Source organism: Halomonas lysinitropha, from assembly GCF_902500215.1.
GTDB lineage: Bacteria > Pseudomonadota > Gammaproteobacteria > Pseudomonadales > Halomonadaceae > Halomonas > Halomonas lysinitropha.
This window is the reverse complement of sequence record NZ_CABVOU010000027.1, coordinates 169153-226205: the sequence shown is the minus strand read 5'-3', so window position 1 is coordinate 226205 and position 57053 is coordinate 169153. Positions and strand designations below refer to the sequence as shown.

Annotated in this window: 52 protein-coding genes and 1 riboswitch (2 of these 53 only partly in view); of the genes, 32 read left to right on the top strand and 20 right to left on the bottom strand. The window is 66.0% G+C overall.

Annotation, left to right across the window (positions count from 1 at the left end; translation table 11 throughout):
- The 7 genes from HALO32_RS05570 to HALO32_RS05540 form a co-directional block, all read left to right on the top strand.
- Positions 1–704, top strand: the 3' portion of a protein-coding gene (locus tag HALO32_RS05570; RefSeq protein WP_151442788.1) for a hypothetical protein. The gene continues 1291 nt to the left of window position 1, outside the view; 704 of the gene's 1995 nt are visible here — the last part of the coding sequence; its start codon lies off the left edge, out of view; the stop codon is at positions 702–704.
- Positions 701–1930 carry a hypothetical protein gene (locus HALO32_RS05565; RefSeq protein ID WP_151442787.1) on the top strand — a complete coding sequence of 410 codons (1230 nt, stop codon included), beginning with the start codon at positions 701–703 and terminating at the stop codon, positions 1928–1930. Before HALO32_RS05570 ends, HALO32_RS05565 begins: the two co-directional genes overlap by 4 nt.
- A complete protein-coding gene (locus tag HALO32_RS05560; RefSeq protein WP_151442786.1) occupies positions 1927–2505 on the top strand; it encodes an RNA polymerase sigma factor in 579 nt (192 codons plus the stop codon). Before HALO32_RS05565 ends, HALO32_RS05560 begins: the two co-directional genes overlap by 4 nt.
- A complete protein-coding gene (locus HALO32_RS05555; RefSeq protein WP_151442785.1) occupies positions 2502–3083 on the top strand; it encodes a hypothetical protein in 582 nt (193 codons plus the stop codon). The genes HALO32_RS05560 and HALO32_RS05555 overlap by 4 nt, the downstream gene beginning before the upstream one ends.
- A gap of 197 nt (positions 3084–3280) precedes the next feature.
- Positions 3281–4567 (top strand): S8 family serine peptidase, encoded by a 1287-nt coding sequence (locus HALO32_RS05550; protein WP_192576447.1) that lies wholly within the window; start codon positions 3281–3283, stop codon positions 4565–4567.
- Positions 4568–4670: 103 nt separating this feature from the next.
- Positions 4671–4964, top strand: a complete 294-nt coding sequence (locus HALO32_RS05545) for a type II toxin-antitoxin system HigB family toxin (protein WP_151442783.1) — start codon at positions 4671–4673, stop codon at positions 4962–4964.
- On the top strand, positions 4961–5365 hold the full coding sequence (locus HALO32_RS05540; protein WP_151442782.1) for a helix-turn-helix domain-containing protein: 405 nt from the start codon (positions 4961–4963) through the stop codon (positions 5363–5365). Before HALO32_RS05545 ends, HALO32_RS05540 begins: the two co-directional genes overlap by 4 nt.
- A 61-nt stretch (positions 5366–5426) precedes the next feature.
- On the opposite strand, the gene HALO32_RS05535 is transcribed toward HALO32_RS05540, so the two are convergent.
- The 4 genes from HALO32_RS05535 to HALO32_RS05520 all read right to left on the bottom strand — a co-directional run bounded on the left by HALO32_RS05535 (position 5427) and on the right by HALO32_RS05520 (position 9242).
- Positions 5427–6122, bottom strand: coding sequence for a TenA family protein (locus HALO32_RS05535; protein ID WP_151442781.1), 696 nt, complete (start codon positions 6120–6122; stop codon positions 5427–5429).
- Positions 6122–7525, bottom strand: a complete 1404-nt coding sequence (locus tag HALO32_RS05530) for a sodium:solute symporter family transporter (protein ID WP_151442780.1) — start codon at positions 7523–7525, stop codon at positions 6122–6124. Before HALO32_RS05530 ends, HALO32_RS05535 begins: the two co-directional genes overlap by 1 nt.
- Positions 7515–7633: riboswitch (TPP riboswitch) on the bottom strand. Its footprint overlaps the gene before it by 11 nt.
- Positions 7634–7833: 200 nt before the next feature.
- Complete coding sequence (locus HALO32_RS05525) at positions 7834–8481, bottom strand: HNH endonuclease (protein ID WP_192576446.1); 648 nt, start codon at positions 8479–8481, stop codon at positions 7834–7836.
- A gap of 173 nt (positions 8482–8654) precedes the next feature.
- The gene (locus tag HALO32_RS05520; protein ID WP_151442778.1) at positions 8655–9242 is read right to left on the bottom strand and encodes a peroxidase-related enzyme; all 588 of its coding nucleotides are present in this window, start codon (positions 9240–9242) and stop codon (positions 8655–8657) included.
- A gap of 184 nt (positions 9243–9426) precedes the next feature.
- Here HALO32_RS05520 and HALO32_RS05515 point away from each other — a divergent pair, with 184 nt between their 5' ends.
- Together HALO32_RS05515 and HALO32_RS05510 are read left to right on the top strand one after the other, a co-directional pair.
- Positions 9427–9657 (top strand): AbrB/MazE/SpoVT family DNA-binding domain-containing protein, encoded by a 231-nt coding sequence (locus tag HALO32_RS05515; protein ID WP_151442777.1) that lies wholly within the window; start codon positions 9427–9429, stop codon positions 9655–9657.
- Complete coding sequence (locus HALO32_RS05510; protein WP_151442776.1) at positions 9647–9994, top strand: type II toxin-antitoxin system PemK/MazF family toxin; 348 nt, start codon at positions 9647–9649, stop codon at positions 9992–9994. The genes HALO32_RS05515 and HALO32_RS05510 overlap by 11 nt, the downstream gene beginning before the upstream one ends.
- Positions 9995–10061: 67 nt before the next feature.
- On the opposite strand, the gene HALO32_RS05505 is transcribed toward HALO32_RS05510, so the two are convergent.
- Complete coding sequence (locus HALO32_RS05505) at positions 10062–11561, bottom strand: CoA-acylating methylmalonate-semialdehyde dehydrogenase (RefSeq protein WP_151442775.1); 1500 nt, start codon at positions 11559–11561, stop codon at positions 10062–10064.
- Between the two features lie 240 nt (positions 11562–11801).
- On the opposite strand from HALO32_RS05505, the gene HALO32_RS05500 reads away from it, so the two are divergent.
- The 6 genes from HALO32_RS05500 (at position 11802) to HALO32_RS05475 (ending at position 21512) form a co-directional block, all read left to right on the top strand.
- The gene (locus HALO32_RS05500; RefSeq protein WP_151442774.1) at positions 11802–12776 is read left to right on the top strand and encodes a LysR family transcriptional regulator; all 975 of its coding nucleotides are present in this window, start codon (positions 11802–11804) and stop codon (positions 12774–12776) included.
- 172 nt (positions 12777–12948) lie between these two features.
- A complete protein-coding gene (gene katG, locus HALO32_RS05495) occupies positions 12949–15132 on the top strand; it encodes a catalase/peroxidase HPI (protein WP_151442773.1) in 2184 nt (727 codons plus the stop codon).
- A gap of 333 nt (positions 15133–15465) precedes the next feature.
- Positions 15466–16536: an efflux RND transporter periplasmic adaptor subunit gene (locus HALO32_RS05490; protein WP_151442772.1), complete on the top strand. Its 1071-nt coding sequence runs from the start codon at positions 15466–15468 to the stop codon at positions 16534–16536.
- Positions 16533–19838 carry an efflux RND transporter permease subunit gene (locus HALO32_RS05485; RefSeq protein WP_151442771.1) on the top strand — a complete coding sequence of 1102 codons (3306 nt, stop codon included), beginning with the start codon at positions 16533–16535 and terminating at the stop codon, positions 19836–19838. The genes HALO32_RS05490 and HALO32_RS05485 overlap by 4 nt, the downstream gene beginning before the upstream one ends.
- A gap of 268 nt (positions 19839–20106) precedes the next feature.
- Positions 20107–21018: an AraC family transcriptional regulator gene (locus HALO32_RS05480; RefSeq protein ID WP_151442770.1), complete on the top strand. Its 912-nt coding sequence runs from the start codon at positions 20107–20109 to the stop codon at positions 21016–21018.
- A gap of 101 nt (positions 21019–21119) precedes the next feature.
- Positions 21120–21512 carry a cupin domain-containing protein gene (locus HALO32_RS05475; protein ID WP_151442769.1) on the top strand — a complete coding sequence of 131 codons (393 nt, stop codon included), beginning with the start codon at positions 21120–21122 and terminating at the stop codon, positions 21510–21512.
- 103 nt (positions 21513–21615) lie between these two features.
- Here the strand turns inward: HALO32_RS05475 and HALO32_RS05470 are convergent, their stop codons facing one another.
- The 6 genes from HALO32_RS05470 to HALO32_RS05445 form a co-directional block, all read right to left on the bottom strand.
- Positions 21616–22284 (bottom strand): amino acid ABC transporter permease, encoded by a 669-nt coding sequence (locus HALO32_RS05470; RefSeq protein WP_151442768.1) that lies wholly within the window; start codon positions 22282–22284, stop codon positions 21616–21618.
- Positions 22285–22287: 3 nt separating this feature from the next.
- Positions 22288–23028: an amino acid ABC transporter ATP-binding protein gene (locus HALO32_RS05465; protein WP_151442767.1), complete on the bottom strand. Its 741-nt coding sequence runs from the start codon at positions 23026–23028 to the stop codon at positions 22288–22290.
- A gap of 19 nt (positions 23029–23047) precedes the next feature.
- The gene (locus tag HALO32_RS05460; protein ID WP_151442766.1) at positions 23048–23716 is read right to left on the bottom strand and encodes an amino acid ABC transporter permease; all 669 of its coding nucleotides are present in this window, start codon (positions 23714–23716) and stop codon (positions 23048–23050) included.
- Positions 23717–23778: 62 nt separating this feature from the next.
- Positions 23779–24636, bottom strand: coding sequence for an ABC transporter substrate-binding protein (locus HALO32_RS05455; RefSeq protein WP_192576445.1), 858 nt, complete (start codon positions 24634–24636; stop codon positions 23779–23781).
- Positions 24637–24927: 291 nt separating this feature from the next.
- On the bottom strand, positions 24928–26400 hold the full coding sequence (locus HALO32_RS05450) for a protein adenylyltransferase SelO (protein WP_151442764.1): 1473 nt from the start codon (positions 26398–26400) through the stop codon (positions 24928–24930).
- A 97-nt stretch (positions 26401–26497) separates the two neighbouring features.
- Positions 26498–27370 carry a LysR substrate-binding domain-containing protein gene (locus tag HALO32_RS05445; protein WP_151442763.1) on the bottom strand — a complete coding sequence of 291 codons (873 nt, stop codon included), beginning with the start codon at positions 27368–27370 and terminating at the stop codon, positions 26498–26500.
- 107 nt (positions 27371–27477) lie between these two features.
- On the opposite strand from HALO32_RS05445, the gene HALO32_RS05440 reads away from it, so the two are divergent.
- Positions 27478–28362: a DMT family transporter gene (locus tag HALO32_RS05440; RefSeq protein WP_151442762.1), complete on the top strand. Its 885-nt coding sequence runs from the start codon at positions 27478–27480 to the stop codon at positions 28360–28362.
- A 93-nt stretch (positions 28363–28455) separates the two neighbouring features.
- Here HALO32_RS05440 and HALO32_RS05435 read toward each other — a convergent pair whose 3' ends face one another.
- A complete protein-coding gene (locus tag HALO32_RS05435; protein WP_151442761.1) occupies positions 28456–29127 on the bottom strand; it encodes a GntR family transcriptional regulator in 672 nt (223 codons plus the stop codon).
- 169 nt (positions 29128–29296) lie between these two features.
- On the opposite strand from HALO32_RS05435, the gene dctP reads away from it, so the two are divergent.
- From dctP to HALO32_RS05405, 6 genes are all read left to right on the top strand, one after another.
- Complete coding sequence (dctP, locus tag HALO32_RS05430; RefSeq protein ID WP_151442760.1) at positions 29297–30298, top strand: TRAP transporter substrate-binding protein DctP; 1002 nt, start codon at positions 29297–29299, stop codon at positions 30296–30298.
- A 74-nt stretch (positions 30299–30372) separates the two neighbouring features.
- Positions 30373–30891 (top strand): TRAP transporter small permease subunit, encoded by a 519-nt coding sequence (locus HALO32_RS05425; protein WP_225809768.1) that lies wholly within the window; start codon positions 30373–30375, stop codon positions 30889–30891.
- Positions 30892–30893: 2 nt separating this feature from the next.
- Positions 30894–32228: a TRAP transporter large permease gene (locus HALO32_RS05420; protein ID WP_151442759.1), complete on the top strand. Its 1335-nt coding sequence runs from the start codon at positions 30894–30896 to the stop codon at positions 32226–32228.
- A gap of 13 nt (positions 32229–32241) precedes the next feature.
- Entirely contained in the window at positions 32242–33609 is a 1368-nt protein-coding gene (locus tag HALO32_RS05415; protein WP_151442758.1) for a malonyl-CoA decarboxylase, read from the top strand.
- Complete coding sequence (locus HALO32_RS05410) at positions 33606–35123, top strand: malonate--CoA ligase (protein WP_151442757.1); 1518 nt, start codon at positions 33606–33608, stop codon at positions 35121–35123. The genes HALO32_RS05415 and HALO32_RS05410 overlap by 4 nt, the downstream gene beginning before the upstream one ends.
- An 11-nt stretch (positions 35124–35134) precedes the next feature.
- Positions 35135–35869, top strand: coding sequence for a haloacid dehalogenase type II (locus HALO32_RS05405; protein ID WP_151442756.1), 735 nt, complete (start codon positions 35135–35137; stop codon positions 35867–35869).
- A 9-nt stretch (positions 35870–35878) separates the two neighbouring features.
- Here HALO32_RS05405 and HALO32_RS05400 read toward each other — a convergent pair whose 3' ends face one another.
- Both HALO32_RS05400 and HALO32_RS05395 read right to left on the bottom strand, forming a co-directional pair.
- Positions 35879–36529: a flavin reductase family protein gene (locus HALO32_RS05400; RefSeq protein WP_151442755.1), complete on the bottom strand. Its 651-nt coding sequence runs from the start codon at positions 36527–36529 to the stop codon at positions 35879–35881.
- A gap of 85 nt (positions 36530–36614) precedes the next feature.
- Positions 36615–37067 (bottom strand): hypothetical protein, encoded by a 453-nt coding sequence (locus tag HALO32_RS05395; RefSeq protein WP_151442754.1) that lies wholly within the window; start codon positions 37065–37067, stop codon positions 36615–36617.
- 154 nt (positions 37068–37221) lie between these two features.
- On the opposite strand from HALO32_RS05395, the gene recC reads away from it, so the two are divergent.
- Genes recC through recD form a run of 3 tightly spaced genes read left to right on the top strand, consistent with a single transcriptional unit; the run spans position 37222 to position 47062 of the window.
- Complete coding sequence (recC, locus tag HALO32_RS05390) at positions 37222–40839, top strand: exodeoxyribonuclease V subunit gamma (RefSeq protein ID WP_151442753.1); 3618 nt, start codon at positions 37222–37224, stop codon at positions 40837–40839.
- Positions 40836–44774: a UvrD-helicase domain-containing protein gene (locus tag HALO32_RS05385; protein WP_151442752.1), complete on the top strand. Its 3939-nt coding sequence runs from the start codon at positions 40836–40838 to the stop codon at positions 44772–44774. The genes recC and HALO32_RS05385 overlap by 4 nt, the downstream gene beginning before the upstream one ends.
- 38 nt (positions 44775–44812) lie before the next feature.
- The gene (recD, locus tag HALO32_RS05380; RefSeq protein ID WP_151443122.1) at positions 44813–47062 is read left to right on the top strand and encodes an exodeoxyribonuclease V subunit alpha; all 2250 of its coding nucleotides are present in this window, start codon (positions 44813–44815) and stop codon (positions 47060–47062) included.
- 19 nt (positions 47063–47081) lie between these two features.
- Here the strand turns inward: recD and HALO32_RS05375 are convergent, their stop codons facing one another.
- Positions 47082–47423 (bottom strand): DUF427 domain-containing protein, encoded by a 342-nt coding sequence (locus HALO32_RS05375; RefSeq protein ID WP_151442751.1) that lies wholly within the window; start codon positions 47421–47423, stop codon positions 47082–47084.
- A gap of 148 nt (positions 47424–47571) precedes the next feature.
- A complete protein-coding gene (locus HALO32_RS05370; protein WP_192576444.1) occupies positions 47572–48990 on the bottom strand; it encodes a sensor domain-containing diguanylate cyclase in 1419 nt (472 codons plus the stop codon).
- Positions 48991–49323: 333 nt separating this feature from the next.
- On the opposite strand from HALO32_RS05370, the gene HALO32_RS05365 reads away from it, so the two are divergent.
- On the top strand, positions 49324–49614 hold the full coding sequence (locus HALO32_RS05365; protein ID WP_151442749.1) for a sll1863 family stress response protein: 291 nt from the start codon (positions 49324–49326) through the stop codon (positions 49612–49614).
- 59 nt (positions 49615–49673) lie between these two features.
- Here HALO32_RS05365 and HALO32_RS05360 read toward each other — a convergent pair whose 3' ends face one another.
- Entirely contained in the window at positions 49674–50369 is a 696-nt protein-coding gene (locus HALO32_RS05360; RefSeq protein WP_151442748.1) for an aspartate/glutamate racemase family protein, read from the bottom strand.
- A 269-nt stretch (positions 50370–50638) separates the two neighbouring features.
- Between HALO32_RS05360 and HALO32_RS05355 the strand changes: the two genes are divergently transcribed.
- Entirely contained in the window at positions 50639–51706 is a 1068-nt protein-coding gene (locus HALO32_RS05355) for a phytoene/squalene synthase family protein (protein WP_151442747.1), read from the top strand.
- Positions 51707–51774: 68 nt separating this feature from the next.
- Here HALO32_RS05355 and HALO32_RS18090 read toward each other — a convergent pair whose 3' ends face one another.
- The gene (locus tag HALO32_RS18090) at positions 51775–52275 is read right to left on the bottom strand and encodes a YdcH family protein (protein WP_225809766.1); all 501 of its coding nucleotides are present in this window, start codon (positions 52273–52275) and stop codon (positions 51775–51777) included.
- A gap of 2 nt (positions 52276–52277) precedes the next feature.
- On the opposite strand from HALO32_RS18090, the gene HALO32_RS05345 reads away from it, so the two are divergent.
- The 5 genes from HALO32_RS05345 (at position 52278) to HALO32_RS05325 (ending at position 56554) form a co-directional block, all read left to right on the top strand.
- A complete protein-coding gene (locus tag HALO32_RS05345; RefSeq protein ID WP_151442746.1) occupies positions 52278–52844 on the top strand; it encodes a TetR/AcrR family transcriptional regulator in 567 nt (188 codons plus the stop codon).
- Complete coding sequence (locus tag HALO32_RS05340; protein ID WP_151442745.1) at positions 52841–54019, top strand: MFS transporter; 1179 nt, start codon at positions 52841–52843, stop codon at positions 54017–54019. The genes HALO32_RS05345 and HALO32_RS05340 overlap by 4 nt, the downstream gene beginning before the upstream one ends.
- Before the next feature lie 222 nt (positions 54020–54241).
- A complete protein-coding gene (locus tag HALO32_RS05335; RefSeq protein ID WP_151442744.1) occupies positions 54242–54574 on the top strand; it encodes an antibiotic biosynthesis monooxygenase family protein in 333 nt (110 codons plus the stop codon).
- A gap of 33 nt (positions 54575–54607) precedes the next feature.
- Entirely contained in the window at positions 54608–55462 is an 855-nt protein-coding gene (locus HALO32_RS05330) for a sirohydrochlorin chelatase (RefSeq protein WP_151442743.1), read from the top strand.
- 90 nt (positions 55463–55552) lie between these two features.
- The gene (locus tag HALO32_RS05325; RefSeq protein ID WP_151442742.1) at positions 55553–56554 is read left to right on the top strand and encodes an ion transporter; all 1002 of its coding nucleotides are present in this window, start codon (positions 55553–55555) and stop codon (positions 56552–56554) included.
- Between the two features lie 36 nt (positions 56555–56590).
- On the opposite strand, the gene HALO32_RS05320 is transcribed toward HALO32_RS05325, so the two are convergent.
- Both HALO32_RS05320 and HALO32_RS05315 read right to left on the bottom strand, forming a co-directional pair.
- Entirely contained in the window at positions 56591–56944 is a 354-nt protein-coding gene (locus tag HALO32_RS05320) for a hypothetical protein (RefSeq protein ID WP_151442741.1), read from the bottom strand.
- Between the two features lie 20 nt (positions 56945–56964).
- Positions 56965–57053: the 3' end of a metallophosphoesterase family protein gene (locus tag HALO32_RS05315; RefSeq protein WP_151442740.1), read on the bottom strand. Its footprint extends 394 nt past the window's final position; the window shows 89 of its 483 coding nt (coding positions 395–483); the start codon falls outside the window, past its right edge; its stop codon occupies positions 56965–56967.

Sequence of the window (57053 nt, the reverse complement as noted above, 5' to 3'; positions counted from 1 at the left end):
CCCGACGCTGGAATGCCCAGCTCGGCTACAGCGACTATGAGGAACCGGAACCGGGCAGCATTCTCGCCTATCTGGGCCAACCCAGCTATACCCTGTCGCTGGATCGATCCAGGCGAAAAGACCTGTCGACACCCTCCAGCTATTTCCCCGAAGACCTCACGACCGAGGGGGTTCAGTTCGGTGCCAGCTTCCAGAAAGAGCGCTGGAACTGGTCGGTGGATGCCGGCATGGAACGGCTGACCGATCATACCGGTTGGCAACCGGATACAGACCTGCAGCACCTCGGTTGGCAACTGGGCCTTGAGCTGTCCGATAGCTACTACCTCACGGCCGGGGTTCAGGATACTCGAACCCGCTATCGGGCAGGAGGGGAAAGCACCGACCAGCAGCTCTATAGCCTCGGGGCAACGGCCGAGTTGATTCCGGACCGCCTCTCTGCACGCTTGGATATCACCCTCGATCACTACAATGCCGAGGACGACCCCTACTTTGCCCAGCGCCAGGTAAGCCGCTATGCCAGTGGTCAGCTCAACTGGACCCTGCGTAAAGCCGATACCAACCGACCTGGTCTGGAGCTCACGCTGAGCTATTCCGGTAACCAGCTGCGTGACAGGCTGTCGGGGACCGATACCCTGAACGAAGATCAGATCTGGCTGAAGGTCCAGACCACCCTCCCGAACCTCTACCCGAGCACGCGGCCATGAAAATCCTGGGAACCATCATGATCCTGCTGCTGGCCATGGTCATCAGCGGCACGGCTCAGAGCCAAATGATATCGGTCTGCGAGGGACGCTTTTCCTGCAGCAGCCAGCGCGAGGCAACGGTTGGTGTCGATAGTCGAGTGGCGCTTGTCTGGCGAGGCGAGATCCTCGGCTCGCCTCGCCGCGGCATGACCCTGCTGTCGACTCAGGGCCGATTCATGCTGGGGAATCCCTTCGGCGGACGCACGCTCGGGGTTGCCTCGACGACATTGATGCAGACGCTGCAACCTGTCTCGGAAGACCGCGGCGTCGATTTTCGTCTCAACGAAAGCCTGCGGGTTCCCGCCGCCGTGAGCCGGGCCGCGGCAGCAGCTGGTGCCCGCGAGTTCTACTATGTGCGTGACTTCCAGCTGGAGGGTTCCGAACCCGGCTCGGGCGTACAGGTGATCCGCCTGGAACAAGCCGTTCCGGGACGCGGCGAACAGCCACGGCAAGGAGAGTTCGGAGCAGCAAACAGCATCGACATCCAGAGCGTGACCCTCTCCTTTCAGGCTGGCACGCTGAGCGAGGTCATCCGGCCCGACGCTCCCCTGCAGGCGACGGCACGTATCCGCTACCGGGGCGCCGGCTTGCTCAATGCCGTATGGGAAGTTGCCACCCCGGCCAGTACTCACGGTCAGCCCATCTATGTGCCGCTGGAGGTCGTGCGACGCTATATCGGCGGCAGCGAAGTCATCCTGACCTCGCCCCAGCTCCCCAACACGAGTTCCGGGCTATACCGACTTCGCCTGCGTTTTCTACCTCCCGACGTCATCGATGACCTGCCGACGCTGAGCTACCGCGTCAGCGATGCAGCGCTGCAACGTGGCAACGAGGTACCCGCCATCCGGCTCTGGCCCACCGAATCCGCCAGCCCGCTGACCCGCAACAGCCGCTTCCGCTGGGAGCCGGTGCCGGATAGCCATGCCTACCAGCTTGAGTTCTATGCTGGCTGGCCAGGGGACTCTCCTGGCGTCGAGGCCTCCGACCCCGACGGCATACAACCGATCGAGCTGGAGCGCTCACCGACTACCGGGCAGCTCCTGAGTGGCCAGCGCCGGGAGGCGTCACCCAGCGCCACCATACTGAACCGACTGCGGCCGGGAGAGCAGTACTACTGGCGAATCGTGGCCATCGACCTCGACGGCCAGGTGCTGGCTGCCAGCCCGCTCGAACCGATTCGCCCATGATGGTGGCCGAATTCAGCCTGGACAGTCGCGACGATAGCGCGCTGCTTGCCGCCATGGCCCACCGGGACATGACGGCCCTGGAGCACTTCTATCGTCGCCACCAGCAGCGTGTATATCGCTTCCTGCTGTCCAGATTGAACGATCCGTTCGTGGCCAACGACCTACTCAATGACACCATGCTCGAAGTCTGGCGGGCGGCAGGTGGTTTCCGCGGGCAGTCCAGGGCGACCACCTGGCTGCTGGGGATCGCCCATCATCGGGTGCTGGACTACTGGCGCCAACAGGGCCGACGGCCGTTCGAGGAGATCGACGAGAGCCTTCCCGACGAGACGCCCAACGCCGACATTGAGGCAGCCATCGAGGCCGCCAGTGACAGGGCGAAGTTGAACGATTGCCTGTCTCGGCTGACTCCCGAACACCGGGAAATACTGCACCTGGTGTTCTTCGAGGAGCTCGACTATCGCGATATCGGCGAGATCCTGGATATACCGGAGGGCACAGTCAAATCGCGCGTCTTTCATGCCAAGAAGTCGATAAAACGGGAGCTGACGCGGGTCGGCCGGAGGACCAAGTGAACAACGACGATGAACGACTGGCCCTGTATGTGAACGACAGGCTGGAAGGCACCCAGCGCCAGCGGATGCAGGACGCTATTGCCGACGACCCCGAACTCGCCCGCGAAGTGGAGCTCCTGCGCATGGTGAAACAGGGGTGGCAGCAGGATCAGGAGGCACCGCCGATGGAACTGGGGCTGGCCCGGCTGAAGCGCGACATCCAGCAGGAGCAGAGCCTTCCGGAGGCCCCTTCTCCCCGCAACAGAGGACAGCGTTTCTGGAGAGGGTTGGCGCTGGCGGCCTGCCTGGTGGTCGCGATACAGGCGAGCCTGGTGGTGTTCACCGGCTCCGACGACACACAATGGGAACTGCTGTCGGGGAGCCCTGAACCCGACGCGCCTCGGCTTCAGGTCGTCTTCACGCCGGATACCACCATCGCCCAGTTGCAAGCGCTACTGCAGCCCCATGCGGCCCACATCGTCGAAGGACCGGGCGCGCTCGGCATCTATACGCTGCGGCTGCCGGGAGACAGTGACGCCGTCAGCATCAGGGACCAGTTGCTCGAGAGTGCGCTCGTCGAAGAGGCCAACCTGCCATGAGGACCTCCAGATCATCGCTCAACAAGGCAGCCCGGCATGCTGCCCGAGCCCGCCGACTGACCGGCCTGGCACTGTGTGGACTGCTGGCCATCAGCGCCGCGTCCCTCGCTTCGGAACGAGTTCCGCAATCACTGGAACGGGAAGAGCCCCCATCCCCGAGCCGGCCCACTGCCGTGAGCCAAGGAACTGCCGACGCAGTGACCCATGAACGAGATCTCGAGGAGATCAAGACGACCGACCAGGATGACTCTCGTTCGGCACGGGAAAATGCCGGCGATACCCCCATGCCGCGCGCCGGCGAACGGAGGGAGGAGGAACGAGAAATCCGCCACCGCGCCCCACCCGATCGAGGTAGCCTGATGGGTCAGGGACCGTCGAGCCTGCCCTTGCCCGGCTATAGAACGCCGGCGGACCCGACGCCCTCCAGAGCAGCCGTTGACCAGGAATACGAGCCCGAAGAGCTGCTCCTGGTATCTTCCAGCATGCCAGAGGCAATCCAGGCCGCACGCGACCTCGGCGCGCTTCGGTTTCGCATCAAGCATCGCCAGGCGCTGGAGCACCTCGACATGGTGCTCAGCGTCTTCCGCTTGCCCGCGGACAGCGACGCCAGGCGTCAGCTTCAGATCGCCACGCAGCGCCTGCCCCGACTGCAGCTGGAGTTGAATCATCGCTATGGACTACTGGCCTCGCGACAGCAGATGGCACAAGGGATGATCCAGTTCAGCCACGCCGAAACCGGTTGCCTTTCCGACGCCCACGTCGGACTTCTCGACACCGCCGTCAACCTTCAGCATCCGGCTCTGATCGGCCGAGATATCAAACTCCTGCAGCTGGCACCCTCGCCACCTGCCTCCAGAAGACATGGCACTGCCATTGCCAGCCTCTGGGTAGGTAATCACGAGATGGGATTCCTGCCCATGATGCCGCGAGCGAGAGTCTCGGTGGCAGCGGTGTTTCGACAGGGTGACCCTCGCCCCGACACCACCACCGATATCCTGCTTGCCGGCCTCGACTGGCTGCTCGGCCAAGGGGTCGAGGCCATCAACCTGGGACTTGGCGGCCCGTATAATCGCCTGCTCGATCTGGCACTGGACAGGTTGCTGGCCCGAGATGTGCTCCTGGTGGCCTCGGCAGGCAACCAGGGGCCAGGGGCCTCTCCCACCTATCCAGCCGCGCAGCCCGGCGTCTTTGCCGCAACGGCCGTTGATGCCAGCCGGCAACTCTATCGACAGGCCAACCGCGGGCCCTATATCGACTTCACTGCTCCCGGCGTCCAGGTCTGGGCAGCCAGCGAGACCGGCACTGCCTATCATACCGGCACCTCGTTCGCGGCCCCTTTCGTGCTTGCTGCCCTTCTGGCGGAGAAACGCCTGGGTCAGGACTGGGGGCAGAATGCACGCGAGTCGGCACTGGATCTCGGCCCGAAAGGAAAGGATGACAGCTATGGCTGGGGGCTGGTGCGATGGCCAGCCGCCTGTGGATGAGCCATTGCCGGTACGTGTCCGCCACCCCTCGTCGCCGAAGAGACATTGCCGCTCCGGATGATGAGGACTATACTTTATCGCATATTGCGATACGCGAGTTGGCATGCATATCATCACTCAGAAACGAATCTGGGAAGCCAAGGATCGTTGGCCTCAGACCGCTTCTGCACTGGATGCCTGGTATCGACTGATGAGAGCGAGCGAGCCCAGCTGCTTTGCCGAGATGAAGTCGCTATTCCCGGCCACCGACAAGGTTGGTGGACAGCATGTATTCTATATCGGCGGCAACAAGATTCGTCTGATCGCCGTGGTGCACTACCGATTCAAGAAGATCTATATCCAGCACATCCTTGATCACACCGAATACGAGAAGGGGCACTGGAAGGAGAGAGCATGACCAGCATCGTCCAACAGGCAGCCGCCCACTGGCGCTTCGTGGCGCCCCTGCTAAACGCCCCCGAGACCGAGGATGATTACGACCCCCTGGTCGCGGCACTAGATGAACTGCTGCAACTGGTCGGAGACGACGAGGAGCACCCCCTGGCTAGCCTTGCCTCGCACATGGGTGATCTAGTCGAAGAGTACGACGAGACTCGGCACCCGATGCCGGATGTCCGGGGAGCCGACATGCTGCGGCATCTGATGCAGTGGCATGGCATGGACCAGTCAAGTCTGCCGGAGGTCGGAACTCAATCAATGATCTCCGAGATTCTGGCTAACAAGCGGCGCCTGAATGTGCGCCAGATCAAGGCGCTGACCCAGCGCTTCGGCCTGCCTGCCGACCTTTTCCTCGAGTGAGCATCGCAAGGCCCATGCCGGATGACAGGCGTGGGCCTTGCTCCTCCTCTCTTGAACCCGTTCAGCCTGGCGGCACGGCGTCGTGGAAGCGACGCTCCAGCACCACGGTGTCGCAGAAGCGCTCGGCCATGCGGGCGAAGGAAGCGTCATCGAGCGTCTCCGCTTCCTCGTCCAGACGACGACGCAGCCAGGTGACGAATTCCTGGAAGGCGTGATTGTCGTGCAGGTCGATCCATTCGGCCATCAGCGGATGAAGCCCGTCGACACGGGTGACGCGCAGCGCCCACTCGAGATAGAGCCACTCGGTGACCACCAGCACGGCCAGGATCTCGGCGTAGCGGCCGCCCCGTCCGGTATCGTGCAGCAGTTCACGGAACGCCCGGGTCTCCGGCAGGTAGTCCGGCGCCTCGCGCTGGGCCCGGGGCACATCGAAGGCCTCGAAGGTACGCTGGAAGGTGCTGTTCTCGTCGCTGGTCAGCATGCCCATGAACTGCCCCAGCACCACTCGGTCATCCATGCTCGGTGCCTGGCCGATGGCGTGGCCGAGCAGCGCGGTGAAGGGGTCGACGAAGCCGTAGTCCTGCACCATATAGGCGGCGAAGTCACCTTTCGACAACCGCCCCTCGGCCAGTGCATCGAACAGCGGGTGGTTCACCGTGGCCGACCAGTCGGGCTCGCTGATCTCGCGCAGCCAATCGGTGATACGGGCCGATTCCCGGCCAGCGGCCCAGGTATTCCAGTCAGAACGAGTCGTCATCAGGTGTCTCCCTTGCTTGCCAGGTGAAGTCGCACCCCCGGACGCAGCCAGGCGATCAGCAGGCTGACCAGGGTGGAAGCGAGCAGTGCGCCCAGGAAGGGTGCCAGGGTCGGGATGCTGCCAGGGAAACTGGCCGCGAGTACGCCCGCGGAAAGGCTGCCCTGGGTAACCCACCCCGGCAGCACCGCGCCGAACAGGCCCGCCAGGCCGCCACCCACCGCTGCCAGCGGCGACATGCGCTGCCACAGGCCCAGCAGCACCGGCACCACGATGGCGGCGCACAGCAGGTCGGCGATCAGGAACAGGCGCAGCACCGAGAAGCCCTGCAGGGCCACCCATACCACCGGCACCATCAGCGCCACCGTGGCCAGCCGGGCTGCTCGCACCGAAAGCCCGCGCCGCCCGGAGCTGGCCACCGCCATGGAGGCGATGGCGTTCTGCAGGGTATCCACGCTGGAAGCCACCAGGGTTACCGCCAGCACCAGCGCCGGCAGGCCCAGCCAGGCCGGTGCCGCGGAGAGCAGCGCGAAGAAGGGAATCGGTGGCTCGCCCAGTGCCAGACCCTGCATGGCCGCCAGCATGCCGAGCCCGCCGATGGCCATCACCACCAGCAGGCTGCTGGTCGCGCCCAGCAGCGCCCCGCGACCCAGCGCACGGTCGTCCTCGGCCGCCCAGATACGCTGCCAGTAGCCCTGATGGAAGAGGTTGGCCGCGGTGACCGCGATCACCAGCGTCAGCGCCACGGAGAGCGCGCTACCGGCGGGAACCGAGGGCATCACCGCCTCGGCCGGCATGGGCGGCAGCCACCACCAGGCCACGCCGCCGACCAGCACCAGCAGGGCCAGCAGCAGCCACGCCTGCCAGCGATCCGTCGCCAGGCTTGCCCGCAGGCCACCCACCGTGGTGTACGCCAGGGTGACGACCGCCAGGCCGAGAATCACCAGCGACGGCGGCACATCGGAGAGCAGCGCGGCGATGGCGCCGATGGCGGTGAGCTCGGCCGCCAGGAAGCAGGCCATGTAGGCCACGGAGACGAAGGAGACCCAGCGCCTTACCCCGACGCCGTAGCAGGCCTCGGCGAACTCGCCGATGCTGCGGCCTTGCGGGAGATAGCGACGGATGGCGGGGCCATAGAGCCCCAGCACCAGAAAGGGCAGCGACGAACCGATGGCATAGCCGGCCAGGGCCACCGGCCCCACGAAGGCGCCGATCTCCGGCGGCGCGAAGAGGATCCAGGCACCCATGCTGGACGCCAGGAACGACAGGCCGATGGCCTGGGCGCCCTGGGAGTTGCGGGCGGTCACGTAGTCATCGAGGGGGCCATCGGCCCAGCGGGCCCTCAGGCCCAGAACAGCAAAGCACAAGAGCGCCGCGCCGAGCACGGCAGACGTCAGGTAGGGCATGTCGCACTTCCTCCGCCGGTATGAACCGGATCAGGTTCCAGGGTCAGCGCAGTGCGCTCTCTCAGCCCAGCCGGCGCATAAGGCAGCGGGACTCCCCTGGCGACAAATGAATGGATTGTGGGATCGCGCCTCAATCCATAGCCGGGATGGCCGATATTGAGGGGATCGAGGAGCATCATAGCGCTACCTCGCCGTGTCGACCACCCCGTGCCGGAACTACGAGAGGCCCTAAAGCGCCTTCGACAACGTCGCCACGGAGCGCCTGCGGGTGTCCACCGAGCCGGGTCAACTTCAATCTTCCAAGGCAGTTAGCGCCGATAGCACTCTCGAAAATGCCAATCGAGATAGTCGCGGTTGGGAAACACTGAATCCGTCAATTTCAAAGGCTGTCCATCGATATCGCTGAGCTGCTCTTTTAGCTGACCAATCAGCCCTTCCTCAGCCAATTCAGGAGAGATTCGGATACATCCCCGACCATCAATAGCCAATAAGCCTTTGTCGAAGGCACGATCATGCAGCGCATTGAGGCAGAGCCCATTGGCGGGATCGAGGCGACATTCGGGACGCGCCTGCCAGGGCACAATATGGCTAGCAATCAGCAAGTCCTCATGACGAAGTCCCGTAATAACGCAGCGGGTGTCATAGCGAATCATCACTGCTTTGCGAAATAGTGACTGCCCTACCCGCCGTTTCTGGATACTCGCTGCATCCTGTCCGGTGTAGTCAACCTCAACGCCGGGTAGCGCCACTTCTTCGCCAAGGTTCGACCACGTCTCCTCGCATTCACTGGCAACAGCTTCTGGTTCAGCGATGAAGCGTTGCCATAGCAAGCGGTCTTGGTGGGAAGCGCCGGATAGCCCCTTCTTGCCAAGTGCCAATACTTCGGGATCGAGACTCGCATAGTTGGAAAGCTTCATCGCAACGGAATTGGCCGAGCGTCCCATCTGTTCGGCCAACCGGATAACCTCAGGTCGCCCCCGGTGAAGCTGCCCGAACGTGAGGCGACAGTAGAGGGATAACACCAACAATCTGTCTCGATCAGTCCATGTCTTTATTTCCGCTGCCATGAGACCTCCGCAGTCAAGTAATCTTGAGCCTACGCTGGAGCCTCAATGGTGGCCAATTCTGCTTACTTCACCCGCGGCACCCGTCCCATCAGGTAGAACTCCTCGTTCGGCGGGGTGCCGGTGAGAGTGACCAGGCGATTGGAAAGGCCGAAGAAGGCGGTGATGGCGCCGATATCCCAGATATCGTCCTGGGTGAAGCCGGCCGTTTTCAGGCGCGCCTCCCATTCGTCCGTGAGCTCTCCCACCTCCAGGCCGCAGTAGAGGGCGAAGTCCAGCATCACGCGGTGGCGTTCGCTGATCGGCGCGGTGCGGTGGTTGATGGCCACCTGGTCGGCGAGAAGCGGGTCCTTGCTGTAGATGCGCACCAGGGCGCCGTGGGCCACCACGCAGTAGAGGCAGCGGTTGCGAGCGCTGGTGGCCACCACGATCATCTCCTTCTCGGCCTTGGTGAGGGTGTCGGATTCCCGCTCCATCAGGGCGTCGTGGTAGGCGAAGAAGGCGCGGAATTCGGCCGGCCGGTGGGCCAGCATCAGGAAGACGTTAGGGACGAAGCCGGCCTTCTCCTGCACCGCCAGCATGGCATCGCGCACGTCTGCGGGCAGGTCCTGGATCGATTCGGGAACGGGAAAGCGGCTGATCGGCGGGGTCATGGTGGCTCCAGGGTTTGTTGTTGCTGGTTGAGACACCAAGATAGCAGTTGACGTTAACGTAAGCATATAGCCATTGGCTCAAGATCAACCGAACCGCCGAGAGGGGTGCCACCCTTCATTGCGACATGCTGGTAGCAAGGCTAGCATTACCGTATTACTTCAAAAGTTCGGAAGGAGAGTCGTCATGTCCACCGCCAGCAGTCGGCTGACCACCAAATACCAGGCGACTATTCCCGGCAACGTCCGCAAGGCACTGGACCTCCACGCCGGCGATACCATCTGCTTCGAGATCGAAGACGGTGAAATTCGACTTCGCAAAGCATCACCGCTCGACTTGACATTTACCCATGCGGTGGAAGAAACCCTGAGCGAGTGGAATTCCGAGGCCGACGAGGAAGCCTATCGTGACCTTTGAGACCTTCGATGTAGTGGTTGTGCCATTTCCTTTCACCGACAGGAACACGACAAAGCGTCGGCCAGCGCTGGTCATCTCTTCTGACGAGGACTTTCACCGCTCTACAGGACAGCTCCTGATGGCCATGATCACCAGTGCCAACAACTCATCCTGGCCGCTGGATACCGAAATCCAGGGTCTCGATGCCGCAGGCTTACCCGCGACTTCCATTGTGCGCATGAAGCTCTTCACTCTGGATGAACGCCTGATCATCCGCCAGGCTGGACGACTTGAGCAGGACGACCGACGCCGAATGATCAGCGCCCTGAGGGCCCTGATGGCAGCAATCATCCAGTAACCGGCTCTGACACAGCACGGCCCCGCCTCTCTCGAGACGGGGCCGTAGGTTGGCAGCGCTGGAAGGATCAGCCCAGCGAGATGGTGCTGTTGATGCCGCTGGAGACGTTCTCCGGCTCGAACCAGCGCGCGGTGACGGTCTTGGTCTGGGTCCAGAAGGCGATGGCCTGCTTGCCGTTGGGGCCCAGGTCGCCCAGCTTGGAGCCGCGCGAACCGGTGAAGCTGAAGTAGGCCACCGGCACCGGGATCGGCACGTTGATGCCGATCTGGCCGACGTCAATGTCGGTCTCGAAACGGCGCGCCACCCAGCCGGAGTTGGTGAAGATGGAGGTACCGTTGCCGTTGGGGTTGGCATTGATGAACTCGATGGCGTCGTCCAGGGTCTCGACGCTCACCACGCACAGCACCGGGCCGAAGATCTCCTCGCGGTAGATGGTCATCTCCGCGGTCACCTCACTGAACAGGGTGGGGCCGACGAAGTTGCCCTCCGGGTAGCCTTCCACCTGACAGCCGCGGCCGTCGACCATCAGCTTGGCGCCTTCCTTCTCGCCGGCGTCGATCAGGCGCTCCACGCGCTCCTTGGCCTGCGGCGAAACGAGCGGGCCCAGGTCGGCGTCACGCTGGGTGCCGGGGCCGACGGTCATGTTGCGCGCGCCCTCGACGATATCGTCCAGCCACTCGCGGGCCTCGCCCACCAGTACCACCACGGAGTTGGCCATGCAGCGCTGGCCGGCGGCGCCGAAGGCGGAGCCCAGCAGGTTGTTGATCGCCTGGCTGCGGTTGGCATCCGGCATCACCACGCAGTGGTTCTTGGCCCCCATCATCGACTGCATGCGCTTGCCGGCGGCGGCGGAACGGTTATAGAGCAGCGAGCCGACGTGGGTGGAACCGATGAAGGAGAGCGCCTTGATATCGGTGTGGTCGGCAATCTGGTTGGCCACGTCCGGGCCGCCATGGACGACGTTGAGCACGCCGGCCGGAATGCCTGCCTCATGGGCCAGTTCGACCAGGCGCATGGTGGAGGTCGGATCCTGCTCGGAGGGCTTGAGCACGAAGGTGTTGCCGGTGGCGATGGCCAGCGGGAACATGAAGCACGGCAACATGATCGGGAAGTTGAAGGCGGTGATGCCGGCGCCCACGCCCAGCGGCTGGTGCATGGTGTAGACGTCCACCTCGCTGGCGGCGTTCTCGGCCAGCTCGCCCAGCTGCAGGGAGGTGATCGAGCAGGCATGCTCCACCACTTCCAGGCCGCGGCCCACCTCGCCCTCGGCGTCGGGCAGGGTCTTGCCGTGCTCTTCGGTGATCAGCGCGGCGAGTTCGGCGGTGTTGTCGCGGATCAGCGCCTGCAGCTTGAGCATGATGCGCATGCGCTTGCCCAGCGGTATCTTGCGCCAGGTCTTGAAGGCCTCCTTGGCACTGGCCACGGCGCGCTCCACCTCCTCGGCGGTACAGAACGGCACCCGTGCCACCACTTCCTGGGTGGCCGGGTTGACCACCTCGCGCCACTCCTGGCTCTGGGACTGGACGGGCTGGCCGTCGATATACATGGGGATTTCGCGAACGGACATGGGGCGTACTCCTCTTTATCTAAGCGGTCACTGCCGGGAATCGACTGGTGGCTGGATCGCAGTCGCGGATCACCCAGGCATTAGACTTTGTGTGTATAAATACACGGAAGATCATGATAATGAGTCTATCCGCACGTCGGATAGCGTGACAACGGGTACTCGGGCACATTGTTTGTGCGTTAATGCACAACACTTCGATGGCCAGGGCTCGGGCACAAACCACGAGCAGCGAGGACCTCCATGCTTGACTGGCAGGACATCCAGATCTTCCTTGAGGTGGCGCGCAGCGAGCGCCTCACCGATGCTGCCCGCCGCCTGGGCCTGGACCACTCCACCCTGTCGCGGCGCACACGGCGCTTCGAACAGGCGCTCAATACCCAGCTGTTCGAGCGCAGCACCCACGGCTACCAACTCACCGAGGCCGGCCAGCAGCTTCTCGCCCACGCCGAGGAGATGGCCCGCCACGCCTTCGAGGCCGGTGAGAGCCTTACCGACAAGGATCACCAGATCAGCGGCCAGATCCGGCTGGGCGTCACCGAGGGCTTCGGTACCTGGGTGATCGCCCCGCTGCTCTCGGCCTTCTGTGAGCGCCACCCGGGCGTCACCCTGGACCTGCTCGCCCTGCCGCGGGTGGTCAACCTGAGCCGCCACGAGGCGGACCTGGCCATCACCGTGGAGCGGCCGGTGAGCCCCGGCCTGGTGATCTCGCGACTGTGCGACTATCGGCTGCGGCTCTACGGCAGCGACGGGTACCTGGCCCGCCATGGCATGCCGGAGCGACTCGCCGAGCTGGGCGCCCACCGACTGGTGGGCTATGTGGATGACCTGATCTTCAGCGAGCAGCTCAGCTACCTGGAGCCGCTGCTCGATCCCGCCGTAGTGGGCCATCCCGGGCCACACTTCGCCATGCGCAGCACCAGCGTCACCACCCAGCATGCCGCCTGCCTCCACGGGGCAGGGCTTGCGGTGCTGCCCTGCTTCATGGCCAGCGCCTCGGAAACGCTGGTGAACGTGCTCGCCGACGAGGTGGCGATCGACCGGCAGTTCTGGATCACCGCCCGCCAGGAGCAGCGCCGTCTGGCCAGGGTACGCCTGCTTTGGGACTTCCTGCGCGAAGCCCTGGAGGCCAACCGCCCCTTTCTGATGGGCGAGACACGTACCCTGATAGTGCCGGCCCCGCCTCCAATACAGAATAGCTATCGGGATGGTCGGTAATGTCACATTGAGCTGATGGACTATCGGAGCGTAAGTTGGAGGGACAGGGCAGTGAAATCCGGTCGTCACGAGACCTGGTGACGCATGGTTGACCGGACTCATTGTCCCGCAGGACTGCCATCGTCTATATACAGGTAGCAGTTCCAACAACACAGCCAGATTGGAGAGTGAAATGGGTGATCAGCAGAGTGCCGGCAAGTGCCCGGTGATGCATGGAGGCCAGACCGCAAGCGGTCATTCCAACACCGATTGGTGGCCGGAGTCCCTGAATCTGGACATCCTTCATCAGCACGATCACAAGACCGACCCGATGGGCGAGGACTTCGACTATCGCGAGGAGGTCAAGAAGCTCGATTTCGACGCGCTCAACAAGGACATGCACGCCCTGATGACCGAGAGCCAGGAGTGGTGGCCGGCCGACTGGGGCCACTACGGCGGCCTGATGATCCGCATGGCCTGGCACGCGGCAGGCACCTACCGCATCGCCGACGGACGCGGCGGCGGCGGCACGGGCAACCAGCGCTTCGCGCCCATTAACTCCTGGCCGGATAACGGCAACCTCGACAAGGCGCGGCGCCTGCTCTGGCCGATCAAGAAGAAGTACGGCAACAAGATCAGCTGGGCCGACCTGATCATCCTCGCCGGCAACGTGGCCTATGAATCCATGGGCTTCAAGACGTTCGGTTTCTCGTTCGGCCGCGAAGACATCTGGCACCCCGAGAAGGACATCTACTGGGGGGCCGAGAAGGAGTGGCTGGCGCCGTCCGACGAGCGCTATGACAGTGTCGAGAAGCCCGACACCATGGAGAACCCGCTGGCCGCAGTCCAGATGGGCCTAATCTACGTTAACCCCGAGGGCGTCAACGGCCAGCCCGATCCGCAGAAGAGCGCCGAGCAGGTTCGCGAGACGTTCGCTCGCATGGCCATGAACGATGAGGAGACCGCGGCGTTGACCGCCGGCGGCCATACGGTCGGCAAGACCCACGGCAACGGCGACGCCGAAGCCCTTGGGCCCGAGCCGGAAGCCGCCGACGTCGAAGCGCAGGGCTTCGGCTGGCTCAACCCGAACCTGCAGGGCAAGGCCACCAACGCCATCACCTCGGGCCTTGAGGGTGCCTGGACCAAGAACCCCCTCGAGTTCGACATGGGCTACTTCGACATGCTGTTCGGCTACGAGTGGGAGCTCACGAAGAGCCCCGCCGGTGCCAACCAGTGGGAGCCCGTCGACATCAAGGAAGAGGACAAGCCGGTCGATACCAGCGACCCCTCCGTTCGCCGCAATCCGATGATGACCGACGCGGACATGGCAATGAAGGTGGACCCGACGTACCGGGCCATCTGCGAGAAGTTCATGAAGGATCCGGAATACTTCAAGGACTGTTTCGCCCGCGCCTGGTTCAAGCTGACCCATCGCGACATGGGCCCGAAGCCCCGCTACATCGGTCCGGAAGTGCCGGCCGAGGATCTGATCTGGCAGGACCCGGTGCCGGCCGGCAACACCAACTACTCCGTCGAAGCCGTCAAGGAGATGATCGCCGAGAGCGGTCTGTCCATCGGCGAGATGGTCAGCACCGCCTGGGACAGCGCCCGCACCTTCCGCGGTTCCGACATGCGCGGCGGTGCCAATGGGGCGCGCATCCGCCTGACCCCGCAGAAGGACTGGGAAGGCAACGAGCCGGATCGCCTGTCCAGGGTGTTGAAGGCCTACGAGAAGATCGCCGCCGACAGCGGCGCCAGCGTGGCCGACGTGATCGTGCTGGGTGGCAGCGTGGGCATCGAGCAGGCGGCGAAGGCCGCCGGTCACGATGTCCTGGTACCCTTCTCGCCGGGCCGTGGCGACGCCTCCGACGAGATGACCGACGCCGAGTCGTTCGAGCCGCTCGAGCCGCTGGCCGATGGCTTCCGCAACTGGCTGAAGAAGGACTATGTGGTCAAGCCGGAGGAGATGCTGCTCGACCGCGCCCAGCTGATGGGGCTGACCGCCCCGGAGATGACCGTGCTGGTCGGCGGCATGCGCATGCTCGGCACCAACCACGGCGGCAGCAAGCATGGCGTGTTCACCGAGCACGAGGGTCAGCTGACCAACGACTTCTTCGTCAACCTGACCGACATGAACAACGCCTGGAAGCCGGCGGGCAACAATCTCTACGAGATTCGCGACCGCAAGAGCGACCAGGTGAAGTGGACGGCCAGCCGCATCGATCTGGTGTTCGGCTCCAACTCCATCCTGCGCTCCTATGCCGAGGTCTACGCCCAGGACGACAACCAGGCGAAGTTCGTCAAGGACTTCGTCAAGGCCTGGACCAAGGTGATGAACGCCGACCGCTTCGACCTGGAAAAGCTCCAGAAATCATGAGGCGGTAAGCGTGCCACGAGGCCGGGCGGCAAGCCCGGCTATCAGGACAAGGGGCCGGGATCATTCCCGGCCCTTTTTTGCTTTCGCCTTCCTGCGATGTCGCGTCCGGTAACAGCAAAAGGCCGCCGTTACGGCGGGCACGCCGCCCATTTTCTACCGGAACGGGCGCCACACTCTCCCCTTTCGCCTCCCTCGAGGCGCGAATCGACTCCCGTCGAACTGATGCAGATCAAGTTATTCCAAGCCCGCTACGCGGGAGACCGGACAGTGGCAGCAACCGGTGCGGTTTAGCTATAGGCTATATGCTTATACGCAATAGCGGAGGACCCGCCCATGACGCGTCGTTTCCGGCTGCTGCTCGCCCTGACGCTGGTCCTGGTTCCGGCCCTCGTAGCGGCCCAGTCCAGCCCCGCTGATGACGGGCTGCACACGGCCGTTGTCAAACGCGATACGCTGGCCGAGACGCTGGTGCTCGATGGCCTGGTGGAAGCCGTCGAACACAGCACCGTCTCGGCCCAGACCAGCGGTCGAGTGGTCGAGCTGCCCTTCGAGGTAGGCGACAGCATCACCGCCGGCACCGACATCCTGCGCCTGGAAGACAGCGAGCAGCGCGCACGCCTGGAGCAGGCCCGGGCCCGCCTCGAGCAAGCAGAAGCCGACCTCGTGGATGCCCGACAGCGTTTCGAGCGCATTCGGGCCATCCGTGATCAGAATCTCGCCTCGGAGCAGGCCTTCGACCAGGCCAGCAACCGACTGGATGCCGCCAGAGCACGCCGAGAGCAAGGCCTTGCCGGCGTGTCCGAAGCCGAGCAGCAGTTGACCTACAGCCGGGTGCGCGCAGAAAGGGATGGCGTCTTCACCCGCCGTCACGTGGAGCCGGGCGAAGCCGTGCGCCCGGGGCAGCCACTCTTCGACATGCTGGCCCTGGCCCCGCTTCGGGTGGAGGCTGCCCTGCCCCGCCGCTACCTGGCGCAGGTGCGCGAAACACCCGACATCCGGGTCAGCCTTCCGGAGGGACAGCCCCTCGAGACCGGTGCGCTCACCCTCTATCCCCGAGCCGATCCGGCGAGTGATACCGTTCGCCTGCGGCTTCGCCTCGCGTCACCGGGACCGGAGGTCCTGCCGGGCATGCTGGCCAAGGTGGCCGTGGTGGTATCGCGCCGCGAGGCCATCTGGATTCCCGCCGAGAGCCTGATCCGACGAAGCGAGCTGCGCGCCGTCTTCGTGCTCGATGACGAGGATCGGCCGCGGTTGCGCCAGGTGCGGGTGGGTATCGAGAGGGACGGACGACTCGAGGTGCTGGCCGGCCTCGAGGCCGGCGAACGCATCTTGGCCAACCCCGACGCCATGGCGAACCTTGAACATGCGACGTCTCCCGGCACGGAAGGGTACCGCGACCGATGAAGGAGCGCTCTCCCGCCGTCGGTCCCTCGGGTGCCATTGCCCGGATCTTCCAGGACTCGAAGCTGACCCCGCTTCTCGCGGGAATTGCCATCCTGATGGGCCTGATCATCATCATCATCACGCCCAAGGAGGAGGAGCCCCAGATCGAGGTCACCATAGTGGACATCATGGTGGCCTTCCCCGGCGCCGGGGTGTCGGAAGTGGAAAGCCTGATTGCCACACCGGCCGAGCAGGTGCTAAGCGAGATCAAGGGCATCGAGCATGTCTACTCGGTCTCGCGGCCGGGCCAGGCCGTGATCACCCTGGAGTACGAAGTGGGCCTGCCTCGGCAGGAAGCCCTGATCAGGACCTACAACCAGGTCTACTCGAATCAGGACTGGTTACCCCCGGATCTGGGCACTCGCCAGCCCCTGGTGAAGCCCCGCGGCATCGACGACGTGCCGGTCATGACCCTGACACTGTTCGATCCCGATGAACGCCATGGCGGCGAAGAACTCACTCGCCTGGCTCACCTGCTCGAGGTAGCCCTCAAGCGCATTCCGGGCACCCGGGATGTGTATACCATCGGCGGCATCGCCGACCGGGTAGATGTGCGCCTCGACCCGGCCCGGTTGAACGGCGTCGGCCTGACCCTGGACGACCTGCAGAACGCCCTGGCCGCTGCCAACACCAGCAGCCGCGAGACACGTGTGACGCGGGATGGCCTGTCGCTTCCGATCCAGGCCGGCACCCTGCTCGAGGAGGTGGCCGACGTACGCCGCCTGGTGGTGGGCATGCACGGGGATGCCGCCGTCCGCCTATCTGATGTCGCCGATATCCGTCGCGGCGGCACCGTCCCCGACCAGGGCGTGATGATGGGCTTCGGCCCGGCGGGAGACGCGGACCGGCCCGGCGCCGAGCCCGGCAAGCTCTATCCGGCCGTGACCCTTGCCATCGCCAAGAAGACCGGCGAGAACGCGATCGATATCACCACGGCCATCGCCTCACGTCTCGACGCGCTGACCAACCGCCTCCTGCCGCCGGGCATCGAGGTGGTCGTCACCCGCGACTACGGCAAGACGGCCACCGACAAGACGCAGACACTGATCCGTGACCTGGTCACGGCCACCCTGGCGGTGATGCTGCTGGTGCTTGCCGCCATGGGCTGGCGACAGGCCCTGATCGTCGGTTCGGCAGTATTGATCACACTGCTGTTGACCCTGGTGTTCTCCTGGGCCTGGGGCTTCACGCTCAACCGGGTCTCGCTGTTCGCGTTGATCTTCTCCATCGGTATCCTGGTGGATGACGGCATCGTCATCACCGAGAACATCCACCGGCGCCTGGCCAACGGCCGGGGCTCGGCCCGGCACCTCATCCCGCTGGCCGTGGACGAGGTCGGCACCCCCACCATCATGGCCAGCCTGACCATCATGGCGGCCCTCATCCCCATGGCCTTCGTCAGCGGCCTGATGGGACCCTACATGCGCCCCATCCCCATCAACGCCTCCGCGGGCATGGTCATCTCCCAGCTGGTGGCCTTCGTGGTCGCGCCCTGGCTGGCCATGCGCTTGCTGGCCAGGAAGCGAGGCACGCAAGGCCAGGAAACGACGCATCAGGACGCAAAGGACGAGGATGCGACAGAGGAGGCCACGAAGGATCAGGACACATCGAAAAACGGCCACTCTGCCGAAGGAGTGAACCCGCGCATCAAGCACCTTTTCGAGCGCCTGCTCGGCCCCTTCCTCGGCCAGCACCCCTGGCGACGGCGCCTGCTGGGCCTTACCCTGCTGGGGCTGCTGCTGGGCGCCGTCTCGCTTCCGCTGTTCCAGCTGGTGATCCTCAAGATGCTGCCGTTCGACAACAAGTCCGAACTGCAGATCGTGGTGGACATGCCCGAGCACACCCCCATGGAACAGACCCAGCGGGTGCTTCTGGACATGGGCCGCCACCTGGAGAGCGTATCCGAGATCGACCACTGGCAGAGCTATGCCGGCACCGCCTCGCCGATCAACTTCAACGGCCTGGTGCGCCAGTACTACCTGCGCGAGGCGCCCTATCAGGGCGACATCCAGATCAACCTTGCCGACAAGCAGGCGCGCAATCGCAGCTCCCACGCCATTGCCCTTGCCCTGCGCGCCCCCCTCCAGGCGATCGGTGAGCGTCACGACGCCCGGGTGAAGATCGTCGAGGTGCCGCCGGGCCCACCCGTTCTCTCACCGGTCGTCGCGGAAGTCTATGCCGTGACGCCCGAACGCCGCGCCACCCTGGCACGCCGGGTGGCCGACCAGATGCATGAGGTACAGGGCCTGGTCGACATCGACACCACGCTGCACGCCCCCACCACCAAGTGGGAGGTGGTGGTCGACCGCGACCGGGCGGCACGTCTGGGGGTCTCCCAGGCCCAGGTGGTCATGGCCCTTCAGACCAGCCTCGAGGGCAGCGCGGCCAGCTACCTGCACGATGAGCAGGCCAAGTATCCGGTGCCCATTCGCCTGATCCTCGAGGAGGGCGACAAGGCGCAGCCGGCCCGGCTGCTGTCCCTTGCCGTGCGCAGCCGCGACGGCACCCGGGTGCCGCTGGCCAGCATCGCCGAGATACGGGAGACCGACTGGGAGGGGGTGCGCTACCACAAGGACCTCCTGCCGGTGACCTACGTCACCGCGGACATGGCAGGCGAGATCGACTCGCCCCTCTACGGCATGTTCAGGACGGTGGACCATCTTTCCCGCCTGGATGTGCCGCCGGCGCAGTCCTTCATCGAGCAGCCGGTGATGCCGAGCGAGCCGAGTCTCAAGTGGGACGGTGAATGGCAGATCACCTACGAGACCTTCCGCGACATGGGCCTGGCCTACAGCGTGGGGGTCTTCATGATATTCGTGCTGCTGGTGGCCCAGTTCCGCTCCTACACCCTGCCGTTGCTGGTCATGGCGCCCATTCCCCTGACGCTCATCGGCATCCTGCCGGGTCATGCCCTGCTCGGTCGGGAGTTCACCGCCACCAGCATGATCGGCATGATCGCCCTGGCCGGCATCATCGTGCGCAACTCCATCCTGCTCGTGGTCTTCATTCGCCAGCTGCGCGACGAGGGTGTCGCCCTCGAGGACGCCGTGGTGCTTGCCGGTGCCGTGCGCCTCAAGCCCATCGCCCTCACGGCCGTCTCGGCCATGCTCGGCGCCTTCTTCATCCTGGCCGACCCCATCTTCAACGGCCTGGCCATCTCGCTGGTCTTCGGACTTGCCGCCTCCACCATGCTGACGCTGCTGGTGGTGCCGCTTCTCTACTATGTCAAGGAGCGCGCCGGGGAAAGCCGCGCGTCGCCATGAGGGGACGGGGAGCGGCACGCGCGCCGATGGACCGATCTCGAGGGTCGGCGCACCCGGAGAATGAAAAAAAGCAACGCCCGGGCGTCTTCTTGTCTGTTCCCTGTCGGTACCCTGGATCGCTCGGTTCCGGGCCCGAATTCATGCCGGTGCAGGTTCCCCCCTTTCTGTCTTTGACAGCCTCTCATAGGTGGACCACAACTGGTTGTAAGCAACCACGCCCACAGGACACCTCCAGCCCACGGGCCTCCGTGTGCGAGGAGAGTCGAACATGGCCCATGCCGCAGGAGAACCGTTACCCCCGGCCACGAGTGAGGCCGGCTGGCAATGCCGTCGTTATTCTCCCGGTGTTCGCCTGAACGAGCGCATCGGGAGGCTCCAGGCGTTCGCTGTGCGCCTGACAAGTCCCGTCCAGCTTCTGGAACCTCCGAGGGGTCATGTCGCCCTGGTCATCGGCTTCGGCAACCCCATCCACATCACCACCTTGACCACACCGGATACGGAAGGCACCTACGACTCCTTCCTGGTCGGTCCAGACCATCCGCCGCTGATCACCCGGCATGACGGAGAGCGCACCTGCTTCGAGATACTCCTCTCTCCTTGCACGGCCTACGAGCTGTTCGGGGGCAGGACTCAAGGGCTCGATGGCCAGGTAATACCACTCGAGGCTTTTCTCGGCGACATGGTGAATCGGCTTACCGAACAACTCATTGTGGCTGCCTCCTGGGAACAACGATTCGCCTTGCTGGAGACAACGCTGACCCGGCACCTGGATCGGCAACCCTGGCAGGTGCGTGATGAAATCCGCTGGGCCTGGCACTGCCTGGAACAGTCTGGGGGCGCCATGCCGGTCTCCGAGCTCGTCAGCGCCCTGGGCTGGAGCCACCGCCACTTCGTGCACTCCTTCCAGCACTATACTGGCATGACACCCAAGGCAGCCGCTCGCTACCTGAGGCTCGCCCGAGCTCTTGCTTGCATCGACCAGTCGCCGGAAGAGGCACTGGCGGCCGTGGCGCTGGAGTGCCACTACTGCGACCAGAGCCACCTGACCCGGGAGTTCCATGCCCTGGCGGGATGTACGCCGGCAACCTACCGCCATCAGTGCCTTGGGCACTTCCTGCCCGTGTCACCGGCCGGGGCAAGGTCAGGTTTCTTCAAGACCGCTCCCGCGCCTTCGGCCTAGGCTAGCTGCACCGCTGAAGGGCTCGATGATGCCCTGCATCGCGGCAAGGCAAGGCAAGGCAAGGCAAAGAGGTGATCCCGTCTGAATGGAGGTATGACACCATGAACCAGACACTGATGACCCTGGGTGGCGCCACAACACTAGCTGTCGCCAGCATCCTCTCCCCGGCCCAGGCGGACACGACGTCTATCCTGAAGACGACGTTGGAGGGCATGGAGGGCATGGAGGCGAACATCGTCCGCTTCGACGTGGACAAGGATTGGGTAACCGATCGCCATATCCACCCCGGGCACGTCTTCGTCTACGTGACCGAGGGGAGTATCGAGATCGATGTCGAGGGCCAGGAAGCCAGGAGCGTTTCCGCCGGCGAGGCCTTCCAGGAGCCGCCCGACAGACCCATGGTGGCGCGCACCCTGAGCTCCGACGGCGCAAGCTTCATCGTCTTCCAGGTGGGCCCCGAAGACGAGCCCATCATGGTCTCCCAGCCCGAGTGAATCGCAGCTCACTGGTGAGAATGGCCGGGGTCATTGCCGAGACATGATGCCCCCGGCCACTACTCTGCCTGGCCAAAAGGATTACGTACGTCTCCCTGAAGCATCACTTGCTGGTCACCCCAGGAACATAAGTGCGCCGCTCGAGGAGGCCAAGCAGGCTCGCTACCGTGGAAGTCAGCACCAGATAGATCAGACCTGCCCAGAGAAAGACCAGGAAGAAATCAAGAGTGCGTGAGCCAATGTCATAGGCGATGGAGGTAATCTCAACCACGCCGATGGTGTAGGCAATGGAGGTGAACTTGAGTTCAATGATCGCTTCATTCGACCATTGCGGGATAACCCGGCGTAGCGCCTGTGGCACCATGATGTGCCGAATCGCTTGCCACTGGGTCATGCCGCAGGCCCGCGCCGCCACGAGTTGGCCCTTCGGTACCGACAACACCGAGCCGCGGAAGTACTCGGCCTGATAAGCCGCGCTGTTAAGGGTGATGGCGATCACCGCGGCAGTGAAGGCGTCGAACACGATACCCACATGGGGCAGGCCCAGGTAGATGAAGAACATTTGTACCAGCATCGGCGTACCGCGAAAGAGTTCCACGTAGACGGTGCTGCTCCAATAGAAGAGCCTGTTGCCGTAGACTCGGGCCCAGCAAAGCAAGAGTCCAAGGAAAAATCCCAGGGTGATGGCGATCACCCAAAGCGCCAACGCAACCGGCACGCCCTTGAGAAGCTCGGGGAGCCACTCGATGCCGAACTCGATGAATTCCAGCATGGCTCACCCGTGCTCCGCGATGACGTTGAGGAAGGCCCGAGTCCGCTCATGCGTGGACTCGGTAAACATGGCCTCTGGTGGCCCTTGTTCGACGATGTGGCCCTTCTCGATAAAGATAATCTCGTCGGCAGCCTGGCGAGCGAAGCTCATCTCGTGGGTTACCACCACCATGGTCATGCCCTCGACGGCCAGTTGCTGCATCACCCTCACTACCTCGCCGGTCAATTCCGGGTCCAGGGCCGAGGTGGGCTCGTCGAACAGCAGTATATCAGGGTCCATTGCCAATGCCCTTGCGATGGAGACACGCTGCTGCTGGCCCCCGGAAAGCTCAGCCGGGTAAGCGTCGGCCTTGTCACCCAGGCCAACCCGCTCCAGTTCGCGATGCGCCCGCTGGGTAGCGCTCTCCTTGTCCGTCCCGTTGACCTTGATCTGGCAGATGCGCACGTTATCGAGCACCGTCAAGTGAGAGAAGAGGTTGAAGTCCTGGAAGACGAAGCCCATACGCGCCCGCATGGCATCGATGTTGGTGTTCAGCACCTCCTCGCCGTTGAGGTAGATGCGCCCCGCATCCGGCACCGTGAGGTAATTGATACAGCGCAACAAGGTACTCTTGCCCGAACCGGAGGGTCCGATAAGCACCTTGGTCTCACCCTTTCTTAGACTGAAGCCGATACCCTTGAGCACCTCCAGGCCGTCATAGGCCTTCTTCACGTCCTGTACGTCCAGAATCAGATCGTCGGCCATTATCGGCATTCCTCTTGCGTCATTTCTCGAACCCCGGCACAGCCAGCTTGCGCTCAAGGGAATACAGCAGGCTATTGCCTGTCCGATTGAGGATGAAATACAGCAGCGCCACCACGGCAAATACCGTCAAAACGTTGCCCTGGGTACTGGTAATGATGTAATGCGCCTGACGTGTCAACTCGACCACCCCGATGACATAGGCCAGGGAGGTCTCCTTGATTTCCGAGGAGAACTCGTTAGTCCAGGGGCCGATAGCATGACGCGCCGCCTGGGGAAAGAGAATATGGCGGATTGCCTTGACCTTGGACATGCCCATGGCCCGGGCAGCCATCATCTGTCCGGTTGGTACCGACTGAAAGGCACTACGAAATATCTGGGACTGATAGGCCGCCGAGCGCAACCCCATGGCCAGTATTGCAGCACCGAAAGCCGAAATATCGAAAATACCTGACATGCCATAGAAAAAGATAAACAACATGATGATGATCGGAACGCCGCGAAAGACACGCTCATAGAGCGTCAGTGGCCACTGCACGAACCGTGTCCTTGGGCCATATAGCTGCACCATGCAGATAGCCATTCCCAGCACGAAGCCAATCAGGAGGAGGGCGGCCAACAGCACGATGGCCACCCCTAGCCCCTTCAACAGGAAGGGAAAATCGCGTAACAGTACATCGTATATATCCATGCCGAATTCCCTGACATGACGAGCGCCCCACCTTCAGGAAAGGCGCCCGACGTCGTAGCGAATTATTCGTTACCTAGCTCGGGAAGACCGGCGACGGGTTTTTGATAAGTGTCCACAAAATTCGGCATGTGCCCCGGAATCGCAGGGATAGTAACCCCCGGGATGTATCCATTGACAATCTCGCCCCATTCACCGGATTCATAGATGGCCAGTATGCCCTGGTTCAGTTCGCCGAGGATCTCCTGGGGGTCATCCTTGGATACCGCCAGCGCCAGCGGTGCACGGATAAAGATCTTGCCCGCCATCTTCACTGGCTTGCCAGCGTTTATGTACTCCTGCGCGGAGGTATCGTCAACGATCACAGAAGAGATACGACCGATCGCCATGTCGTCAACTGCGGTAACGTAATTGTCGTATTTGGCCAGCTCGACATCAATATCCGTGGAATTCACCACGTTCTCTTCCATCCAGGCCTGCTGGGAAGAGCCGCCCTGCACGCCCACGCGGGCCCCACAGCAAACGGCGGTAAAGACGTTGAGTTCGGAATCTTCGGGCACCAGCACTACGTCGTTGGTTTCCCACCAGGGGATGGTGAAGTCGATGTTCTCGCTACGCTCTTCAGTGACAGTAAGGCCGGTGGCAAGAATATCGATCTTCTCCGCCGCGAGTGCCGGAATCAGCGATGGGAACGGCATGTCCTGGAACTCTATCTCGATGCCTCTCTCCTCGGCGATCGCCTCCATGGCATCAATGGCAATCCCCTTGAACTCCCCCCCTTCAACATAGGCCCAAGGGGGGAAGGAAGCTTCAACGCCGACTGTGTAAGGATCCTGTGCGGAGGCGGTCGTAGCCATTCCGCTGCCGATGATGACGGCCCCCATCAGGGCGGCAGGCAGGAGCGGTACTTTTATTCCTTTCATGATCATCTCACTTGTTGGTGGGTTTTGTTATTTCACCAGCTCAATATCAGTACGTCGTTTCACAACTGTCAAATCAACGGGAGAATTCACTCCAAGGCATTGATGCTGGGAACTCATGTGGCCACGCCCACGAAGACGTGCCCCCTCGGGCGCCTGGCACAATGACCTGCCGAACGGTCGATCGAACACCTGCAATGGATGGCGTGAGAGATTTTTCGGAAGAATGGAGTGCCGCCAAGCGGCAGGAATCGTCTCGACTGGCGGATGAGGCGCTTATTGCTGCAAGCCTGTTCAGGTCCCGCAGAAGGTGCGGAACACGGCCGCGGTGGGTGGCGCCGGCAAGGCATACGCCTCGCGTCCGGGCTGCTCGGTGAAGGGATCGGCCAGCACTTCGCGCAGCGCTTCGAAGGGGGTGAAATCGTTGTCCTCGGCAGCCGCGGTGAGGGCCTCCTCCACCTTGTGGTTGCGGGGAATGTAGAGCGGGTTGACCGTGCGCAAGCGCTCGGCGATCGCCTCCGGGCCGACCTCCTCCCGGGCCAGCCGCTCGCGCCAGCGCGGCAGCCAGGCCTCGATACCTTCCCGGGTCTCGAACAGCTCGAGCAGCGTTGGAGCGTCCTCCTCGACCGCCTCGCTCAAGCGGCGGAAGGCCAGGGTGAAGTCGGCACGGCCGGATTGCAGGGCCTCGAGGAAGGCCTCGACCAGCGCACGATCGCCCTCCTCCTGCTTCACCAGCCCCAGCTTCTCACGCATCACCACCAGCCATTCGGCCTCGTACTGCTCCTCGAAAGCCTTGATCACCGTGGTGGCACCGTCCACGGCGCGCTCCTGGTCATCGTCGATCAGTGGCAATAGTGTCTCGGCGAAGCGTGCCAGGTTCCACTGGGCGATCCACGGCTGGTTGCGATAGGCGTAGCGACCCCCCTCGTCGATGGAGCTGAACAGGGTGTCCGGATCATAGGCCTCCATGAAGGCACAAGGGCCATAGTCGATGGTCTCGCCGGCGATGCTGCAGTTGTCGGTGTTCATCACCCCGTGGATGAAGCCCAGCCCCATCCACTTGGCCACCAGCGCCGCCTGCCGCGCCTGCACCGCCTCCACCAGCGCCAGATAGCGCTCGCTCTCTTCTCTACTCGCAAGCTCAGGGTAGTGGCGCTCGATGGCCAGATCGGCCAGGGTGCGCACGGCCTCCAGGTCCTCGCGGGCGGCGAAGTACTGGAAGGTACCCACCCGCAGGTGGCTGGCGGCAACGCGGGTCAGCACGGCACCGGGCTCCGGCACACGCCGGAAGACGCGCTCACCGGTGGTGACCGCAGCCAGGGCCCGGGTAGTGGGCACGCCCAGCAGGTGCATCGCCTCGCTGATGAGGTACTCGCGCAGCACCGGGCCCAGGGGGGCTCGGCCGTCGGCGCCGCGGGAAAAGGGCGTGCAGCCGGCACCCTTGAGCTGGATATCACGCAGGTGGCCCTCGCGGTCGGTCACCTCGCCGAGCAGCACCGCCCGACCGTCGCCCAGGCGGGGATTGAAGTGGCCAAACTGGTGGCCGGCATAGGCCTGCGCCAGCGGAACGGCCCCTTCCGGCACGGTATTGCCGGCAAACCATTCGGCGGCCTGCTGCTCGTCGAAGGCGGTCAGGTCAAATCCCAGCTGCTCGGCCAGCGCCCGATTGAAGGCCACCAGCCGCGGCGCCTTCACCGGCACGGGGTCGAAGCGCAGGAAGAACCGATCCGGGAGGCGAGCGTAGCGAAGGGTGAACTCGGGAAACATGGCGACTCCGATCGACGGCCGTGACCCGGCCTGAGGATGAATACCCGAGTATAACGCTCGGGATTGCGGCTTTCGACCTGTCGCTCTCCTCTCGGCCTCAACTGGGGAGGCCGGCCGGCGAAAGCTGCTCGCGAATCAGTTCGGCCAGGCGCCGCGCCGGCTCGGTGGGCCGCCGCGCGGCGCGATGCAGGGCCAGCTCCACGGCGGGCAGCGGCGGCAGGCCGCTCGACTCGTCCAGCGCACGCAGTTGCGGCGTCAACATGCTGCGAGTCACCACCACGATGGCCAGCCCCGCCTGCACCACCGGGCCCAGACCGACCATGGACTGGCTCATGTAGGCCACCCGCCAGTCGCGGCCGGCGGCGGCCAGCGCCTGCTCGGCCACTTCGCGGAAGAGGTCGGCACCCGGGGAGTAGAGCCCCAGGGGCAACGGGTCGGAGAGCGCAGGCTGGTGCTGCAGCCCCACCGCCCAGGCCAGCGGCTCACGACGGATCATCTCGCCACCCGGCGAGTTTCGCTGGCGGGTGACCAGCGCCAGGTCCAGCTCATCCGCACGCACCCGCTCCATCAGGTGGGCGCTGGTGCCGCAGGTCACCTGCAGCCGCACCTCGGGATAGATCTGATGGAACCAGGAGAATACCGAAGTGAGCAGGCTGGCGTAATCCTCCGGGATCCCCAGGTTCAGCTCGCCGGTGACCCGCCGCGCCCGCATGTCGGCCAGGGCTTCGTCATTGAGCGCCAGCAGCCGGCGGGCATGGCCCAGCAGGCGATCACCCTCGGCGGTGAAGCGCAGGCGACGACCTTCTCGCTCGTGGAGGGAGACACCCAGCGCGCTCTCCAGCCGCTGCAGCTGCATGCTGATGGTGGACTGGGTATAGGACAGGCGCCTCGCGGCAGCAGTGACGCTGCCCGTGTCGGCGATGGCCACCAGGGTCCGCAGCAGGGCGAGGTCCAGGGTCGGGGCACGCATCAAATCATCACCAACCTTGATGAAAGAGATCAAGAATGATCGTTATCGTGATGATTATGGACCGCCTAGCATAGCCTCGTCACCCACCGGGCAAGAAGGTCATCACCATGCACAGCCAGACATCCAGACTCACACGCTTACCTTGGCATGGCGCCGGCGCCGCCGGGCTCGCGGTGGTGCTCTGGGCGCTGGTGCCCCTGCTGGTGAGCGCCACCGGGGAACTGCCTCCGCTGCGCCTCTCGGCGCTGGCGCTGCTGGCCGGGGCCCTGGGCACCTTGCCCATGGCCCGCGGCCACCGGTACCCAGGGGAAGCGCTCTCGAGGGGCCATGGCGTGGTCGTCCACCTCGGCGTTCCACTGCTGATGGCCGGGGCAGTGGGCGCCAGCTTCGCCAGCCTTTCCCTGGCGCCAGTCGCCGAGGCGGCGCTGATCATCTACTCCTGGCCAGTGCTCTTCCTGCTGGCCAGTCGCTGGCTGGTGCTGCGCCGCCTGCCGCGCACCACGGTGATCGGTGCCTTGCTGGCGTTCTCGGGCGCTGCCCTGCTGGTCGCGCCCCAGGCCCTGACGGGCGGAATCTCCGGCGCCTGGGGCGGCTACCTGCAGGCGCTGGTGGCGGCGCTGTGCTGGGCGCTCTACTCCCTGACCTGCCAGATCCCGGGATATCGTCTCGGCGAGCGCATGCCACATCTGCTTCTGATCGCCAGCGTCATGACGGGCGTTGCCAGCCTGGCACTGGAGGGGGTGAGCGAGCTGCCCTCGCCCGCGGAACTGCTGGCCACGGCGGCCCTGGGCCTGGGGCCCTACGGCATCGCCATGCTCGCCTGGGATCGTGCCATGCGCGACCCGCAGGCAGGACGGCTGGGCAATCTGGCCCACGCCGTGCCGGTGCTCGCCACTCTGTTTCTGGTGCTGGCCGGCGTCACGGCGCCGGACTGGCGGCTGCCGGTGGCGGCCGTGCTGGTACTCGCCGGTAGCATGACGGCCTCGCACTGACCGCCGCGGTACTCCCGGGAAGGAGCCCTCATCCGGCAACACCGGGAGTCCTGCCAGAGTGGGGCCCGGCGGGACGCCACCTGATCGGTTCCATCAGACGGCGTCCAGCCGGGCCCCGAAGCGACGTACGCTGGAGACGAAGTCGCTGAAGCGCTCGCCCTGGATCAGGACGTGTTCGCGCAGCAGGTGTTCGGCCTCATTGGCATCGCCGCGTTCGATGGCCGCGAGGATATCGCGATGCTCGGCCAGGGAGCGGCCCATGCGCTTGCGGACCTGCAGCTGCAAGCGGCGATAGGGCTTGAGGCGCTGCTTGAGCTGACGCGCCTCCTCGGCCAGGAAGCCGTTGTGGCTGGCCGCATAGATGGCGTTGTGAAAGCCTTCGTTCTCGTAGTAGTACTCGTTGGTGTCGCCGGCGGCTTCCGCGGACTCGCAGCGCGCCAGGGCCTCGCGCAGAGTGACCAGTTCCTCCTCGTTGATGCGACGCGCGGCGAGCCGTCCGCACATGCCCTCCAGCTCCGCCATCACCTCGAACATCTCGATCAACTGGTCGAGGCCCACCCGGGCGACAAAGGTGCCCTTCTTCGGCGTCACCGTGACCAGGCCACTGGCTACCAGCTGCTGGATGGCCTCGCGCACCGGAGTGCGAGACACCTCGAAATCCTGGCACAGGGCCTCGGGATCGAGGCGCTCGCCAGGTGCCCGGCGGCCGTTGATGATGTCGTCCTCCAGGGCATCCCGGAGCCGCTGGGCGTTGGACCGTTTCATGCGGTTTCTCCCTCCTTCCCTGCGCCACTCGGGCGCTGGACACGGCAGGACTTCTACCATTGTCTAGCTCGCCCGAATTGACGCTAGTATAGCCAAAGGGCTATTGATGTATATATCAGCTGCGCTGATGAACATTACATGTCACAACAACAATATCTCTGGAGATGCCATGAAACCCTCACTCACCCCCATCGTGGCGAGCCTGGCCCTGGCCGCCATCGCCGTGAGCTCTACCGCTTCCGCCCAGACCGTGCTGCGCGCCTCCCACCAGTTCCCCGGAGGACAGGGCGATGTGCGCGACGAGATGGTGCAGATGATGGCCGACAAGGTCGCCGAGGCCGACGTAGGGCTGGAGATCGAGGTCTACCCGGGCCAGTCGCTGTTCAAGGCACGCGAGCAGTGGGGCGCCCTGGCTCGCGGCCGCCTGGACATCACCGCGCTGCCCCTCGACTACGCCAGCGGTCGCCATCCCGAATTCTCCGCCACCCTGATGCCCGGCCTGGTGCGCAACCACGAGCACGCCCAGCGGCTGAACGACTCCGAGTTCATGGACATGATCAAGGAGGTCATCCAGGAAGGCGGCGCCCGGGTACTGGCCGACGCCTGGCTCTCGGGAGCGTTCGCGTCCAGCCTGAACTGCATCACCTCGCCGGACACCGTGGAAGGGCAGAATTTCCGCGCCGCCGGCCCCGCCTTCGAGCAGATGCTGGAGGCCGCCGGCGCTTCGATCGCCTCGATGCCCTCCTCGGAGATCTATACCGCCATGCAGACCGGCGTACTGGACGCCGCCAATACCTCCTCCATGTCCTTCGTCTCCTATCGCCTCTACGAGCAGGTGGACTGCCTGACCGCCCCCGGGGAACACGCCCTGTGGTTCATGTACGAGCCGATCCTGATCTCCGAGCAGGTCTGGCAGGGGCTCGACGAGGAGCAGCAAGAGGCCCTGATGACGGCCAGCCAGGAGGCCGAGGCGTTCTTCGCCGACGAGGCCGCGAACCTGGATCAGCAGATGGTCGAGGTATTCGAGGAGAACGGCGTCGAGGTGGTCAGCATGAGCGAGGCGGACTACAACGCCTGGCTGGAGATCGCCAAGCAGAGCTCCTACAAGAACTTCGCCGATAACGTCGAGAACGGCCAGGCCCTGATCGACGCCGCCCTCGCGGTGGAATGACGCCAACGCTTCGACCCGTTCGAACCTGACCGGCCGCCCCTGGGGGGGCGGCCATCCCGTCATCGGAGGGCCTCATGGAACACCCCCGCACTGACGCCACGACGCCCGGCGGGCTCGTCGGCGGCTATATACGCCTGATGGACTGGCTCTCTTGCGCCACCGCCTACCTCGCCGCGGCGCTGTTCGTCGCCGGGGTGGTCGTCGTATGCCAGATGGTGTTCGTCCGCTACATCCTCGAGCAGAGCACTAGTTGGCAGACCGAATTCACGGTGTTTTCCGTGACCGCCGCGATGCTGATGGGCAGCCCCTATGTCCTGCTGACCGGTGGCCACGTTGCCGTTACCGTGCTGCCCGACGCCCTGTCGGGCCTGCCGCGCAAGCTGATGCGTCTGGCTGCCTCCCTGGTCGGTCTCGGCTTCTGTGCCGCCCTGGCCTACGCCTCCTGGGTCTATGTCGCCGAGGCCTGGCATGGCGAATGGACCACCGGCTCCGTATGGAACCCGCCGCTGTGGCCGGCCGTGTTGCCCATGGCCGTCGGCATCACCCTGCTGACGCTGCAGTACGTCGCCGAAATCCTGCGCGGGGAGGAATAAGCATGGATCCCGTCACTGCCGGCATTCTCGTCGCCATCGGCCTGATCGTGTTGATGGCCATCGGCACGCCGATCGCCTTCGCCCTGGGCGCCATTTCCCTGATCGCCCTGGTCGCAGACCGCGGCATCGTGGAGCTGACCTATTTCGGCGAGACCTTCTTCGACCGCATTGCCGAGTTCGGTTTCGTGGCCATCCCCATGTTCATCATGATGGGCGCCGCGGTGGCCTCCTCGCCCACCGGGCGTGACCTCTATCGTTCGCTGGACCTCTGGCTCGGCAAGCTGCCCGGCGGCCTTGCGATCTCCAACATCGGCGCCTGCTCGATCTTCGCCGCCCTCTCCGGCTCGTCACCCGCCACCTGCGCGGCCATCGGCAAGATGGGCATCCCCGAGATGCGCAAGCGTGGCTATCCTGACGGCGTCGCCGCGGGCTGCATCGCCGCGGGCGGCACCCTGGGCATCCTGATCCCGCCCTCGGTGACCATGATCATCTACGGCATCTCCACCGAGACCTCGATCGGCCGCCTGTTCATCGCCGGCGTGGTGCCGGGTTTCATGCTCGCCGGCTTGTTCATGGTCTGGACGCTGATCGCCTGCAAGCTGGCCGGCGGCTATGACAATCCCATGGCTATCAATAGCGAGCAGGTCAAGCAGACGATCCGCCAGAATGTCGATGCCAACCTCAAGGCGCTGGTACGCGTGCTGCCCTTCCTGGCCGTGGTGCTCGGAATCCTCTTTGCCCTCTACGGCGGCGTGGCGACGCCCTCGGAGGCCGCCGGGGTGGGCGCCTTCATGTGCCTGGCGCTGGCCATCATCATCTACCGCATGTGGCAGGTGAAGCCCATCAAGCTGATCATGCGCGACTCGCTGCGCGAGAGCGTGATGATCATGCTGATCATTGCCGCCGCCGAGGTGTTCGCCTATGCACTGTCGTCGCTGTTCATCACCCAGACCGTGGCCGGCGCCATCGCCGACCTGGAGGTCAACCGCTGGGTGCTGATGGGAGTGATCAACGTCTTCCTGCTGGTCGCCGGCTTCTTCCTGCCGCCGGTAGCGGTCATCGTGATGACCGCACCGATCCTGCTGCCGATCATCCTCTCGGCCAACTTCGATCCCTACTGGTTCGCGGTGATCCTGACCATCAACCTGGAGATCGGCCTGATCACGCCGCCGGTGGGCCTCAACCTGTTCATCATCAACAGCATCGCGCCGGACATCTCACTGCGCAACGTGCTGATGGGCAGCCTGCCCTATGCGCTGTGCATGGTGCTGGGGATCGTGCTGCTCTGCCTGTTCCCGGGACTGGCCCTGTGGCTGCCCGACCTGCTGATGGGCTGAAGGAGTCGCCATCATGAACATGACCTTCCTGCAGGAGATGTACCAGTCGATCACTCATCGCGACGCCCTGTTGCGCCGCCGCCAGGGCGATGGGTCGCCGCCGGATCACCGCCGCCTGCTGGATGCCTGCCAGCGCCTGCTGGCGAGCGACGGCGAAGCCTCGAGCATTGCCCTGGCCAGCCGTGCCCTGGGCATGTATCAGCGCCTGGGACCGGAAGAGCGCCTGCGCTTCTTCGAGCGGCTGGCCAGCGACTTCGCCGCCGAGCCGACAGAGATCGACGCGGCCTACGCGCGCTATGCCGAGCAGCGTGACAACGACAGCCTGGAGGTGCTGTTCGAGGCCTGCGAACCGCGCCGACAGGAGCTGATCCGCCGTCTCAACCTGACCACCGGCGGCACCGTCGAGCTGGTACAGATGCGCGTGGACCTGCTAGGCCTGCTGCGCGAGCATCCCGAGCTCTCGGCCATCGATGCCGACTTCGCCCACCTCTTCGGCTCCTGGTTCAACCGCGGTTTCCTGATGCTCAAGCGCATCGACTGGGACACCCCGGCCTCGATACTCGAGAAGATCATCCGCTACGAGGCGGTGCACGAGATCCGCGACTGGAACGACCTGCGCCGTCGCCTCGATGCCCGGGACCGGCGCTGCTTCGCCTTCTTCCACCCGGCGGTCGGCAACGACCCGCTGATCTTCGTCGAGGTGGCCCTGCACAAGGGGCTACCCGACCAGATCCAGCCCATCCTGTCCGGGGAGAGTGCCGGAAAGGACAGTGGCGTGGAGGAGCCCGAGGAGGCCGATACTGCCGCCTTCTTCGGTATCAGCAACTGCCAGGCCGGCCTTCGCGGTATCTCTTTCGGCAACTTCCTGATCAAGCAGGTCGTCCAGGAGCTCAAGCAGGAGCTGCCCCAGCTCAAGCACTTCGTCACCCTCTCGCCGATGCCCGGCTTCGCCCAATGGCTGGCCGAACAGCGTGAGGATGAAACCCTGCCCGAAGCGGTGCGAGAAACCCTGGCTGAGATGCAGACGCCCGGCTGGCACGAGGACCCCGAGCGGGCCAAGCGCCTCAAGGCCGTGGTCAAGCCGCTCGCCGCTCACTACCTGGTCGACGAGAAGAACGCCCGGGGGCTGCCGCTCAACCCGGTGGCGCGCTTCCACCTGGGCAACGGCGCCGAGCTGCACCGCATCAACTGGCTGGGCGACGTCTCGGCCAAGGGCCTCAAGCAGGGCGCCGGCCTGATGGTCAACTATCTCTATGTGCTCGATGACATCGAGCGCAACCACGAAAACTACATCGCCAACGCCACCGTGGCCCGGTCGAGTGGGGTAAAAGACCTCGTCCGCAAGGCCAGGAAGCTGGCCAAGGGAGAAACCGCCAAATGAACCAGAACCTCTTTGCCACTTTCGCCCGACGCATGCGCGAGCGCGGCGACGCCGACTTCATCACCACCCGCCAGGGCCGCGGCTATCGTTACGACGAGGCCCTGGCCATCATCACGCGGCTGGCCGGCGCCCTGATCGAGCTGGGCGTGACGCCGGGCGACCGGGTGGCGGTGCAGGTCGAGAAGAGCCCCGAGGCGATCCTGCTCTACCTGGCCACCCTGCGCGTGGGCGGGGTCTACCTGCCGCTCAACACCGGCTACACCGGGGAGGAGATCCACTATTTCCTCGCCGATGCCGAGCCGGCGCTGTTCGTCTGCCGGCCAGGGGATGCCGAGAACGCGCGCAGCATCGCCGCCGATACCGGCTGCCCGCAGGTCGCCACCCTGGGCACGGCGGCCGATGGCAGTCTGATGGAGGCGGCCGAGAGGGCCACGCCCCGCGACGACATCATCGAGCGCGACGACAACGACCTGGCGGCGATTCTCTACACCTCGGGCACCACCGGGCGCTCCAAGGGCGCCATGCTCACCCACCGCAACCTCGGCTCCAACGCCGCCACCCTGGCCGAGGTGTGGCGCTTCAGCGAGGAGGACCGGCTGATCCACGCCCTGCCGATCTTCCACACCCATGGCCTCTTCGTGGCCTGCAACGTCACCCTGATGGCCGGCGCCAGCATGCTGTTCCTGCCGAAGTTCGACGCCGACGTGATCTTCGAGGAGATGCCGCGGGGCACGGTGCTGATGGGCGTGCCGACCTTCTACACGCGGCTGGTGGCCGATGAGCGCCTGACCCCGGAGATCACCGCCAACATGCGCCTGTTCGTCTCCGGCTCGGCGCCGCTGACCGCCGAGACCCACCGGGCGTTCGAGCAGAAGACCGGCCATGCCATCCTCGAGCGCTACGGCATGACCGAGACCAACATGAACCTCTCCAATCCCTACGACGGTGAACGCCGAGCCGGCACCGTGGGCATGCCGCTGCCCGGCGTGGAGTACCGCATCACCGACCGCGAGACCCATGAATCGGTGCCGAAGGGCGAGATCGGCATGCTGGAGATCCGCGGGCCCAACGTCTTCGTCGGCTACTGGCGGATGCCCGAGAAGACCCGCGAGGAGCTTCTCGAGGACGGCTTCTTCGTCACCGGCGACCTGGCGATGGTCGATGAGCGCGGCTACATCCACATCGTCGGCCGCGACAAGGACCTGGTGATCTCCGGCGGCTACAACGTCTATCCCAAGGAGGTCGAGCAGGTGATCGATGAGCTGGAGGGCGTCCACGAATCCGCGGTGATCGGCCTGCCCCACACCGACCTGGGCGAGGGCGTTACCGCCGTGGTGGTGCCCGAGCCCGGAACGAACCTGGACGAGGCACAGGTTCTCGACCACCTGCAGGGCCAGCTGGCCAAGTACAAGCAGCCCAAGCGCGTCTTCTTCGCCGACAGCCTGCCGCGCAACACCATGGGCAAGGTGCAGAAGAACCAGCTGCGCGAGCAGTACCAGGATACCTACCGCTGAGGAGCGCCCGCATGTCGCAACGGCACACCGCCCTGGCCGACATCAGGGCCCTGACCTTCGATGTCTTCGGTACCGTGGTGGACTGGCGCAGCAGCGTCATCCGCGAAGGCGAGGTGCTGGGCGAGCGCCTGGGCCTGACAGTGGACTGGGCAGCCTTCGCCGACGCCTGGCGCGGTGGCTATGTGCCTGCCATGGACCGGGTACGCCACGGCGAGCTGCCCTGGACACGCCTCGATGACCTGCACCGCATGACGCTGGACCGCCTGCTGGACGAGTTCGGCATCCGTGATGCCCTCGACGAGGCCGAACGGGAGCGCTTCAACCGGGTCTGGCACCGCCTGGATCCCTGGCCGGACAGCGTCGCCGGGCTGGCCCGCCTGCGCGAGCGCTACGTGCTGGCCACCCTCTCCAACGGCAACGTCTCCCTGCTGGTGAACATGGCGAAGCACGCCGGCCTGCCCTGGGACTGCGTGCTCTCGGCGGAGCTCGCCGGCCACTACAAGCGCGACCCCGAGGTCTACCGCATGGCGGCCCACCTGCTCGACCAGCCCCCCGAGCGGGTGCTGATGGTCGCCGCCCACCTGGACGACCTCCAGGCAGCCCACCGTGAGGGCTTTCGCACCGCCTTCGTGCCGCGCCCCCTGGAGCACGGCCCCGATGCCGCACCCGACCTCGGCGTCGATCCCTGCGTCGACCTGGTGGCCGACGACTTCCATGACCTGGCCGACCGGCTCGGCCTTCCCTAGCAGCGGCCTTCAGCCGCCGCGCTGCTGGCGGCTCATGGCACTGCCCGAAGCGGGGCGCTCCACCTCGAAGAGGTCGGTGCAGCGGGCGTAGTCGTTGCCGGCCATGCGCCCGATGGGCCTGAGGCCCTCGGCGCTGATGTGGCGGCCGTCCCAGAGGGCGTCGTCGACGTGGATCGACACCACCTCGGCCAGCACCAGGTTGCCGGCCAGCGGCTGGTCGCCGAAGCGGATGATCTCGCGCAGCCGGCAGCCGAAGGCCACCGGGGCGCCGGCCACCCGCGGCACCGTGACACCGGGCATGGCGACCTTCTCCAGGCCGGCATGGACGAACTCGTCGTCGCCGTGCTCGAGCCCCGCGCTGGTGGCGTTCATCTCCTCGACCAGCCCCTCGCCGCTGATGTGCACCACGCACTCCGCCACCTCGTCGAGGTTGCGGATAGTGTCCTTGGGATGGGCGTCGCCGTCGAGCAGCGGCGAGAACCCCAGCACCGGCGGGTTGACGCTCACCACGTTGAAGAACGAGAAGGGCGCCAGGTTGGTGTTGCCCGCCGCGTCCCGGGTCGAGACCCAGGCGATGGGGCGCGGGCAGATGCTGCCCGACAGCAGGCGGTAGATCTTGCCCGGGCTCAGACCGTGCTCCTCCAGCAGGTAGTCGTTCATGGTGTGGTCTCGCGTCAGGGGTCGGACCCGGGAGTGTCGCCCCCTTGGGGCTCGGTTGTCCAAGGGGGCGACGTCGCCGACGCTGCTACTCGAAGCTGGTGCAGACGGGCGCCTGCTCGGCGGGATCGTGGGCCACCTCGAGGCTGACGGGCTCGGTGATGGCCGTGAGGGCAACGCGCCACTGGTGGTCCAAGTTTACCGGGTCGCAGCTCCCCTCGCTGCCACCACCGAAGTTGGAGTCGACCCAGTAGTGAACGTCGTAGAGCTTGCCCTCCTCCAGCACGCCGGGGAAGGTGAAGGAGAAGGCCGGCGGCTCCTCCGGCGCCACCTGGCCGGTGTCGGTGGCGACGACCTCGCCGGCCGTCACGTCGAAGACCGCCACCTCGATGGCCTGGCCGCCATGCGGCCCGATGAAGGTACCATCACCGGAGAAGGTGAGGTCATGGCCTTCATTGGCCTGGGCAGGCACTGCCGCAAGCAGCAATGCGGCAGCGATGGAGCAAGTGGCGCCCCTGGCGACAGAAATGAAGCGTGTCATGAGATACCTCCTTTCGGGAGTTCAGTGGTCAAACAGGTCCATATCACAGCCGCTGTTACCAGCGTAGCTCACGTCGCCCCCTCCGCGGGGGAAGCCGCGGGCCCTGCCCTGTGGCAACATGCAAGACTTCTGCACCCAGCGAAGGAACCGCACCATGTCCGTCCTCGACGACGCCGCCCTGCAGCCCGGCTTTATGGTGATCCACGGCAACCGCCTGGAGTCGCTGCGCGGTCTGGCGGTGGAGTGGATGCGCCGCCATCCGCTTGGGCCGCTGGAGAACGAGACCCTCCTGGTACAGAGCAACGGCATCAGCCAGTGGTTGAAGCTGGCGCTGGCCGAGGACGAGGCCAACGGCGGCGCCGGCATCGCCGCGGCACTCGACGTCACCCTGCCGGCGCGTTTCCTGTGGCAAGCCTATCGCAACGTGCTGGGAGAAGACGCGGTGCCGCCGGTCTCGCCCTTCGACAAGCCGCGCCTGGTGTGGCGGCTGATGCGCCTGCTGCCCGCCCTGCTCGACGCCCCCACCTTCGCGCCCCTGGCACGCTTCCTGAAAGACGACAACGACCTGCGCAAGCGCCACCAGCTGGCCGAGCGCCTGGCCGACCTCTTCGACCAGTACCAGGTCTACCGGGCCGACTGGCTGGCCGCCTGGGCAGCGGGGGACGACATGATTCTCACCGCCCGGGGCGAGACCCGCCCCCTCGACGAGGCGCAGCGCTGGCAGGCCGAGCTGTGGCGTGCGCTTAGAGACGACATCGGCGAAGAGGGCCTGGCCTCCAGCCGCGGGGCGGTGCACGAGCGCTTCCTCGCGGCCTGCCGGACGCTGACGCCGGAACGCCGGCCCCACGGCCTGCCCCGCCGGGTGATCGTGTTCGGCATCTCCTCGCTGCCCGCCCAGACCCTCGAGGCACTGGCCGCCATGGCGCGGGTCAGCCAGGTGCTGCTCTGCGTGCACAACCCCTGCCGCCACTACTGGGCCGACATCATCGAGCACAAGGACCTGCTCCGTGCCGAGCGCAAGCGCCAGCAGCGCCGCCCCGGCATCCCGGCGGACCTCGCCGAGACCGAGCTGCACCTGCACGCCCAGCCGCTGCTGGCCGCCTGGGGCAAGCAGGGCCGCGACTACCTGCGCCTGCTGGACGAGTTCGACGAGCAGCAGGCCTATCGCGGCCTCTTTGAGGGCGAGGCGCTGCGCATCGACCTGTTCGACTCACCGCTGGAGAAGGGAAAAGGTGAGGCCGAACCCAGCCTGCTGCGCCAGCTGCAGGACGACATCCTCGAGCTGCGCCCGCTCGCCGAGACCCGCGAGACCTGGCCCGCCATGGACCCGGCCCGCGACCGCTCCCTGCGCTTCCAGGTCGCCCACAGCGCCCTGCGCGAGGTGGAGATCCTCCACGACCAACTGCTCGCCGCCTTCAGCGAGGACCCCACCCTCAAGCCCCGCGACATCCTGGTGATGGTGCCCGACGTCGACCAGTACGCCGCCGCGGTGCAGGCGGTGTTCGGCCGCCTCGACCCCGACGATCCGCGCCATATCCCCTTCACCCTCTCCGACCAGGCCAGCCGCCACCGCCTGCCGCTGCTGATCGCCCTGGAACAGCTGCTGCGCCTGCCGGAGCTGCGCCTCTCGGTGAGCGACCTGCTCGACCTGCTGGAGGTGCCGGCCATCCGCGCGCGCTTCGCCATCCCGGAGAGCGGCCTGCCCACCCTGCGCCGCTGGATTGAGGGCACCGGCATCCGCTGGGGGCTCGACGCCCGCCAGCGCCAGAGCCTCGACCTGCCGGAAGGCCTCACCGCCAACACCTGGGCCTTCGGCCTGCGCCGGCTGCTGCTCGGCTATGCGGTGGGCGATGCCGCCGAGGGCCACTGGCAGGGCATCGAGCCCTATGACGACATCGGCGGGCTGGAGGCGGCGCTGGCCGGCCCCCTGGTGGCCCTCATCGACACCCTGGAGGCCCAGTGGCAGACGCTGGCCGAGCCCTGCGACGTGGCCACCTGGGGCGAGCGGCTGCGCGGCCTGATGGAAGCCTGCTTCCTGGCCGAGGCCGACCAGGACCTGATGGCGCTGACCCGCCTCGAGCAGGCGCTGGACGCCTGGCAGGAGAGCGCCGAGGAGGCCGGGCTCACCGAGCCCCTGCCGCTCTCGGTGGTGCGCGAGCACTGGCTTGCCCAGGTGGACGAGGCGAGCCTCTCCCAGCGCTTCCTGGCCGGGGCGGTGAACATCGCCACCCTGATGCCGATGCGGGCCATTCCCTTCCGCCACGTCTGCCTGCTGGGCATGAACGACGCCGACTACCCCAGGGTGCAGCGCCCGCTGGACATCGACCTGATGGCTCAGGACTACCGCCCCGGCGACCGCTCGCGACGCGAGGACGACCGCTACCTCTTCCTCGAGGCGCTGCTCTCGGCCCGCGACCGACTGAGCATCAGCTGGGTGGGGCGCAGCATCATCGACAACAGCGAGCAGCCCCCCTCGGTGCTGCTCGGCCAGCTGCGCGACCACCTGGCCCGCGGCTGGCGGCTGGCCGGAAAGGCCGACGATACCGACGGCAAGGCGCTGCTGGCCGCGCTGACCACCGAGCACCCGCTGCAGCCGTTCAGCGCGGAGTACTTCCGCGAAGGATCCAGCCTTGCCACCTACGCCCACGAGTGGCGCGAGCTGCACCGCCCCGATGCCGAGCCCCCGCCGGCCCCGGCCGCGGAGCCGCCGCTGCCTCCCTACCGGCAGGAAAGCCCGCTGACCCTGGCCCAGCTGGGCAACTTCCTCAAGGCGCCGGTGCAGGCCTTCTATAACACCCGGCTCAAGGTCCACCTGGAAACGGAGGCCATGGAACGGCTCGACCACGAGCCCTTCACCCTGGACGGCCTCGACCACTGGCAGTTGCAGCACGCGCTGATCGAGGCGAGCCGCACGGCGGTGGAGGCCGGCGAGCCCCATGAGCCCGCCATGCTGGCTACCCTGGAGCGGCTCGAGCGCCAGGGGCGCCTGGCCATGGGCGGCTTCGCCGAGCAGATGCGCGACAAGCTCGTCGAGCCCATGGAGACCCTCTTCGCGGACTACCGCCAGGTGCTCGAGGCGTGGCCCCACGCCATGGACGAGCCGCTCGGTGTCTCGCTGGACCTGCAAGGGGAGCTGGGCGAGGGCCTAGCGCTTGAGGACTGGCTGGGCGAGCTACGCGTGAATGAGGCCGGCGAGCGCTGCCGGGTGCTGCTCACCACCAGCAGCCTGGTGCACAAGGGCAAGTACCACTGGAAGCACTGGCTCACACCCTGGGTGGCCCACCTCGCCGGCCAGCTGGAGGGGCCCATGACCACCCGGCTGCTCTCCCGTGCCGGCGGCGGCACCCTGGCCCCGCTGCCCGCGGACGCGGCCCGGGCGCACCTCGCCGATATCGCCGCGGCCTGGCAGCTCGGCATGGCCACGCCCCTGCCGCTGGCCCGGGACACCGCCTTCGCCTGGCTGGAGAAGGGCGGCACCCCCGATGCCATGGCCCGCTGCCTCGCCGGCAGGGCCAGCGAGGAGGACGCCAAGGCCTGGAAGGCACTGGACACCGCCTTCCACGGCAGCGGCTACAACGGCGACCACGGCGAGCGCGGCCGCGACCCCTACCTGATGCGCCAGTGGCCGGCGCTCGAGGCGCTGGTCCAGTCGTCGGAAGGTGGCGGCTTTGCCGAGCTGGCCGAGCGGCTCTACGCCCCGCTATTACACGCGGTACGCAAGCCGAGGGAGAAGAAGGGAAATAGCGACAAGGGCAAGGGAGGCCAGGCATGAGCGCACAGGACCAGAAGACGCCCCCGACCCTGGACCCGATCCACCTGCCGCTCACCGGCAGCCGGCTGATCGAGGCCAGCGCCGGCACCGGCAAGACCTTCACCATCGCCCTGCTCTATGTGCGCCTGGTGCTGGGCCCGCGTGACGAGGCCGACGCCGAGAGCTTCCCCCGCGCCCTCACCCCACCGGAGATCCTGGTGGTGACCTTCACCAACGCCGCCACCCGGGAGCTGCGCGACCGTATCCGCGCCCGGCTGGTGGAGGCCGCCGATGCATTTCTAAGTTCCCCTGAGGGTCAGACCCCAAAGTCTGCTGAGGGGTCTGACCCCCTGCTGGCCCTGCGCGACAGCTACCCCCGCGAGCGCTGGCCCGCCTGCGCCCGCCGCCTGCAGCTCGCCGCCGAGTGGATGGACGAGGCCGCGGTCTCCACCATCCATTCCTGGTGCCACCGCATGCTGCGCGAGCACGCCTTCGAGAGCGGCAGCCTCTTCTCCCTGGAGATGAACCTCGACCAGTCGGAGCTGGAGCTCGAGGTCGCGCGGGACTACTGGCGCAGCTTCTACTACGCCCTGGACGCCGAGGCCCTGGCGGTGGTCACCCGCTACTGGGAGACCCCCGACGCCCTGTCCGAGGACGTGCGCCGCCTGCAGGGCGATGCCGACCTGCTGCCCGACGCCCCGCCACCGGCCGGTGCCCTGGCCAGCATGCAGGCCGAGCGCGCACGCCAGCTGGCCGAGCTCAAGGCGCCCTGGCCCGCCTGGCTGGAGGAGCTCGCCGAACAACTGGAGACGGCCGCCACCGCCAAGGCCTTCGACCAGCGCAAGCTCAACAGCAGGAGCCGCGCCGACTGGTTGGCAAAGCTGCGAGACTGGGCCGAGGACCCCGAACTTGCCACCCCGGCGTTGACCGACACCGCCTGGAAACGCCTGACACCCGACGGCATCGCCGAGATCTGGAAGCAGGGCGAGCCGCTGGACCATCCGGCCCTGCACGCCCTGGCCGAGCTGCCCGAGCAGCTCAAAACCCTGCCCGATGCCCACGCCGACCTGCTCGCCCATGCCGTGCACTGGATGCGCGAGCGCCGCGAGCGCATGCAGCAGCGCCGCGCCGAACTCGGCCCCGATGACCTGCTCGAGCGCCTCGATCGCGCCTTTGCGGGCGACGCCGGCGAGGCGCTGGCCGCCCAGGTGCGTCGCCAGTTCCCGGTGGCCCTGGTGGACGAGTTCCAGGACACCGACCCGGTGCAGTACCGGCTCTTCGACCACGTCTACCGGCTGGCCCAGGCGCCGGATCCCGAGGACCCCAGCGCCGTCCTGCTGATCGGCGACCCCAAGCAGGCGATCTACGCCTTCCGCGGCGCCGACATCCACACCTACCTGCAGGCGCGGCGCGACACCGCCGGGCGGCACGTCACCCTGGGCACCAACTTCCGCTCGGCCACCGCCATGGTGGCGGCCGTCAACCGGGTGTTCCGCTTCACCGAATCGCACCCCGCCGGTCGCGGCGCCTTCCTGTTCCGCTCACCCCGGGGCGACAACCCGGTGCCCTTCCTGCCCGTGGCCGCGAAAGGCCGCAAGGACTCGCTGACCCGCGACGGCGCCGCGCTGCCGGCCATGACGCTCTGGCACCTTGAGTCCGGGAACGAAGCGGCTGAAGGGATGAGCAAGGGCGCCTATTTCAAGGAGATGGCCGCGCGCTGCGCCACCCGGATGGCCGAACTGCTGCGCGAGGGCCAGCAGGGACGAACCGGCTTCAATGAACCGGACGAAGCCTTGCGGCCCCTGAAGCCTTCGGACCTTGCCGTGCTGGTCAACAACGCGAACGAGGCCAGGGCGATCCGCGGCGCGCTGCTCGCGCGCGGCATCAAGAGCGTCTACCTCTCCGACAAGGAAGGGGTGTTCGAGACCCCGGCGGCCCTGGAGCTCGAGGTGTGGCTCGCCGCCTGCGGCGAGCCCGACAGCGAGCGGCGCCTGCACGCCGCACTGGCCATGCCCAGCCTGGGCATGGGCCTCCACGATCTCGACACCCTGCAGCACGACGAGCTGGCCTGGGAGGAGCGTGTGCTGCAGTTCCGAGGCTACCACCGCCAGTGGCAGCGCCAGGGGGTGCTGCCCATGCTGCACCGGCTGCTGGCCGACTTCGCGGTGCCCACCCGGCTGCTTGCAAAGCGGGACGAATCAGCGAGCGGGATGCAGCACAAGGCGCACGGAGCACAGGAAGCGAGACATAACGAGGGGTTAGGCGAGCTTTCGAGCACCGCGCAACGCAGTGATGCGCCCGCACAGCGATTCGTCCACGGGGAGCGGCACCTGACGGACCTCCTGCACCTAGGCGAGCTGCTGCAGGAAGCCAGCGCCGAGCTGGACGGCGAGCATGCCCTGCTGCGCTATCTCAGCGAGGCGCGCGCCCAGCCCCCGGCGCAGGCCGACACCCACCGCCTGCGCCTGGAGAGCGACGCCGATCTGGTGCAGGTGATCACCATCCACAAGTCCAAGGGCCTCGAGTATCCGCTGGTCTTCCTGCCCTTCATCTGCGCCTTTCGCGAGAAGAAGGCCAGCGACCTGCCGCTCACCTGGCACGATGAGGCGGGCCGCCGTCAGCTCTCGCTGGAGGCCGACGACACGGTGCTGGCCCGCGCCGACGACGAGCGTCTGGGCGAGGACCTGCGCAAGCTCTACGTGGCCCTGACCCGCGCCCGCCATGCCACCTGGCTGGGCATCGCTCCGCTCAAGGGGCTGGAGCGCAGCGCCATCGGCCAGGTGCTGACCGCAGGAGAACCGCTCTCGCCACTCTCGACAGCCGGCCTGCTCGACGCCCTCTTCCCCCTCGCCCAGGGGGCAGAGGAGACGGAGCTGGCGGTGGCGCCGGCGCCCGAGCCCGATGATCGAGTGGTGCCCATCGAGGCCCATGACGAGGCCCTGCGCGAGGCGCTCACCCCCACTCGACGCGCCCGGGAGCACTGGTGGATCGCCAGCTACTCGGCGCTGCGCCTGGGCGGCGAGCGCATCCGGGGTGGGGAGGAAGCGCCCGAGACCGCGCTCCTGCCCTCGATTTTGATAGCAGAGCCCGAGACTGCGCTCTTTATGGAAGAGCCCGAGACTGCTCTTGAAGCCACCGCGCGGGAGATGCGCGACGAGCCCCAGGACCCGGCCCAGCCTGTCCAGCCGACGAGTGACGGTTCGCTCCACCGCTTCCCCCGCGGCCCGGCGGCCGGCACCTTCCTGCACGGCCTGCTGGAGTGGGCCGGACACGAGGGCTTTTCACGGCTGGCCGCCGAGCCCGAGCGCCTGGACGACACCCTGGCGCGGCGCGCCAACCTGCGCGGCTGGCGCGAGCGAATCCCGGCGCTGCAGGCCTGGCTGCGCGGGCTGCTGGAAAGCGAGCTGCCGGTGCCGCAGGCCCCGGAAGGGCCGGTGGCGCCGCTGCGCCTCGACCGGCTGGAGAGCGCTCACTACCAGGTGGAGCTGGAGTTCTGGTTCGCCGCCCACCAGGTCGACACCGCTCGCCTGGACGCCCTCGTGAGCGCTCACACATTGAACGGCGCCGCCCGGCCGGCGCTGGAGCGCGACCGGCTTAACGGCATGCTCAAGGGCTTCATCGACCTGGTGGTGGAGCACGAGGGGCGCTTCTACGTGCTGGACTGGAAGTCCAACCACCTGGGCCGCGACGACGACGCCTACGCCGAGACCGCCATGGCGGAGGCGGTGCGCGAGAAGCGCTACGACCTGCAGTACTGCCTCTACCTGCTGGCCCTGCACCGCCTGCTCAGATCGCGGCTGCCGGACTACGACATCGACCGCCACCTGGGCGGCGCGCTCTACGTCTTCCTGCGCGGCCAGCACGCGCCCTCGCGCGGCGTGCACCGCGAGCGCCCGCCCCGTGTGCTGATCGAGCAGCTGGACGCCCTGTTTCGCGCCCCGGAGGCACAGCCATGAGTGATCGAGCAAAAACCATGCGCGACAGAGAAACCGCCATGAGTGACGACATCTCTACCGCCGAGGCCCTGCGGGAGGCCCAGGCGCTGTTCGCCCTGCTCGACCGCTGGGTGGCCCGCGGCTGGCTGCGCGCCCTGGACCGCGCCTTCGCCGCCTTCCTGGCCCGCGAGGTGCCCGACGCCCCTGCCCCGCTGCTGCTGGCCGCGGCACTGGCCAGCCACCAGCTCGGCCGCGGCCATGTCTGCCTGGACCTCGAACGCACCCTCGCCGAGCCGGATCTGGCGCTCTCGCTGCCCCCGGAAGGCGACAGCCTGGAGGACCCGCCGCCACGACCCAGCCAGCTGCTCGGCGAGCTAACGCTGGTCGACTGGCAGCAAGCGCTCACTCATCCGCTTGTCGTCGGCCACGGCCCGGGCAACACCCCGCTGGTGCTCGACGGCACCCGGCTCTACCTGCGCCGCTACTGGCAGCACGAACGCTCGATCCAGCAGCACATTGCTTCCAGACTGGACAAGGAACCCTGTAGGAGCGCAATTCATTGCGCGAATGGCGCCGACAGGCGCCCGGCGGAAGCCACCCACACCTCCGACCCCACCACCCTGGCGACCGCCCTCTCCGCCCTCTTCCCCACCAGCGACACCCTGGACTGGCAGAAGGCCGCCTGCGTCCTGGCCGCCCGCTCGCCCTTTGCGGTGATCACGGGCGGCCCCGGCACCGGCAAGACCACCACCGTGGTCAAGCTGCTCGCCCTGCTGCAGGCCCTGGCGCTGGGCGACGGCCGCCGCCCGCTGCGCATACGCCTGGCCGCCCCCACCGGCAAGGCCGCCGCGCGGCTCAACGAATCCATCGCCGGACAAGTCAGCTCGTTGCAACTGGATGGCCTGGCCCCACTGCTGGCTGCCTACGAGAAAGATGAGGGCAGCAACCCATTGTGGGAGCCCAATTTATTGGGCGATGGCAGTGTCAGCAGGCTCAGATCCGCCATCCCCACGAAGGTCACCACCCTGCACAGGCTTTTGGGTTCCAGGCCCGATACCCGCCACTTCCGCCACAACGCCCGCAACCTCCTGCCGCTGGACGTGCTGGTGGTGGACGAGGCCTCCATGGTCGACGTGGAGATGATGGCCGCCCTGCTCGATGCCCTGCCGCCCCGCGGACGCCTGGTGCTGCTGGGCGACAAGGACCAGCTCGCCTCGGTGGAAGCCGGCTCGGTGCTGGGCGACCTCTGCGCCCGGGCCGAGGGCGGCCACTACACGCCCGAGACTGCCGACTGGCTCACCCGCGCCACCGGCCAGGCGCTGCCCGCGGAGATGCTCGACGCCAAGGGTGCCCCGCTGGATCAGGCCATTGCCATGCTGCGGCACAGCCACCGCTTCGACGCCGAGAGCGGCATCGGCCAGCTGGCCGGCACGGTCAATCGAGACGCCCCGGGAAAGGAGAAACGCGCCGCGATCCGTGGCGTGCTCGAGCACGGCTATGCCGACCTCTCGCACCTCAAGCTCGAGACCGACCACGACCGCCGTCTGGAACGGCTGGTGGTCTCGGGCCACCACGAGGGATTTCCCCATGCCGGCGAGGGGCGGGTTCTGAAAGAGGGCCAGCCGCTACCGCCGCCGGTGGGCTATCGCCACTACCTGCAGGTGATGACAGCCGCCGCGCCGCAGGCGGTAACGGATGGCGAGATCGACCGCGAGGCCCTGGACGACTGGGCCCGCGCGGTGCTGGCCGCCCACGGCCAGTTCCAGCTGCTCTGTGCGCTGCGCCGCGGCCCCTGGGGCGTGGAGGGCCTGAACGAGCGCATCCGCGTCGCGCTGGAGAGGGAAGAGTTGATCGACACCGGCGACGGCCGCCGGCTCTGGTATCCCGGCCGCCCGGTGCTGGTGACGCGCAACGACTACGGGCTGGGGCTGATGAACGGCGATATCGGCATCACCCTCTCGCTGCCCCAGGCCATGGCCTCAACCGACGGCACCAACCGCGGCCCCGCACTGCGTGTGGCCTTCCCCGCCGGGGACGGCAGCGGCCAGATCCAGTGGGTGCTGCCCAGCCGCCTGCAGGCAGTGGAAACGGTCTTCGCCATGACGGTGCACAAGTCCCAGGGCTCGGAGTTCACCCACACCGCCCTGCTGCTCCCCGACGCCCCCAACCCGATCCTCACCCGGGAACTGGTCTATACCGGCATCACCCGCGCCCGCCACTGGCTCACCCTGGTCGAGACCGGGCGCGGCCAGCTCTTGGACGCCGTGGAGCGGCGCGTGATGCGGGTGAGTGGGTTGGGAAAGGTGTAGTGAAATCGGGGACAGACACTCATTTTCCTGACACTTCGACCCCACCATAAAACACTACCCACCCCTCGATATCCTTCAACTCCTCCAGCGGCTTCTCATAGCTCCACGCCACATCCTTGTGCTCACCAAAGGAGAAGTAGCTGGCATCGCCCTTGAACGGGCAGTGGGTCTCGGTCTCGGAGGGCGTCAGCAGGTCCATGCGCACGTCGTCGCGGGGAAGGTACTGGCGCGGCGGGTAGCCGCGTTCGCGCAGCTCGATGGCGCGGGTGGTGTCGGCAAGCAGGGTGCCGTCGATGACGACCTGCACGCGGCGGGAATGCGGGTGCAGGGTGATGCGGGGCTCTGAGGCGTCCGTGGCCATGGTGCCTTCCCTTGCGTTATGAACGGTGTCGTACTGACGTCGTGAGATTCAGCCTAGCAGCGAAGAATGCGTCGTCACGTGTATCAGACCAACGGACCGGCGCGGAATGATCCTGCCAGTAGGTGATCGGTCCCCGAGGCGGACAGCCCTAGTCGGTATCGAGATTCACGGCGCGGCGCTCGGCTGCCTCGCCATAGAAGAGCGCGCAGTTGCGACCGCCGTGCTTCGCCGCGTAGAGCGCCTGGTCGGCCTCGGCCATCAGCTGGTTCGGTGCCTGGCTGACATCGTCGCCCTGGCGGGCAACCCCGAGGCTGATCGACATCGCCACCTTCAGCGGCGGCTCGTCTTGCGACATTTCCACCAGGAAAGGCTCCGCGGCGATGCGTCGTCGCAGGCGCTCGGCCAGTGCCATGGCCTGGTCATCCCCCAAGCCGCCGACCAGGACGGCAAATTCCTCGCCGCCCAGACGCACCAGACCGTCATCCGGGCGAAGCTCGTGGCGAAGTCGACCCACCATCATTCGCAGCAGCGCATCGCCGACCAGATGACCATGGGTGTCGTTGATCTCCTTGAAATGGTCGATATCAAGGAGGATGAGGTGGCGGAGCCCGGTCACCGGGCCGATCGTCTCGAGATGCTCGTCCATGCCACGCCGGTTGAGGGCACCGGTCAGGGCGTCCAGCTGAGAGGCGGCGAGCGCCTGCTCTTCATCCTGCTTGCGCCGGCTGATATCGAGCACCAGTCCGGCGATAGCGACCGGCCGGCCCGACTCGTTGCACTGGATCTCGCCGATGATCTCGTGCCAGAGCCACGACCGGTCGGCCAGCCTCAGCCGCGCATCCAGGCGGAACTGGGCAGACTCGGCAGCGCGCCAAAGGTCCCTCAAACATGCCCGCAGCGCCGCGCGATCCTCGGAGTGTAGACGGGCGAGCAGGCGTCGCAAGGGCACCCGCGGATACGTCTCGGGGTAGCCCAATACCGTCTTGAGCGCCTGGGAACACCAGACCCGCCCGTTACGAAGGCTGATTTCCCAGACACCACAGTTGGCCACCTTGTGAAACAGTTCGATCTGGCGGGAGCGATGGTTGAGTTGGTAGCGGTAAAGGGCCGCCGCGATCAGCTGACCGGCGGCCTCGAGCAGGTCGAGACCCGGCCCTCGCCAACTGACGGGGCGCTCACAGTCATCGATGCCCAGGGTGCCCCACCAATGACCGTTGACGAAGATGGGCACCGTGGCCATGGACTGGATCGACTGGCCTGCGAGATCACGCCGAAACGGCCCTTCTGGCATAACCGGGATACAGAAATCATGAGACAACCCGGCCTGGCGCTCCTCGACCAGACGACGATAGACGGGATCCTCGACCGCTGCGGAAAAGAAGCGAAACCGGTTCTGGTTGAGCTGCCGATAGCGCTCCGATGACGCCCACTCGAAGACATAATCCTGGACCACGGCATCGGACTGCACTTCCAGAAGCTGGAAGATCCAGACACGACTCGCCCCGGTGACGGGGCCAATCTCCGCCAGTAACCGGTCGACGCCCTCCGCCCATTGATCGGCACTCATCAGGGAGCGGCCACCTCGGCTGAGCGCCGCCAGACAGTCCGCAGTATCGATCGGGACAGGAGCGGCCGAGGCCATCTCCGCAGGGCACGCTGGTGGACCTGACACGGTACAAGCATCCTGTACGTCAAGGAGGGCTTGACAGCTTCGCTGATCGCGGCCGGGATGCCAAGTCTGCCGGCCTGCGTCTATCACACATCCCGCGTCAGGGTGTCGTCTTCATTTTCAGTCGATCCGCCGGCGGGATATGCCACACTGATCATATCGCTATCTGCCGGCTCGCCGGCAGGCTATCTTCAAGGTTCCATGAATTGCAGAACGAGAAGGAGTGCCCCCATGAGCAACAAGGATGCCTACGAGCAGAAGCTGCAGGCCAAGCTGGAAGAGATGCAGGCCGAAGTCGACAAGCTGAAGGCCAAGGCGAATGAAGCAGAAGCCGATGCGCGTATCGAGCGGGAGGAGGAGATCGATCGGCTCGAGGCGAAGCGCGAGGAGATGCGCAAGAAGCTCGAGGAGTTGCGCCATTCCAGCGACGACGCCTGGGACGACATCAAGGCCGGAGCGGAGCGCGCCTGGGATTCCCTCAACGAGTCTTTCGAGAAGGCGCGTTCTCGCTTCAAGAAATGATCCTGCGGCGCGCCTGAACCTGAGCGTTACTCAGCCTCGGTAGTATGCCCCCCGTGCGGTCAGTCTCGCCCCAACGCCCGTCGCACCGCCTGTTCGGCATGGATAGAAGTGGTGTCGTAGAGCCTGACCTCGGTATCCCCCGCCTGAATCAGCAACCCGATCTCGGTACAGCCCAGGATGACTCCCTGGGCGCCTTGCTTGGCCAGGGCGTGCACCACCTCGAGGTAGGCGGCCCTGGATTCCGGGGTGATGACTCCCTGGCAGAGCTCCTGGTAGATGACGGCATGAATCACTTCCCGCTGCGCTTCATCGGGCACCAGTACCTCGATGCCGCGCGCCTCGAGCCTGTCGCGATAGAACGCCTGCTCCATCGTGAAGCGGGTCCCCAGTAGTCCCACGCGAGTCACGCCGTCATCCTCCAGCACGCTGGCCGTGGCATCCGCGATGTGCAGCAAAGGAACCGCTACCGCGCGCTCGAGCTGCGAGGCGACCTTGTGCATGGTGTTGGTACAGAGCACGAGGAAGTCTGCCCCGGCGGCTTCCAGCGCCAGGGCCGCCGCGCCGAGTATCCGGGCGGTGCCCTCCCAGTCGCCACGGTGCTGCAGGGTCTCGATCTCGGCGAAATCGACGCTGTAGAGCACCAGCCGGGCCGAGTGCAGGCCACCCAGTTGCTCTCTCACCTGCTGGTTGATGAGGCGGTAATAGGTCTGGGTGGACTCCCAGCTCATGCCGCCGATCAGCCCGATGGTCTGCATGGAGGTTCCCCGCTGGCCGTGAACATTTCGCTAGCTTGCCTCTCCAGGGGCGAGATGTCATCGCCCACGGGAACACCCGTTTGCTGGTGCTCACGGGACGATTTCCGTCAGAAATGGCCGATGAGGCATTAATCCTCTCGACCAGTCTCCCTAAAAGCTCCCGAAATCGGCGATAATGCCGGCATGAGTTATCGCATCCACACCGAATCGAATGGCCATGACGGCGCCACCGAAGCCGGGAAATTCCTGCTTGACGGGTGGTTGACGGCATGAAGCCGGCATCGCTCGCCCTCCAGGACCGGCTGCTGCCCGGCGTCTCCCGGACGTTCGCCCTGACCATTCCGCAATTGCCGGTGTCCCTGCGCCCGGCCATCACCAATGCCTATCTCCTGTGCCGAATTGCCGACACGGTGGAAGACAGCACCGAGATGGCGCCCGGCGAGAAGGACGCCCACTATCGGCGCCTGCTGGCAGGACTGGATAACGCCACCGCCGCCAACGATTTCTCCTCAGCGTTGCTCGGCACCGGCCTGGTGCAGGATCCGCTGGAATGCGAGCTGGTCGCCCAGACGCCCGGCGTGCTGCTCGCCTTCGGCGAACTGCCGGGTGCTCAACAGGCGGCACTGCGCGACTGCCTCACCACCATGTGCCATGGCATGGCCCGTTTCGAACGCCTGAAGAACCCGCATGGCCTGCCGGACAGTGGCTGCCTGCGCGACTACTGTTACGTGGTCGCCGGCTGTGTCGGGGAAATGCTGACCCGCCTGTTCGCCGATACCCATCCGCGAATTCGCGAACAGCAGGAGGAGCTGCACCACCTGTCCGTGGCCTTCGGTCAGGGGCTGCAGATGACCAATATCCTTAAGGACGTCTGGGATGACCGCCAGCGCGGGATATGCTGGCTACCGCGTGATGTCTTCGAGGCGCGTGGCATCGACCTGGAGCAGACAGATGACTGGCAGGATCACCGGGGCTATCGAGAAGGCATTCACTATCTGGTGGCCGTCGCCCATCATCACCTGAAGCTGGCGCAGGAATACACGCTGCGCATTCCGGCCTCAGAGATCGGCATTCGGCGTTTCTGCAGCTGGTCAATCGGCATGGCACTCGCCACGCTGCGAAAGATCACCGCCCATCCGGGCTATACCGCCGGCGAGCAGGTCAAGATCTCGCGCCGGCACCTGCGCCTGATCGTCGCCACGAGCAATCTCTCGATAGGCAGCGATACGCTGCTGCGTGGGGTGTTTCGGCTGGGAGGCCAGCGACTGCCCAGTGTCCCGGAACAGGACATCGGCCAGCTGCTGGCGGGGCACGTTTCGGGGAATTACCCCACTTGACCCGACGGCCCTGAGGGTTCGCTTTCGCGACGCGTATCAGCGCGCTCGCTGCGCGGCATCATGGAGACTCAGGCCGACTCGGGGCGCTCGAGGTACGCCGCGATGGTGTCCTTCAGCGCGAGGCGCTTCTTGCGGACATCTTCTTCGATGTGGGTGGCAACCGGCTCGATTTCCGTCTCCATGCGATGGACCTGCCGATTCAGCTCGTGATACTCCTCGGCCAGATTCGCGAAGTGCGCGTCAGACTGCTTGAGGTCGTGGATGCGTTCGGCATGCGCGGGAAACTCTTCAGCAAGTTCGTGCGGCGTATGGCTCATGGTGACTCCCGAGTTGATGATAGTAAGTGTGCAAATCAATACCGACCCTATCAGTAACCCTGACCTGTCGGCCAGTCGGTAGGTTATCCGCATGACCTCGTCGAGTCGCGCAGGCTGCCGTGCCGTCGCGGGCAGATACCGCGACAGGGGCAGGATGGTGCCCTTTCTTTCCGATTTCTCGCTTGACACCACCCGGCACTGCACATTTAAATGCGCCATCTTTAGATAGATCGGTCTATACAGGAAAATCATCGATGCCCGCCTCCAAGCGCGACCAGCTGCTTGCCACCGCCGAGCGCCTCTTCCACGAGCAGGGATTCCACGCCACCGGGATCGACCGCATCGTGGCGGCCGCGGGAGTGGTACGCATGACGCTCTATAACCACTTCGCTTCCAAGGAGGCCCTGGTGGCGGCTGTCCTGGCGGCCCGCCATGAGCGCTTCATCAGCAGCGTCGATGCGGCGGTGGCCTGCGCCTCGCCGGGCCAGGCAACGCTAGCCCTGGTGGAGGCGCATGGCGACTGGCTGGAACGCTACAGCCAGCATGGCTGCATCATGGCCAAGGCGATGGGGGAGTTCGCCGAGCACAACCCCGAGATCCATGCCCTGGCGGCGGCGGCCAAGACCGACCTGCTGGCACGCCTGGAGGCCGCCGTGGAACGCGATGGGTTGAGCCACCAGACCGGCCTGGCGCGAGCCGTCTTCCTGGTGCTGGAAGGCAGCAATACGGCGGTCGCCCTGCTGGGCGCGCAAACGGCCCTGGCCGACACTAGAGCGGTGGTCGACACCCTGCTCGCAACCGCCCGGAGCGACATCCGATGAAAACTCTCTCCCCTCTCGGCATGGCCGCCCTCGGAAGCGGGATAATTGCCATCACCTACGGGCTGGCCCGCTTCGTGTTCGGGCTCTTCCTGCCCGCGATGCGCGACGAGCTGATGATCACCCCCACCATGGCGGGGGTGATCGGCGCCCTGCCGTTCCTGAGCTTCGTGTTCGCCATCCTCGCCGCCACCTGGGTGACGCGCCATCTCGGGATTCGCCGCACGGGGGTCGCAGCCGCCGGCCTGGCCGGGATCGGGCTGGTGACGATCGCCCTGGCGCCGTCTTCGCTGGTGCTGGCCGCCGGCGTGCTGATCTGCGGGATCAGCACCGGGCTGTCGTCGCCGGTGATGGCGGAGACGGTTCACAAGGTCGTGCCGTTCGCCCTGCGCGGACGGGTCAACGCCACCATCAATGCGGGCACCAGCCTGGGGATCGCGATTGCCATGCCGGCGGTGCTGATCTGGGCGGAGGCCTGGCGCAGCGCCTATATCGGGTTCGCCGCCCTGGCGGTTCTGGGCACCCTGGCGGCCCTCTGTTACCTGCCCAAGGAAGACCGCGTCTCACCGGCGGGCCCCCGTCCGGTCGCCCTGCAGGCGAGCCGTGAGCAATGGCTCGGGATCGCGCGGCTGAGCGGCCTGGCCGTCGGCATGGGAGGGGTGAGTGCGGCCTACTGGGTATTTGCCCCCGATGCGGTGATCAATGCCGGGGGGCTCGCGCCGAGCCAGACCGCCTGGATGTGGCTGGCGGTCGGTCTCGGCGGGCTGTTGGGGGCAGGCGCCGGAGATCTCATCTCGCGCTTCGGACCGGCCGCCAGCCACGCTGCCGGTCTCGTGGTGACCTCCGCCAGCCTCGCGCTGCTGGCATTGGATCCCGGCAACTTCGCCCTCGCCCTGGTATCCGCGGCCCTGTTCGGCGCCGGTTACATGACCCTCAGCGGTTTCTACCTGGTCAGGAGCACCCAGATCATGACCGAGGCGCCCTCCTTCGCCCCGGTGCTGCCGCTGCTCGCCACCTCGGTTGGCCAGGTCGCCGGCTCGCCGCTGGCCGGCTGGCTGGTCGGGACAGAAGGCCATGTCACCGCCTTCATGCTCTTCGCCATCCTGGGACTCGCCGTTGCCGGGGTAGGGACATGGTTACTCAAGGAGCGAGGCGCTGCCGTCGTGGCACCCCTCTGAGCTCAATCTCATATCCGATAGAGGCGAGGGCGCTCTCGCCCTTCTACAACGAAAATGCCGGCGAGATCGACACGGTCGGGGGGGGCCCCCCCCCCCCCGGGGGGGGCCCCCCCCCCCCCCCCCGGGGGGGGCCCCGACTACGCGCCCCTGCTTGCCCCTCCCGGGGCAAGGTGTCATCGTCTGCCAGAAGTGATCATCCACCCGACCATGGGAGAGTATGCCTTGTTCATTGCCATGAACCGTTTCCGGGTCAATCCTGAGAGAGTCGAGGAGTTCGAACAGATCTGGCTGGAGCGGGAGACTCACTTGCAGGGCCTGCCCGGTTTTGTCGAGTTCCACATGCTGCGCGGCCCCGAGAAGGAGGATCATGTGCTCTACGCCTCCCACACCGTCTGGCGCTCGCGCGAGGATTTCGAGGCCTGGACGCACTCCGAGGCATTTCGGGCGGCGCACGCCAATGCCGGCCAGAGCAAGCGCGAGGGGCTCTACCTGGGCCCGCCGAGTTTCGAGGGCTTCGAGGTCATCCAGACGATCGGAGACACGAACAACACCTGAACCCCGCTGCCCCGCGCCAGCCAAGAGGCTTTCATGCGAAAGATCCTGCTCGTCGACAACGGCTCCCTGCGGCCCCAGGCCACGCTCAACCTGCGCCGCCTGGCCCGGGCCTTGAGCCAGACCACCGGCCACGAGGTCGAAGCCGCCTCCCTGCTGCACTCCTACAAGATCCCCGCGGAAGAGCTGGAGGGGCGCAAGGCGGTGTCGCTGGGGCCGCTGGCCGAACAGTTTGCGGCACAGGGCACGAACGAGCTGGTCATCCTGCCCTTCTTCTTCGGCCCCAGTCAGGCGTTGACCCGCTATTTGCCGGAGCGGCTGGCCCAAGTGCAGGCCCAATACCCGCAGTTGAGCATCAAGGTGGCGCTGCCACTGGTCGATACCCAGGCGCCGCTGGACCTGCGCCTGGCGCAGCTGCTGGCCGACAACGTCCGCGAGCGGATGGAGGGCCCCTCGCCGCCGAAGGTGGTGCTGGTCGATCACGGCAGTCCGATTCCCGAGGTCACGGCGGTGCGCAACTATCTGGCCGGCCAGCTCAGCGTGCTGCTCAGCGACGAGGCCAGCTGCGTCACCTTTGCTTCCATGGAGCGCCGCGAGGGCGAGGCCTACCGCTTCAACGAGCCGTTGCTGGTCGACCTGCTGGCCTCGCCGGCCATGGCCGACAGCGAGGTGATACTCGCCATGCTGTTCCTCTCTCCGGGACGCCACGCCGGTGAAGGCGGCGACATTGCGGAAATCTGCGAGCAGGCCATGGCGCAGTCGCCCGGCCTGCGCGTCACCACGACGCGCCTGGCGGGTGAACACGACGCCATCCTGGAGGTGCTCACGACGCGTCTGTCCGAGGGTCTGGTCGGCTCACCGCTGCTGCTGGACCTCCCGGGCAGCCACTGAGACCGCGAAGTCACTCAGCGAGAGTGCCGCCAACGGGCCGGCGTTCCAGGATAGAAAGAGTCTTTACGGCATAGAGCTCAAGGAGGTGCCATGCCCGAGAAGCCCACGAGATCACTCAACCCCGCCCTGGAACGCCTTCACCTGGCGTGGGACCTGTTCGTCATCACGCTGGTGGTCGCCAACCTGACCCTGCTGCTGTTCGACAGCCTCTTCCTGCTGGCTCCGCTGAACGCCGCCTTCGAGGCCACGGCCCCGGGGCTGCACGAAAGCTACAGCCAGGTCATTCGAGCCAACTTCATCGCCATCGATCTGGCGTTCGTGGCCATCTTCCTGCTTGATGTGCTGCTGGGCTGGGCAGTGGCCATCGCCGAGCGGCGCTATCACCGCTGGTTCTTCTATCCCTTCGTGCACTGGTACGACGTGCTCGGCTGCATTCCGGTGGGCGGCTTTCGGCTGCTGCGCATCCTGCGGGTCATCACGCTGCTGCACCGCCTGCAGCGGCTGGGCCTGATCGACGTTCGCGGCTGGTACCTCTATGGCGTGATCGCCAAGTATTACGACATCCTGCTGGAGGAGCTCACCGACCGCATCGCCCTTCGCCTGCTCGACAACGTCCAGTCTCAGGTCCGCTCCAGCGACGGGTTCTCCAGCCGGATGGTGGAGCAGGTGGTGAGACCCCGCCAGCAGGCGCTGATCCATGAGATCAGCCAGCGCCTGGAGGCCATGGCGGGTAACGCCTACACCCACAACCGACCCGACATCCTGCGCTATGTCCGCGGCCTGGTCGGCCGGACCCTGGCGGAGAGCCCGGAGATTCGCCGACTGGAGCGTCTGCCGCTGGGCAGCCAGCTCACTCGGGGGCTCGAAGCCTCGTTATCCGACCTGGCGTGCCGGCTGGTCAACGAGGCCCTGCAGGGGCTGCAGTCGCCGGAGTTCACCGTGCTGGTGGAGCAACTGGCCGAGAGCGGCTTCGATGCCTGGCTACGAACCGACGCTCACACCGAACAGGTCAGCGAGCAGGTGCTGGTGGACATGCTTGAGCTGCTCAAGGCGCAGATCGCGGTCAAGGACTGGAAGCACAAATATGCATGATCCCGCCTGCGGCCCGGGGAAAATCAAGGTATCCCTTCACCGCTCCGCCATCAGCCGTTCAAGCTCCTGCCGATAGGCCGCCTCGTGGCGTGCCGGGGTGGCGGGAAAGCGGCCGAGCGCTACCGCCAGCTCGAAGAAGCCCTGCCGGGGCAGGTCGCCGCGGCGGCTGACCACCAGGGCGGCGATCAGCGGGCGGCCAGCGGCCACGTCCTCATGCATCAGCGCTTCCAGGGCCAGGGCGACGCGCTGGATGGTGCCCGGCGGGGTTAGCCCCAGCGCCTCGGCGGCCTGCTGGTAGGTGATCGGCACCGCCGCGTCGGGCAAATCCATCAACAGATCTCGCAGTCGTGAAGGCAGTTCGCTCTCCTCGGTCACACTCTTTCTCTCCATCGCTGTGTCGTCGGTTGCCATCACAATGGCAGGTGCAGGATGGCGCCACGCAGGCCATGCGCGTCGGCCCACAGCTTACCCAGGGTGATAGGCAGGCGGAAGCGGCGCT

Bases quoted from the DNA above. Each gene is read 5' to 3' on its own strand.
- HALO32_RS05490 (WP_151442772.1), top strand. From the start codon at position 15,466: ATGACGCGTCGTTTCCGGCTGCTGCTCGCCCTGACGCTGGTCCTGGTT.
- HALO32_RS05320 (WP_151442741.1), bottom strand. From the start codon at position 56,944: ATGGAGAGAAAGAGTGTGACCGAGGAGAGCGAACTGCCTTCACGACTG.
- HALO32_RS05325 (WP_151442742.1), top strand. From the start codon at position 55,553: ATGCCCGAGAAGCCCACGAGATCACTCAACCCCGCCCTGGAACGCCTT.
- HALO32_RS05415 (WP_151442758.1), top strand. From the start codon at position 32,242: ATGAACATGACCTTCCTGCAGGAGATGTACCAGTCGATCACTCATCGC.
- HALO32_RS05535 (WP_151442781.1), bottom strand. From the start codon at position 6,122: ATGACGACTCGTTCTGACTGGAATACCTGGGCCGCTGGCCGGGAATCG.
- HALO32_RS05365 (WP_151442749.1), top strand. From the start codon at position 49,324: ATGAGCAACAAGGATGCCTACGAGCAGAAGCTGCAGGCCAAGCTGGAA.
- HALO32_RS05385 (WP_151442752.1), top strand. From the start codon at position 40,836: ATGAGCGCACAGGACCAGAAGACGCCCCCGACCCTGGACCCGATCCAC.
- HALO32_RS05435 (WP_151442761.1), bottom strand. From the start codon at position 29,127: ATGAAACGGTCCAACGCCCAGCGGCTCCGGGATGCCCTGGAGGACGAC.
- HALO32_RS05540 (WP_151442782.1), top strand. From the start codon at position 4,961: ATGACCAGCATCGTCCAACAGGCAGCCGCCCACTGGCGCTTCGTGGCG.
- HALO32_RS05370 (WP_192576444.1), bottom strand. From the start codon at position 48,990: ATGAGTGCCGATCAATGGGCGGAGGGCGTCGACCGGTTACTGGCGGAG.
- HALO32_RS05360 (WP_151442748.1), bottom strand. From the start codon at position 50,369: ATGCAGACCATCGGGCTGATCGGCGGCATGAGCTGGGAGTCCACCCAG.
- HALO32_RS05440 (WP_151442762.1), top strand. From the start codon at position 27,478: ATGCACAGCCAGACATCCAGACTCACACGCTTACCTTGGCATGGCGCC.
- HALO32_RS05340 (WP_151442745.1), top strand. From the start codon at position 52,841: ATGAAAACTCTCTCCCCTCTCGGCATGGCCGCCCTCGGAAGCGGGATA.
- HALO32_RS05420 (WP_151442759.1), top strand. From the start codon at position 30,894: ATGGATCCCGTCACTGCCGGCATTCTCGTCGCCATCGGCCTGATCGTG.
- HALO32_RS05355 (WP_151442747.1), top strand. From the start codon at position 50,639: ATGAAGCCGGCATCGCTCGCCCTCCAGGACCGGCTGCTGCCCGGCGTC.
- HALO32_RS05520 (WP_151442778.1), bottom strand. From the start codon at position 9,242: ATGACCCCGCCGATCAGCCGCTTTCCCGTTCCCGAATCGATCCAGGAC.
- HALO32_RS05565 (WP_151442787.1), top strand. From the start codon at position 701: ATGAAAATCCTGGGAACCATCATGATCCTGCTGCTGGCCATGGTCATC.
- HALO32_RS05460 (WP_151442766.1), bottom strand. From the start codon at position 23,716: ATGGATATATACGATGTACTGTTACGCGATTTTCCCTTCCTGTTGAAG.
- HALO32_RS05515 (WP_151442777.1), top strand. From the start codon at position 9,427: ATGTCCACCGCCAGCAGTCGGCTGACCACCAAATACCAGGCGACTATT.
- HALO32_RS05425 (WP_225809768.1), top strand. From the start codon at position 30,373: ATGGAACACCCCCGCACTGACGCCACGACGCCCGGCGGGCTCGTCGGC.
- HALO32_RS05465 (WP_151442767.1), bottom strand. From the start codon at position 23,028: ATGGCCGACGATCTGATTCTGGACGTACAGGACGTGAAGAAGGCCTAT.
- HALO32_RS05455 (WP_192576445.1), bottom strand. From the start codon at position 24,636: ATGAAAGGAATAAAAGTACCGCTCCTGCCTGCCGCCCTGATGGGGGCC.
- HALO32_RS05450 (WP_151442764.1), bottom strand. From the start codon at position 26,400: ATGTTTCCCGAGTTCACCCTTCGCTACGCTCGCCTCCCGGATCGGTTC.
- HALO32_RS05505 (WP_151442775.1), bottom strand. From the start codon at position 11,561: ATGTCCGTTCGCGAAATCCCCATGTATATCGACGGCCAGCCCGTCCAG.
- recD (WP_151443122.1), top strand. From the start codon at position 44,813: ATGAGTGACGACATCTCTACCGCCGAGGCCCTGCGGGAGGCCCAGGCG.
- HALO32_RS05445 (WP_151442763.1), bottom strand. From the start codon at position 27,370: ATGCGTGCCCCGACCCTGGACCTCGCCCTGCTGCGGACCCTGGTGGCC.
- HALO32_RS05500 (WP_151442774.1), top strand. From the start codon at position 11,802: ATGCTTGACTGGCAGGACATCCAGATCTTCCTTGAGGTGGCGCGCAGC.
- HALO32_RS05330 (WP_151442743.1), top strand. From the start codon at position 54,608: ATGCGAAAGATCCTGCTCGTCGACAACGGCTCCCTGCGGCCCCAGGCC.
- dctP (WP_151442760.1), top strand. From the start codon at position 29,297: ATGAAACCCTCACTCACCCCCATCGTGGCGAGCCTGGCCCTGGCCGCC.
- recC (WP_151442753.1), top strand. From the start codon at position 37,222: ATGTCCGTCCTCGACGACGCCGCCCTGCAGCCCGGCTTTATGGTGATC.
- HALO32_RS05530 (WP_151442780.1), bottom strand. From the start codon at position 7,525: ATGCCCTACCTGACGTCTGCCGTGCTCGGCGCGGCGCTCTTGTGCTTT.
- HALO32_RS05405 (WP_151442756.1), top strand. From the start codon at position 35,135: ATGTCGCAACGGCACACCGCCCTGGCCGACATCAGGGCCCTGACCTTC.
- HALO32_RS05560 (WP_151442786.1), top strand. From the start codon at position 1,927: ATGATGGTGGCCGAATTCAGCCTGGACAGTCGCGACGATAGCGCGCTG.
- HALO32_RS05545 (WP_151442783.1), top strand. From the start codon at position 4,671: ATGCATATCATCACTCAGAAACGAATCTGGGAAGCCAAGGATCGTTGG.
- HALO32_RS05345 (WP_151442746.1), top strand. From the start codon at position 52,278: ATGCCCGCCTCCAAGCGCGACCAGCTGCTTGCCACCGCCGAGCGCCTC.
- HALO32_RS18090 (WP_225809766.1), bottom strand. From the start codon at position 52,275: ATGATTTTCCTGTATAGACCGATCTATCTAAAGATGGCGCATTTAAAT.
- katG (WP_151442773.1), top strand. From the start codon at position 12,949: ATGGGTGATCAGCAGAGTGCCGGCAAGTGCCCGGTGATGCATGGAGGC.
- HALO32_RS05475 (WP_151442769.1), top strand. From the start codon at position 21,120: ATGAACCAGACACTGATGACCCTGGGTGGCGCCACAACACTAGCTGTC.
- HALO32_RS05485 (WP_151442771.1), top strand. From the start codon at position 16,533: ATGAAGGAGCGCTCTCCCGCCGTCGGTCCCTCGGGTGCCATTGCCCGG.
- HALO32_RS05470 (WP_151442768.1), bottom strand. From the start codon at position 22,284: ATGCTGGAATTCATCGAGTTCGGCATCGAGTGGCTCCCCGAGCTTCTC.
- HALO32_RS05395 (WP_151442754.1), bottom strand. From the start codon at position 37,067: ATGACACGCTTCATTTCTGTCGCCAGGGGCGCCACTTGCTCCATCGCT.
- HALO32_RS05480 (WP_151442770.1), top strand. From the start codon at position 20,107: ATGGCCCATGCCGCAGGAGAACCGTTACCCCCGGCCACGAGTGAGGCC.
- HALO32_RS05400 (WP_151442755.1), bottom strand. From the start codon at position 36,529: ATGAACGACTACCTGCTGGAGGAGCACGGTCTGAGCCCGGGCAAGATC.
- HALO32_RS05410 (WP_151442757.1), top strand. From the start codon at position 33,606: ATGAACCAGAACCTCTTTGCCACTTTCGCCCGACGCATGCGCGAGCGC.
- HALO32_RS05375 (WP_151442751.1), bottom strand. From the start codon at position 47,423: ATGGCCACGGACGCCTCAGAGCCCCGCATCACCCTGCACCCGCATTCC.